Source organism: Acidovorax sp. GW835-FHT14B10 (assembly GCF_058793725.1).
This window is the reverse complement of the sequence record NZ_JBXAGC010000020.1, coordinates 1-57,228: the sequence shown is the minus strand read 5'-3', so window position 1 is coordinate 57,228 and position 57,228 is coordinate 1. Positions and strand designations below refer to the sequence as shown.

45 protein-coding genes, 1 pseudogene and 2 riboswitches (1 of these 48 only partly in view) are annotated in these 57,228 nt (G+C 66.3%); of the genes and pseudogenes, 30 read left to right on the top strand and 16 right to left on the bottom strand.

The genetic code is table 11. The annotated features are described in order from the left end of the window. From AC1Q5S_RS15550 to AC1Q5S_RS15540, 3 genes and pseudogenes are all read right to left on the bottom strand, one after another. Positions 1-730: the 5' portion of a cache domain-containing sensor histidine kinase gene (locus tag AC1Q5S_RS15550; protein WP_422205565.1), read on the bottom strand. 1,010 nt of this gene lie to the left of the window's left edge; 730 of the gene's 1,740 nt are visible here — the first part of the coding sequence; its start codon is at positions 728-730; its stop codon lies beyond the left edge, outside the window. Between the two features lie 178 nt (positions 731-908). Continuing rightward, positions 909-1,052 (bottom strand): annotated as a pseudogene (locus AC1Q5S_RS15545) (RNA-binding S4 domain-containing protein); the annotation flags it as partial. A 14-nt stretch (positions 1,053-1,066) separates the two neighbouring features. Beyond that, positions 1,067-3,172, bottom strand: coding sequence for a TonB-dependent siderophore receptor (locus AC1Q5S_RS15540; protein ID WP_422205563.1), 2,106 nt, complete (start codon positions 3,170-3,172; stop codon positions 1,067-1,069). 49 nt (positions 3,173-3,221) lie between these two features. Between AC1Q5S_RS15540 and AC1Q5S_RS15535 the strand changes: the two genes are divergently transcribed. After that, positions 3,222-4,337 (top strand): PepSY-associated TM helix domain-containing protein, encoded by a 1,116-nt coding sequence (locus tag AC1Q5S_RS15535; RefSeq protein ID WP_422205561.1) that lies wholly within the window; start codon positions 3,222-3,224, stop codon positions 4,335-4,337. Positions 4,338-5,264: 927 nt separating this feature from the next. Then, a complete protein-coding gene (locus AC1Q5S_RS15530; protein WP_422205559.1) occupies positions 5,265-6,521 on the top strand; it encodes an Hsp70 family protein in 1,257 nt (418 codons plus the stop codon). A 96-nt stretch (positions 6,522-6,617) separates the two neighbouring features. On the opposite strand, the gene rsmI is transcribed toward AC1Q5S_RS15530, so the two are convergent. Continuing rightward, positions 6,618-7,550: a 16S rRNA (cytidine(1402)-2'-O)-methyltransferase gene (rsmI, locus tag AC1Q5S_RS15525; RefSeq protein WP_422205557.1), complete on the bottom strand. Its 933-nt coding sequence runs from the start codon at positions 7,548-7,550 to the stop codon at positions 6,618-6,620. Here rsmI and AC1Q5S_RS15520 point away from each other — a divergent pair. The 3 genes from AC1Q5S_RS15520 (at position 7,550) to AC1Q5S_RS15510 (ending at position 9,310) form a co-directional block, all read left to right on the top strand. Beyond that, the gene (locus AC1Q5S_RS15520; RefSeq protein WP_422205555.1) at positions 7,550-7,966 is read left to right on the top strand and encodes a YraN family protein; all 417 of its coding nucleotides are present in this window, start codon (positions 7,550-7,552) and stop codon (positions 7,964-7,966) included. The genes rsmI and AC1Q5S_RS15520 overlap by 1 nt on opposite strands. 88 nt (positions 7,967-8,054) lie before the next feature. Further along, positions 8,055-8,654 (top strand): SIS domain-containing protein, encoded by a 600-nt coding sequence (locus AC1Q5S_RS15515; protein WP_422205553.1) that lies wholly within the window; start codon positions 8,055-8,057, stop codon positions 8,652-8,654. Then, positions 8,651-9,310, top strand: coding sequence for a BON domain-containing protein (locus tag AC1Q5S_RS15510; protein WP_422205551.1), 660 nt, complete (start codon positions 8,651-8,653; stop codon positions 9,308-9,310). Before AC1Q5S_RS15515 ends, AC1Q5S_RS15510 begins: the two co-directional genes overlap by 4 nt. A 47-nt stretch (positions 9,311-9,357) precedes the next feature. On the opposite strand, the gene AC1Q5S_RS15505 is transcribed toward AC1Q5S_RS15510, so the two are convergent. The 4 genes from AC1Q5S_RS15505 to AC1Q5S_RS15490 all read right to left on the bottom strand — a co-directional run bounded on the left by AC1Q5S_RS15505 (position 9,358) and on the right by AC1Q5S_RS15490 (position 13,365). Then, positions 9,358-10,272, bottom strand: coding sequence for an NAD(P)-dependent oxidoreductase (locus AC1Q5S_RS15505; protein ID WP_492239056.1), 915 nt, complete (start codon positions 10,270-10,272; stop codon positions 9,358-9,360). Positions 10,273-10,438: 166 nt separating this feature from the next. Continuing rightward, entirely contained in the window at positions 10,439-11,575 is a 1,137-nt protein-coding gene (locus AC1Q5S_RS15500; protein ID WP_422205547.1) for a PilT/PilU family type 4a pilus ATPase, read from the bottom strand. Between the two features lie 40 nt (positions 11,576-11,615). Further along, complete coding sequence (locus tag AC1Q5S_RS15495; RefSeq protein ID WP_422205545.1) at positions 11,616-12,251, bottom strand: Crp/Fnr family transcriptional regulator; 636 nt, start codon at positions 12,249-12,251, stop codon at positions 11,616-11,618. A gap of 70 nt (positions 12,252-12,321) precedes the next feature. After that, a complete protein-coding gene (locus AC1Q5S_RS15490; RefSeq protein ID WP_092697546.1) occupies positions 12,322-13,365 on the bottom strand; it encodes a type IV pilus twitching motility protein PilT in 1,044 nt (347 codons plus the stop codon). A 34-nt stretch (positions 13,366-13,399) separates the two neighbouring features. On the opposite strand from AC1Q5S_RS15490, the gene AC1Q5S_RS15485 reads away from it, so the two are divergent. The 3 genes from AC1Q5S_RS15485 to AC1Q5S_RS15475 all read left to right on the top strand — a co-directional run bounded on the left by AC1Q5S_RS15485 (position 13,400) and on the right by AC1Q5S_RS15475 (position 16,696). Beyond that, on the top strand, positions 13,400-14,116 hold the full coding sequence (locus AC1Q5S_RS15485) for a YggS family pyridoxal phosphate-dependent enzyme (RefSeq protein WP_422205543.1): 717 nt from the start codon (positions 13,400-13,402) through the stop codon (positions 14,114-14,116). A gap of 111 nt (positions 14,117-14,227) precedes the next feature. After that, entirely contained in the window at positions 14,228-15,367 is a 1,140-nt protein-coding gene (locus AC1Q5S_RS15480; RefSeq protein WP_492239055.1) for an aminotransferase class V-fold PLP-dependent enzyme, read from the top strand. A 33-nt stretch (positions 15,368-15,400) separates the two neighbouring features. Then, entirely contained in the window at positions 15,401-16,696 is a 1,296-nt protein-coding gene (locus tag AC1Q5S_RS15475) for a DUF445 domain-containing protein (protein WP_422205539.1), read from the top strand. A 705-nt stretch (positions 16,697-17,401) separates the two neighbouring features. Here the strand turns inward: AC1Q5S_RS15475 and AC1Q5S_RS15470 are convergent. From AC1Q5S_RS15470 to AC1Q5S_RS15455, 4 genes are all read right to left on the bottom strand, one after another. Next, complete coding sequence (locus AC1Q5S_RS15470) at positions 17,402-18,907, bottom strand: FAD-linked oxidase C-terminal domain-containing protein (protein ID WP_422202856.1); 1,506 nt, start codon at positions 18,905-18,907, stop codon at positions 17,402-17,404. A 142-nt stretch (positions 18,908-19,049) separates the two neighbouring features. Then, positions 19,050-19,955, bottom strand: coding sequence for a LysR substrate-binding domain-containing protein (locus AC1Q5S_RS15465; protein ID WP_092697447.1), 906 nt, complete (start codon positions 19,953-19,955; stop codon positions 19,050-19,052). Between the two features lie 18 nt (positions 19,956-19,973). Then, positions 19,974-20,822: a formyltetrahydrofolate deformylase gene (gene purU, locus AC1Q5S_RS15460; protein WP_422202854.1), complete on the bottom strand. Its 849-nt coding sequence runs from the start codon at positions 20,820-20,822 to the stop codon at positions 19,974-19,976. Between the two features lie 279 nt (positions 20,823-21,101). Further along, on the bottom strand, positions 21,102-21,926 hold the full coding sequence (locus tag AC1Q5S_RS15455; RefSeq protein WP_303837184.1) for a ChaN family lipoprotein: 825 nt from the start codon (positions 21,924-21,926) through the stop codon (positions 21,102-21,104). 72 nt (positions 21,927-21,998) lie between these two features. Here AC1Q5S_RS15455 and AC1Q5S_RS15450 point away from each other — a divergent pair, with 72 nt between their 5' ends. The 16 genes from AC1Q5S_RS15450 to AC1Q5S_RS15375 all read left to right on the top strand — a co-directional run bounded on the left by AC1Q5S_RS15450 (position 21,999) and on the right by AC1Q5S_RS15375 (position 42,743). Beyond that, positions 21,999-23,915 (top strand): type IV pili methyl-accepting chemotaxis transducer N-terminal domain-containing protein, encoded by a 1,917-nt coding sequence (locus AC1Q5S_RS15450; protein WP_303837182.1) that lies wholly within the window; start codon positions 21,999-22,001, stop codon positions 23,913-23,915. Then, the gene (locus AC1Q5S_RS15445; RefSeq protein WP_303837180.1) at positions 23,915-24,616 is read left to right on the top strand and encodes a response regulator; all 702 of its coding nucleotides are present in this window, start codon (positions 23,915-23,917) and stop codon (positions 24,614-24,616) included. Before AC1Q5S_RS15450 ends, AC1Q5S_RS15445 begins: the two co-directional genes overlap by 1 nt. Positions 24,617-24,779: 163 nt before the next feature. Beyond that, entirely contained in the window at positions 24,780-26,072 is a 1,293-nt protein-coding gene (locus AC1Q5S_RS15440) for an MFS transporter (protein ID WP_303837178.1), read from the top strand. Positions 26,073-26,093: 21 nt separating this feature from the next. Next, a complete protein-coding gene (locus AC1Q5S_RS15435; RefSeq protein WP_303837176.1) occupies positions 26,094-27,503 on the top strand; it encodes a NarK family nitrate/nitrite MFS transporter in 1,410 nt (469 codons plus the stop codon). A 30-nt stretch (positions 27,504-27,533) separates the two neighbouring features. Beyond that, positions 27,534-31,334, top strand: a complete 3,801-nt coding sequence (locus tag AC1Q5S_RS15430; RefSeq protein ID WP_303837174.1) for a nitrate reductase subunit alpha — start codon at positions 27,534-27,536, stop codon at positions 31,332-31,334. Positions 31,335-31,357: 23 nt separating this feature from the next. Next, positions 31,358-32,881, top strand: a complete 1,524-nt coding sequence (gene narH / locus AC1Q5S_RS15425) for a nitrate reductase subunit beta (RefSeq protein WP_422202850.1) — start codon at positions 31,358-31,360, stop codon at positions 32,879-32,881. A gap of 22 nt (positions 32,882-32,903) precedes the next feature. Continuing rightward, entirely contained in the window at positions 32,904-33,605 is a 702-nt protein-coding gene (gene narJ, locus AC1Q5S_RS15420; RefSeq protein WP_303837171.1) for a nitrate reductase molybdenum cofactor assembly chaperone, read from the top strand. Then, the gene (gene narI, locus AC1Q5S_RS15415) at positions 33,602-34,333 is read left to right on the top strand and encodes a respiratory nitrate reductase subunit gamma (RefSeq protein WP_422202847.1); all 732 of its coding nucleotides are present in this window, start codon (positions 33,602-33,604) and stop codon (positions 34,331-34,333) included. Before narJ ends, narI begins: the two co-directional genes overlap by 4 nt. A 25-nt stretch (positions 34,334-34,358) precedes the next feature. Beyond that, positions 34,359-35,291 (top strand): peptidylprolyl isomerase, encoded by a 933-nt coding sequence (locus tag AC1Q5S_RS15410; protein ID WP_422202845.1) that lies wholly within the window; start codon positions 34,359-34,361, stop codon positions 35,289-35,291. 26 nt (positions 35,292-35,317) lie between these two features. After that, positions 35,318-35,998 (top strand): carbonic anhydrase, encoded by a 681-nt coding sequence (locus AC1Q5S_RS15405; RefSeq protein ID WP_422202843.1) that lies wholly within the window; start codon positions 35,318-35,320, stop codon positions 35,996-35,998. 57 nt (positions 35,999-36,055) lie between these two features. Further along, positions 36,056-38,491, top strand: a complete 2,436-nt coding sequence (locus AC1Q5S_RS15400; RefSeq protein WP_422202841.1) for an adenosylcobalamin-dependent ribonucleoside-diphosphate reductase — start codon at positions 36,056-36,058, stop codon at positions 38,489-38,491. After that, the gene (locus AC1Q5S_RS15395) at positions 38,488-39,819 is read left to right on the top strand and encodes an NnrS family protein (RefSeq protein WP_422202839.1); all 1,332 of its coding nucleotides are present in this window, start codon (positions 38,488-38,490) and stop codon (positions 39,817-39,819) included. Before AC1Q5S_RS15400 ends, AC1Q5S_RS15395 begins: the two co-directional genes overlap by 4 nt. Before the next feature lie 15 nt (positions 39,820-39,834). Then, positions 39,835-40,491, top strand: a complete 657-nt coding sequence (locus AC1Q5S_RS15390; RefSeq protein WP_422202837.1) for a nitroreductase family protein — start codon at positions 39,835-39,837, stop codon at positions 40,489-40,491. Between the two features lie 33 nt (positions 40,492-40,524). After that, positions 40,525-40,938, top strand: coding sequence for a ribonucleotide reductase subunit alpha (locus AC1Q5S_RS15385; RefSeq protein WP_303835341.1), 414 nt, complete (start codon positions 40,525-40,527; stop codon positions 40,936-40,938). An 8-nt stretch (positions 40,939-40,946) separates the two neighbouring features. Next, positions 40,947-41,507, top strand: coding sequence for a hemerythrin domain-containing protein (locus tag AC1Q5S_RS15380; RefSeq protein WP_422202834.1), 561 nt, complete (start codon positions 40,947-40,949; stop codon positions 41,505-41,507). A gap of 156 nt (positions 41,508-41,663) precedes the next feature. Next, positions 41,664-42,743: an AbrB family transcriptional regulator gene (locus tag AC1Q5S_RS15375; protein ID WP_422202832.1), complete on the top strand. Its 1,080-nt coding sequence runs from the start codon at positions 41,664-41,666 to the stop codon at positions 42,741-42,743. Positions 42,744-42,870: 127 nt separating this feature from the next. On the opposite strand, the gene AC1Q5S_RS15370 is transcribed toward AC1Q5S_RS15375, so the two are convergent. Then, positions 42,871-43,167 carry a BTH_I0359 family protein gene (locus tag AC1Q5S_RS15370; protein ID WP_026436262.1) on the bottom strand — a complete coding sequence of 99 codons (297 nt, stop codon included), beginning with the start codon at positions 43,165-43,167 and terminating at the stop codon, positions 42,871-42,873. A gap of 175 nt (positions 43,168-43,342) precedes the next feature. After that, positions 43,343-44,500 (bottom strand): DUF3108 domain-containing protein, encoded by a 1,158-nt coding sequence (locus tag AC1Q5S_RS15365; RefSeq protein ID WP_492239054.1) that lies wholly within the window; start codon positions 44,498-44,500, stop codon positions 43,343-43,345. Positions 44,501-44,744: 244 nt separating this feature from the next. On the opposite strand from AC1Q5S_RS15365, the gene AC1Q5S_RS15360 reads away from it, so the two are divergent. The 3 genes from AC1Q5S_RS15360 to AC1Q5S_RS15350 all read left to right on the top strand — a co-directional run bounded on the left by AC1Q5S_RS15360 (position 44,745) and on the right by AC1Q5S_RS15350 (position 49,828). Then, positions 44,745-45,758 carry a fumarylacetoacetate hydrolase family protein gene (locus tag AC1Q5S_RS15360; protein ID WP_422203700.1) on the top strand — a complete coding sequence of 338 codons (1,014 nt, stop codon included), beginning with the start codon at positions 44,745-44,747 and terminating at the stop codon, positions 45,756-45,758. A gap of 239 nt (positions 45,759-45,997) precedes the next feature. After that, positions 45,998-47,158, top strand: coding sequence for an iron-containing alcohol dehydrogenase (locus tag AC1Q5S_RS15355; protein WP_303835333.1), 1,161 nt, complete (start codon positions 45,998-46,000; stop codon positions 47,156-47,158). Between the two features lie 67 nt (positions 47,159-47,225). Then, positions 47,226-47,316: riboswitch (glycine riboswitch) on the top strand. A gap of 7 nt (positions 47,317-47,323) precedes the next feature. Further along, a riboswitch (glycine riboswitch) is annotated at positions 47,324-47,416 on the top strand. Between the two features lie 60 nt (positions 47,417-47,476). Continuing rightward, entirely contained in the window at positions 47,477-49,828 is a 2,352-nt protein-coding gene (locus AC1Q5S_RS15350; protein ID WP_422203703.1) for a penicillin-binding protein 1A, read from the top strand. A gap of 81 nt (positions 49,829-49,909) precedes the next feature. Here the strand turns inward: AC1Q5S_RS15350 and AC1Q5S_RS15345 are convergent, their stop codons facing one another. Continuing rightward, on the bottom strand, positions 49,910-51,994 hold the full coding sequence (locus tag AC1Q5S_RS15345) for a molybdopterin-containing oxidoreductase family protein (protein ID WP_492239053.1): 2,085 nt from the start codon (positions 51,992-51,994) through the stop codon (positions 49,910-49,912). A 130-nt stretch (positions 51,995-52,124) separates the two neighbouring features. Between AC1Q5S_RS15345 and AC1Q5S_RS15340 the strand changes: the two genes are divergently transcribed. Beyond that, positions 52,125-53,273 carry an ABC transporter substrate-binding protein gene (locus AC1Q5S_RS15340; protein WP_303835329.1) on the top strand — a complete coding sequence of 383 codons (1,149 nt, stop codon included), beginning with the start codon at positions 52,125-52,127 and terminating at the stop codon, positions 53,271-53,273. A gap of 50 nt (positions 53,274-53,323) precedes the next feature. On the opposite strand, the gene argE is transcribed toward AC1Q5S_RS15340, so the two are convergent. After that, positions 53,324-54,496: an acetylornithine deacetylase gene (gene argE / locus AC1Q5S_RS15335; RefSeq protein ID WP_303835327.1), complete on the bottom strand. Its 1,173-nt coding sequence runs from the start codon at positions 54,494-54,496 to the stop codon at positions 53,324-53,326. Between the two features lie 77 nt (positions 54,497-54,573). Here argE and AC1Q5S_RS15330 point away from each other — a divergent pair, with 77 nt between their 5' ends. Together AC1Q5S_RS15330 and AC1Q5S_RS15325 are read left to right on the top strand one after the other, a co-directional pair. After that, on the top strand, positions 54,574-55,779 hold the full coding sequence (locus AC1Q5S_RS15330) for a M20 aminoacylase family protein (protein ID WP_303835326.1): 1,206 nt from the start codon (positions 54,574-54,576) through the stop codon (positions 55,777-55,779). 106 nt (positions 55,780-55,885) lie between these two features. Beyond that, entirely contained in the window at positions 55,886-56,983 is a 1,098-nt protein-coding gene (locus AC1Q5S_RS15325) for a M14 family metallopeptidase (protein ID WP_422203107.1), read from the top strand. The last annotated feature ends 245 nt before the right edge of the window (positions 56,984-57,228 follow it).

Below are 57,228 nucleotides of genomic sequence, written 5' to 3'. Positions count from 1 at the left end.
CCAGGCCGTTGTCGGGCAGGCCTGGCCTCAGCTGCGACACCGTGGGAGCGCCGCTACCGGCATGGGGGCTTTGCGGCTGACTCAGGCGCAGCACGATCGCCCCGTCGTCGCGCACCACGCTCAGGGCGCCGTCCTTGCCGAGGTCCAATCCCCTGTAAAGGCGCGACAGATATTCCGGCGCGACCGCGAAGCCCATGAACCCCGCGAACTGCCCCGCCGGCGTGTGCATGGGCCGGGTGAAATAGATCAGCGTGCGACCGGCCAAGCGAGCCCGTATCGGCGGACTCGCGAGGAAGACATCGGCCGCGCTGTCACGGTGCGTCTTGAATGAGGCGGTGTCGCTCAGGTCCAGCCCCGCGGCCTGGGGGTTGAAACTGCTGTAGCGCAAGCGGCCGTTCTCATCGATCGCGACGATGTCGAATTCGAACTCCAGGCGCGCCTGGACCTGGCGGCGCCGCACCGTATCGGCAAAGCTGGTGGGGCGGCTCAGCCATTCCTCGCGCAGGTCGAGCAGGATGAGGTCGGCCGCGCGTACGGTCGACTGCAGTGCCTGTGCGCCGATGTCGGCCATGGATTCGAGGCCGCTTTGGGCGTGGCGCCGTTCGTCGCGCTCGTGCTGCTGCAAGTCCCACAACAGCAGGCTCCACAAGGCGCCCAGCAGCAAGCCGCCCGTGATCGCCCACTGGGCGGCCAGCGGCCATCTGGACCAGAAAACGAAAGCTTGGCTCAAGGTGTTGGGGCGACCGGGCGCGGCTCCCAGGCCACATCCTATGGCGGTACGGGGCGCAGCCGGTACTTTGCGAAAAGAGTCGCTTGCGACGGAGATTTTAATCGCGGCAGTCGTCTCGAACCGGCTATGGATGGGTGCTATAGCCAATGCCAGGTGCAACCAGCGACGGCTCTGCACCTCAATCGTCGAGCGAGGCGCTCCAGCGGTCGTTCCAGTCGCGCGCCTGCTGCTGCTCGCGCCGCTCGCGCTTGGTCGGGCGCCCCTGGATGAGGCCCAGCGCCGGTTCGGGCGCCAGGCGCCGCTGCTCGGCCGCGCGCTCGCGTCAAATGAAGCCGCTCACAGATCGAACTTGGCAGCGATTCGCAAGGTCCGGGGCGCGCCGGTGCCCAGCAGGTTGTTGCCCGCCGTCGCCCAGTAGGTCCGGTTGGTCGCGTTGTCCAGGTTGGCCTGCAGCGTCACGCCGGTGCCGGCCCATTTGGTGCGGTAGCGCGTGCCCAGCGTCAGCAGGGTGTAGCTGCCCACGAAAGCGTCGTTGGCGTTGTTCACGGCCCGTTTGCTGACGTTGTACAGGCCGGCGTTGAGGGACCAGCCGAGGACCTGCGGCACGCGGTACTCGCCGAACACGCTGAAGGTATGGCGCGGCGTGTTCGCCGGGATCTTGCCGGCTTCCGCGGCGTTGCTGGAGGCGGTGATTTCCGCATCCAGGAGCAGCGCTGAAGCGATGACGGACCACTGCCGCGACAGCTCACCGCTGGCCGACAGCTCCAGGCCACGGTAGCGGCTCTCGCCGCCGATGACGAACTGATTGGCCGCGTTCACCGTGGTTTGCGGCCGGTTGATCTCGAAGGCGGCGGCCTGCAGCAGCGCGCCGGTGCTGCTGCGCCACTTGGCGCCCAGCTCGTACTGCTTGTTCACCGCCGGCAGCAGCGCTTCCCCGGAGTTGGCGTGCGTGAGCGACGCCGTGCCAGTCTCCTCCAGGCCTTCCAGGTAGCTCGCGTACAGCGAGAGGTTCTCCACCGGCTTGTACATCAGCGACAGGTTGGGCGATACGTCGCTGGTGGCGTACTGCGAGCGTGCGCCGGCGGCCGTGTTGTTGGCGCTCTGGTAATCGCTGTAGCGAAGACCGGCCATCGCCTGCCACTGGGGCGAGAAGGTGAGGCGGTCGAAGAGGTACACACCCTTGTCGACGATGTCGTTGCCACCGCCGCGCGTGGCGATCACCGGGTTCAACTCCGGCACCGGCCGGGGGTTGTAGACATTTTGGCTTTGCTGGGCGGTAGGCGCGGATTCCCCTAAGTAGGAAGCGCGCCGGTTGTACATGGCGCCCAGGGTGAGGTCATGCGCCACCGGCCCGGTGGTGAAGCGACCGTTCAGGTCAGCGCGGTGGCTGGTGTTCTCGAAGCGCTGGCCGTTGCCGAAGAAAATGTTGAGCGTGCCTTCGCCCGTGTCCAGGTTCGTGAAGTTGAAGGCGGAGTAGCGGCGGTCGCGCTCGGTGATCGCCTTGCCCGTCTCCAGCGTCACCATCCAGTCGCTGCCCAATGCCAGGTCGCCACGCAGCAGCGCATTGGTCGCGTACGCGTCGTAGTGCTGCCACTCGCCGGCCGCGTTGTTCTTGTTGTCGGGCAGGCGCGGCACCACGGCACGCCCGGCCACGCGGGGCAGCGTGATGGCGGCCTGCTCGCTCACGTCCTTGCGGTAGTGCTCCAGGTCGAATTTGAGGTTGAAGCCGGAGTTCACGCGCCAGTCATAGGCCATCGACAGAAGCTGGCGGTCGCCTTTGTAGTTGCGGATGCCGATGTCCTCGCGGCCGCCCACGGCGTTGATGCGCAGGCCCATGCTGTCATCCGCGCCGAAGCGACGGCCCATGTCGGCGTGGACGTCAACGGCGCCGTGGTTGTTGATCGAGGTGGCGATGCTTGTCACCGGCGTCTTGCCGGCGCGCTTGGTGACGAAGTTGACGATTCCCGAGGGGGGCACGAAGCCGTAGTACAGCGAGGAGGCACCCTTGAGCACCTCGACCTGTTCCTTGTTCTCCAGCGGGATGTCGATCAGGTTGATGACCGGCAGGAAACCGTTGAGGCGGTAGTTGCCGCGGTTCTCCACCAGCAAGCCGCGGATGGAGATGTTGTCATAGGTGGAGCCCGAAAGCTGCGAGCGTGTGACGCCAGCGGTGTTGCGCAGCGCGCCGAACACGCTGCGCGCCCCCTGCGCGTCCAGCACCTCGCGCGTGACCACGTTGTTGGTCAGCGGCACGTCCAGCGGGTCCTGGTCGCGGAAGGCGCCGACCTGGACGTTGCGGGAACTGTAGCTGCCCGCGTTGTCGCCGGTGACTCGGACTTCCGAAAGGGTGCGGGTGGTGCTGTCCTGGGCGAGCGACGGGGCGGCGGTGAGGGACGCAATGGCCATGGCGATGGCGACGCGGGGGAAATCAGGGAAGTGCATCGTTAGAATTCCGGATTGTTAATGAGATCAATTCGTATTCTAATTACAAATGAAAACATCCCTGCGCCGTCTTTGGTTGAAGTTGCACCGCTGGACCGCCCTGGGCCTGGGCTGGCTGCTGGGGTTGGCCGCGCTGCTCGGCGCCTTGCTTTCCGTGGCCAAGCCGCTCGATCGGTGGGCCCATCCCGAATTTTTCATGGAGCAAACGTCGCCGGCGCCGGCGCACGCCTCGCCACTGGAGCCGGCGCTGCGGCAACTGCGTGCCGAATTCGGTCCGCAGGCGGGATTCACCTTCCGGCCTCCGCGCACGGAACAGGACACCTTGTGGGTTTACGTGCGGGGGCCTTGGGACGGCACGATCTATTTTGATGCGGCGGGCCAGGAGCGCGGCCGGCGCGACGAGCACGAAGGTTTCTACAATCTGTTGTTCGAACTCCACAGTTCCCTGCTGCTCGGCGATCCCGGCAAGGCCGTGCTGACTGGGGCGGCCCTGAGCTATCTGTTGTTGCTGGTGACGGGTCTCGTACTCTGGTGGCCTGCGCGGTGGCCACCTGTGCTCAAGATCCGCTTGACAGGCGGGTGGCGCAAATGGGTCTTTGACCTGCACAACGTCGGCGGCGCAGTGCTGGGCGTTTTCATCGCCGTCTCGGTCGCCACGGGCGCCTACATGGCATGGCCGCCCCTGCGCACGCTGGTCAGTTCCGCGTTCGCGGAAGTGCCGTTCAAGGCACCCACGCTGACGGCAGATGCATCCGCCAAAACCTGGCTGCCGCTCGACGAGGTGGTGGCGCGGGCGAACGCTGTGTACCCAGGCGCAATGGTCGGCTACGTGCAAGTGTCGCCGGCGCAACCGGTGCGCGTCCGGCTGAAGCTGGCGGAGGACCCGCACCCCAACGGCCTGACGTCGGTGTGGCTGCACCCCTCTACCGGCACCGTGCTGGCCACGAAGCGCTTTGACCAGCTCGACACGGGGCTGCGCATCGTCTCGGTGGTTTACCCGCTGCACACCGGAGAGCTCGGTGGCCTTGCGCTGACCATCATCGTGGGGCTCGGCGGCATGGTGTTGGCCATGCTCTCGGTGACAGGCCTGGTTCTGTGGTGGACACGGCGCCAGTCGCGCAAAAAGGCGATCGCCTGGACGGGAAGCCGAGTGACTGAGCAGTAGCAGAACCGACGGAATTGAATGCGCCAAAGCGGTTGACGCGACACATTCAGGCGTGGCGCAGCGTCAAGTCAACACCCGCACGACCTCATCACAAGAATGTTCGTGCGGTCTGGAATTCCCGGCTCGAATCTATTCGGAGCACCTGGGTCTACCGGCGGATATATTTATCTGGCGCACGGCCGCCGATCAGGGCCCTTCACCTCCTTGGACCGGAGTTTGCGAACGAAAGCGAGGTGGGGCCGAGGACCGGACTCCACCACCAAACACCCTGCGCCTAGTCTCTCCAGACGGGGCGTTTTTGTTTGCGTGACAAAGGCTTGGCTCCGAAATTGCGCTCAGAACGTTCCAAGTTGTCCCATTGCATCCTGCGTTTGTCCGTACCCCACACCGTCCCCTGGCGTGATTCCAGGAAAAACGCCCTCCAGGGGGACAGGGTATGAAATGGGACTGCAGGGCGAGACGCAAATCAAGGCGGCCAGACACCAAAGCCAGTGTGTTGAAGCTACTCGTGCTGGTATATGAAAGGCAAATCTTGGCGATCGCCAATATTTGTGCGAGATGCAGCAGAGCAACGACCCAAGTGAGTGCTTGCAATCCGGCAAAGTGGGATAATTCCAATGGCGGTCCGGTTCCTAAGCCGGAGTCGAATCGTTGCTGCTGGTCTGGTGTACCCAGGGACCAGGACAGTCAGGGAAAAGCGAGTGTTGGTGCTGGTTGCAAACGATCTTTCGATCCAGCCCCGGCCACCAAAATTGAAAGCCCTTGGTTCATCAGAATCAAGGGCTTTTCCTATTGGCGTTCCGGGCTTGCAGGGGCGTGGGACGCACGCGAGTGCCGGCAATGCTGCACGAAGTCGCCGTTCCGTATTTTCGAGGCGGCCGTCCTTCCGGTTCTCTCTCTCTTTCTATCTATCTCTCTATTTTCACGATGGCAGTTCTGACGGACACGACCCTGGGCATTGACTTTGGTACCTCCAACTCGGCAATGGCCGTGCGCCAAGGGGATTCGCCCGCGCGCATGTTACGCCTGGAAGGCGAGAGCAACACCTTGCCGACGGCGCTGTTCTTCAATGCCGAAGACCACCGAACCCACTATGGGCGCGATGCGGTGGAGCAGTATCTTGCCGGCACTGAAGGGCGCCTCATGCGTTCGCTCAAAAGCCTGCTGGGCAGTTCGCTGCTGCAGGACAGGACGGCGGTGCACAACGCGCTGGTGAGCTACCAGGACATCATCAGCCTGTTCCTGCGCATGCTGGCCAGCCAGGCGCGTGACACCCTGGGGGGCATGCCGGGCCGGGTGATGCTGGGGCGGCCCGTGCACTTCGTGGATGGTGACGCCTCGCGGGACCAACAGGCCGAAGATGCCCTGCGGCAGGCGGCGCAGGACGCGGGGTTTGTGAACATCGCGTTCCAGCTGGAGCCCATTGCCGCAGCGCTGGACTATGAGCAGCGCATCGAGCGCGAATCGCTGGTGCTGGTGGTGGACATCGGCGGTGGCACCTCCGATTTCACCGTGGTGCGCCTGGGGCCGGACCGGCGGGCGCGCACCGATCGCAGCCGCGACATTCTGGCCACCACCGGAGTACATGTCGGCGGCACCGATTTCGACCGGCGCCTGAGCCTGGCACTGCTGATGCCCCTGCTGGGCCTGGGCCACACCGGGCCTGCGGGGCGCGAGGTGCCGAGCCGGGTGTTCTTCGACCTGGCGACCTGGCACCTGATCCAGTGGCTGTATGCGCCGCGGGCCCTGCGCGATGCGCAGGCCCTGCGCCCCGACTATGCGCAGCCCCAGCTGCATGATCGCCTGATGACGGTGCTGCACCAGCGTCTGGGGCATCGCCTGGCCAACACGGTGGAGCAGGCCAAGATCGCGGCGTCCGGCGATGCCGTGGAGGCGCCGATGGCGCTGGACTGGGTCGAGCCGGGTCTGAACGCACTCATGACCCCCGACGGCCTGGCCCGCCACCTTGCCGGGCCGTTGCAACAGGTGGTGAACTGCGCCGCCGAATGCCTGCAGCGGGCCGGGCTGGCGCCCCAGGATCTGCAGGCCATCTATCTCACCGGGGGATCGTCGGCACTGCGCCCGCTGCGCCAGGCGCTGCGCGTGGCGTTTCCTGGCACCCCGCAGGTCGAAGGCGACCTGTTTGGTGGCGTCGCGGCAGGGTTGGCGGTTTGCGCCCCCTGAACAGCAGCGCGATGGTAGGGATAGTTTGCTCTTGAAATGATAGCTTGCATGCGCTTGTGAATAAAACGCTGCAGGCATATTTGATTCAAAAGTGCTTCATTCACCCCCGCTTTCGGGGGCCCCGCGTTTCCATGCCAGTGCGGTGTCGTACAGGCTGTTGCGGGATGCGCCGGTCACTTCCGCAGCCAGGCGCACGGCGGTCTTGAGGGGCAGTTCCTGCAGCAGCAGGCGCAGCACGCGCAGGCTGTCGCTGTCGTCGGTGGTGGGCGCCGTGGGGTGCAGCAGCACCACGAATTCACCGCGGGACCGTTGGGGCGACCCTTCCAGCCAGGCCGTCAGATCCCGGGCCCGCTGGGTGGTGATTTCTTCGAATTGCTTGGTGAGTTCGCGCGCCAGCGTGACCGGGCGATCCCCCAGTACCGACAGCGCCTGGGCCAGCTCGCCAATGCGATGGGGGGCTTCGAGCAGCACCACGCAGCGGGGTTCGCTGGCAAGCTGCTGCACGGCATTGGCCCGCTCGGCATGCTTCACCGGTAAAAAGCCGGCAAAGAGAAAACCTCCGTTTTCCGTGCTGTGCGCCACGGCACCCGCCACGCTCAAGGCTGTGGTGATGCTGCTGGCGCCCGGCAGCGGCAGGGTGCGCAGGCCGGCCGCCTGCACGGCGGCCACCAGGCGTGCGCCGGGGTCGCTGACGCCCGGTGTGCCGGCATCGCTCACGTAGGCAATGCGCTGGCCCTGCTGCAGCCGCTGCACCACGGCCAAGGCGGCTTCGGCCTCGTTGTGCTGGTGTACCGCCAGCAGTTGCGCGCTGGTCTTGTCGATGCCATAGGCGCGCAGCAGTGCCTGGGTGTGGCGCGTGTCCTCGCAGGCAATGGCATCGGCCAGCTGCAGCACATGCAGCGCGCGCAGGGTGATGTCGGCCAGGTTGCCGATGGGCGTGGCCACGACATACAGCGCACCCTGCGGATAATGCTGTGCAGCCGCTGCATCGCGTGCGGCGTTCAGGGCAGATGCGAAAGAGGCGCTCAATGAATTTCCTTGGAAAAAGACCAGCCCGGGCGAGCCCTTCGGGCCCTGGTGTCGCCAGCGGCAGTACCACGCGGCAGCGGGGCAATGCGGCCGAAGACCAGGCGCTGGCCTGTCTGCAGGCCGTGGGCCTGAAGTTGCTGGAACGCAATTATCGGACGCCCGGGCGCGGCGGAGGCGAGATTGATCTGGTGATGCGCGATCGCGACGGCACCGTGGTGTTTGTTGAGGTGCGCAGCCGCACCAGCAATACCTTCGGCGGGGCCGGTGCCAGCATTGGCGCCACCAAGCAGCGGCGTATCGTGTTTGCCGCACGCCATTACCTGATGCGCATGTCCACGCCGCCCCCGTGCCGCTTCGACGTGGTGCTGGTGGACACCTCCGTGCAATGGCTCAAGGCGGCCTTCGACGCCCAATAAGCGCGGACCACCCCAGGCCTGGCGCGCCATCCGGCGACTACGGTTTGCTACAAAACTGATAACAGGCCGCGGGTATCATCGGGCTCCCATGCTTGAGCAACGCATCCAACAGCACTTCATCGACAGTGCCGACCTGAAATACCAGGCGGCGCAGGCCCTCAGCGCGCCCATCGCCGCAGCCGTGCAGGCCATTCTGGCCTGCGTCACCAGCGGCGGCAAAGTGCTGGCCTGCGGCAATGGCCCTTCGGCCGCCGAGGCGGTGCAGTTTGCGGCTTTCTGCGTTGCGGGGTTCGAGCGTGACCGGCCCGAACTGGCTGCGCTCGCGCTGACCTGTGACAGCACCCTGCTCACGGGGGCCGGGGGACGCAGCGACGTTGACCAGCAATTCGCACGCCAGGTGCGCGCGCTCGGCCAGGCCGGCGATGTCTTGCTGGCACTGTCCGTCACGGGCAGCGATGCCAACGTGATCGCAGCCACCGAAGCCGCGCACGAGCGCGACATGACCGTGGTGATCCTCAGCGGTCGCACCGGCGGCAAGCTTGCTGCCATGGTGCGCGAGACCGATGTGCTGATCAGCGTGCCGCACGACCGTGCCGCGCGGGTGCGCGAGGTCCATGCCCTGGTGTTGCACTGCCTGTGTGACGGCGTGGATGCCCAGTTACTTGGAGAACAGGAAATACCGCTATGAAGCTGACCATGAACCGTACGGCCTGCACCCTGCTGGCTGCCGCTGCACTTGCTGCAGGCCTGTCTGCCTGCGCGCCCCTGGTTGTCGGGGGGGCAATGGTGGGCGGCTTGATGGCCACGGACCGCCGCACCACCGGCACCCAGGTGGAAGACGAAGGGATCGAGCTGCGTGCCGCCAACCGCATCCGCGAGGTGCTGGGCGATCGTGTGCATGTCAACGTCACCAGTTTCAACCGCCAGGTCTTGCTGACCGGCGAGGTGCCGACGGCGCAGGACCGTGCCACGGTGGAGAAGATCGTGACGGAGGTGAACAATGTGCGTGCGGTGGTGAACGATCTGGGCGTGATGCCCAAGTCTTCGCTGGGCCAGCGTTCCAGCGACACCCTGACCACCGGCAAGGTGCGGGCGAGTTTCGTGGATGCCAAGGATGTTTTTGCCAGTGCCTACAAGGTGGTGACCGAACGCAACGTGGTCTACCTGATGGGGCTGGTGACGCAGCGCGAGGCCACGCGCGCCTCCGAAATTGCGCGCGGCGTGAGCGGCGTGAGCAAGGTGGTGCGGGTCTTCGAACTGATCACCGATGACGACCTGCGCCGCGCCAGTACCCAGCCGCCCGCGGCCGTGACCACCGACCAGCCAGCGCCAAAGGGCAACTGACAACTAACGGCGTATGGCGGCAGGCGGTACAGCCCGGCGCCTCGCTGTCAGGTCAGGCGCTTGACCAGGCTGGATGTATCCCAGCGGTTGCCACCCATCTTCTGCACGTCGGCATAGAACTGGTCCACCAGCGCGGTCACCGGCACGCGCGAGCCATTGCGGCGGGCTTCGTCCAGCACCAGGCCCAGGTCCTTGCGCATCCAGTCCACGGCAAAGCCAAAGTCGAACTGGCCGTCCACCATGGTTTTGCCACGGTTGTCGAGCTGCCAGCTTTGGGCGGCGCCCTTGCCGATCACATCCAGCACCTGCTTCATGTCCAGCTCGGCATTCTTGCCAAAGGCCACGGCTTCGGACAGGCCCTGCACCAGGCCCGCGATGCAGATCTGGTTGACCATCTTGGCCAGCTGGCCCGAGCCGCTGGAGCCCAGCAGCGTGAACGCCCGCGAGAAAGCCATGGCCACTGGCTGGGCGGCGTCAAAAGCGGTCTGGTCGCCGCCGCACATCACCGTGAGCTGGCCGTTTTGCGCGCCCGCCTGGCCCCCGGAGACCGGGGCATCGACAAAGTGCAGCCCCAGTGCGCGCGCGGCGGCATGCAGCGCGCGCGCCACTTCGGCCGAGGCCGTGGTGTGGTCCACAAAGACGGCGCCCGGCTGCATGCCAGCGAAGGCGCCGTCCGCGCCCAGCGTCACCGAGCGCAGATCGTCGTCGTTGCCCACGCAGCAGAACACCAGGTCGGCGCCCTGTGCGGCCTCCCGCGGTGTATTGGCATGTTTTGGGGTTTTTGCGCTGGCGTATTCTGCGCACCATGCTATTGATTTTGAAGTGGTGCGGTTGTATACCGTGACTTCATGGCCGGCCAGGGCGAGGTGGCCGGCCATGGGATAGCCCATGACACCCAAGCCCAGAAAGGCGACTTTGCGGGCGGGGGTGCTGTCGTAGCTGCGGGGGTTGGTGCTTGGCATAGAGGTGGTTCCTGTAAAAAAGGTTGCCACAGGGGCAGCATTTGGAATTGGCGCGGCCCAGACCAGCGGACGCCGTGGAACTGGCTTTGCCAGGCCACTGGCGTCGTTCCCCTTCCCGCGCGTAGCGCGAGAGAAGGGGGAAGCGGCGTAGCCGTACAGGGGGGTGTCACACTATCGCGAAGTGCTCGGTACCCGAGGCCAGGTCGGTGGATTTGGCGCGCTGGCTGTTGAGCTTGATCTGCAGGCGCAGGTCGTTGAGCGAGTCGGCGTTGCGCAGCGCATCTTCGTAGCTGATCACATTGGCCTCGTAGGCATCGAACAGCGCCTGGTCGAAGGTCTGCATGCCCAGGTTGCGGCTCTTTTTCATGACTTCCTTGATCTCGGCGACTTCGCCCTTGAAGATCAGGTCGGCAATCAGCGGGGTGTTGAGCATCACCTCGACCGCAGCTGCCCGGCCCTTGCCGTCCTGCTTCGGGATCAGGCGCTGTGACACCATGGCGCGCAGGTTGAGCGACAGGTCCATCAGCAATTGGGTGCGGCGCTCTTCGGGAAAGAAATTGATGATCCGGTCCAGTGCCTGGTTGGCGCTGTTGGCGTGCAGGGTGGCCAGGCACAGGTGGCCGGTTTCGGCAAAGGCCACGGCGTGTTCCATGGTCTCGCGGTCGCGGATTTCGCCCATCAGGATCACATCGGGGGCCTGGCGCAGCGTGTTCTTGAGCGCCGCTTCCCAGCTGTCGGTGTCCAGGCCCACTTCGCGCTGCGTGACCACGCAGTTCTTGTGCGGGTGCACGAATTCCACCGGGTCTTCCACCGTGATGATGTGGCCGAACGAGTTTTCGTTGCGCCAGTCCACCATGGCGGCCAGCGTGGTCGATTTGCCCGAACCCGTGGCACCCACCAGGATGCACAGGCCACGCTTGGTCATGGTCACTTCCTTGAGGACCTGGGGCACGCCCAGGCCATCGATGGTGGGCAGCGTGAGCGGAATGGTCCGCAGCACCATGCCGACCTTGCCTTGCTGGATGAATGCGTTCACGCGAAAGCGGCCAATGCCGGCGGGCGAGATGGCAAAGTTGCATTCCTTGGTGCGCTCGAAGTCGGCCACCTGTTTGTCGCTCATGATGGCGCGCGCCAGCGTGAGGGTGTGGGTGCCGGTCAGCGGCTGGGGTGACACCTTGGTGACCTTGCCGTCCACCTTGATGGCAGGCGGAAACTCTGCCGTGATGAACAAGTCGCTGCCATTGCGGCTCACCATCAGTTTGAGCAAGTCGTTGATGAATTTACTGGCCTGATCGCGTTCCATCAGAGTTCCTTCCGAGGTGCTGTGCCTGCAGGGCGGGGGATCATTTCTGGTTGTCGCTCAGCCGGGCGCTCACGACCCGCAGGCGCAGCGACAGCTTGCGTGCCAGCAGCGCAATCAGGCTGGCGGCCAGCTGGGGATCCTTGGTCATCATGTCGTCCATGGCCTCGGCGCTCAGCACGGCGATTTCACTGTCAATGAGGGTGGTACAGGCCGAAAAGCGGATGCCGCTGTCGAGCAGCGACATTTCGCCCAGGATGTCTCCGGGCCGCGTCTCTGCCAGGCGCAGCTGCTCGCCCCAGGGCTGAAGGCGGTCCACCGCGATGGCACCGGTGAGCACCACCACCATGAAGTTGCCGTATTCCTCCTGCCGGATGACGTCGCGGTTGGCTGGAACGGCGGCAAACTCGAAAAAACGCTCCATGCGCTCCACCGCGTCCGTGTCGAGGTGGGCCATGTATTTGTCCTTGGCCCACAAGGCCTGCAGCAGCTTGCCACCGCGGCTGGGGGGCAGGCGCTTGGCGCCCACTTCCACGGCACGCGCCTCCCAGGGCACCAGCATGGAGGCGTCCACGCCCTGGCTGGCGAAGGCCGTGGAGAACAGCACGGAGTCGGTCTGATCTTCCGAAGGCGTGTCCCTGCGGGTATTGCGGCGCAGAAGGCTGAGAATGCCTTTCATAAATGGCTCCAATGTGCGGCATCTGCTGCCGCTGTGTCAGAAGGATGTGCGGGGGGCAGCCGGAGTGCGATCAACCCGGGAAGTTCTCGGGGATCTTGGCCTTGCTGCGGGCTTCCGCGGGGCTGATGATATTGCGCCGCACCAGATCGGTGAGGTTCTGGTCGAGTGTCTGCATGCCCACGCTGTTGCTGGTCTGGATGGTCGAATACATCTGCGCCACCTTGGCCTCGCGGATCAGGTTGCGGATGGCGCTGGTGCCCAGCATGATCTCGTGCGCGGCCACGCGGCCCGAGCCGTCTTTCAGCTTGCACAGCGTCTGAGAAATCACGGCTTGCAGCGATTCGGACAGCATGGCGCGGACCATTTCCTTTTCTTCGGCGGGGAACACGTCGATGATCCGGTCGATGGTCTTGGCGGCACTCGACGTGTGCAGCGTGCCAAAGACCAGGTGGCCCGTCTCTGCGGCCGTCATGGCCAGCCGGATGGTTTCGAGGTCGCGCATTTCGCCCACCAGGATCGCATCGGGGTCTTCACGCAGTGCGGACTTGAGCGCGGCGGCGAACGACAGCGTCATGGGCCCCACTTCACGCTGATTGACCAGGCACTTCTTGGATTCGTGCACGAACTCGATCGGGTCTTCCACCGTGAGGATGTGGCCGTATTCGGTTTCGTTGAGGTAGTTCACCATGGCTGCCAGCGTGGTGGACTTGCCCGAGCCCGTGGGCCCGGTCACCAGCACCAGGCCGCGCGGCTTGAGCGCCAGGTCGCCGAAGATCTTGGGGGCGTTGAGCTGCTCCAGCGTGAGGATCTTGCTGGGAATGGTGCGGAACACGGCAGCGGCGCCGCGGTTCTGGTTGAAGGCGTTGACCCGAAAGCGGGCCAGGCCATCGATCTCGAACGAGAAGTCCACCTCCAGAAACTCTTCGTACGTTTTGCGCTGCGAGTCGCTCATGATGTCGTACACCATGGCGTGAACGGTCTTGTGGTCCAGCGCGTCCACATTGATGCGCCGTACATCCCCGTGAACCCGGATCATGGGAGGCAAGCCCGCGGACAAGTGCAGGTCGGATGCCTTGTTCTTGACGCTGAATGCGAGCAACTGGGTAATGTCCACGGGTTCCCTCTCTTTGGTACGCTTGTTTCTCATTATGACCACGATTGCTACCAACCTCCAACAGGTACGGGGCCGCATCGCGCAGGCCTGTGCCGCCGCCGGCCGGGCTCCCGAAAGCGTCTCGCTGCTGGCCGTTTCCAAGACCTTTGGCGCCGAATCGGTGGTGCAGGCCGCCACCGCCGGCCAGCGGGCATTCGGTGAAAACTACATCCAGGAGGGGGTGGAGAAGATCGCCGCGGTGGGGCGGGCATGCGCGTCCGCGCTGCAGTGGCATTGCATTGGTCCCATCCAGAGCAACAAGACCCGCCTGGTGGCCGAGCATTTCGACTGGGCGCACACCGTGGACCGGCTCAAGACCGCCGAGCGCCTGTCGGCCCAGCGGCCGGACCACCTGCCACCGCTGCAGATCTGTATTCAGGTGAACATCGACGGCGGCCCCACCAAGTCGGGTGTGGCACCGGTGGATACGCTGGCGCTGGTGCGTGCTGTGGCACAACTGCCACGCCTGCGGGTGCGCGGGTTGATGAGCATCCCCGACCATGCCCCTGATTTCGAGGCGCAACTCGCAAAGCATGCAAGCGCCAGAAGGCTTTTTGACCAGATATTGGCCCTGGATGAGCCCGGGCTCGAAGGTTTTGACACCCTTTCCATGGGCATGACTGCCGATCTGGAGGCCGCCATCCAGGCGGGCAGCACCCTGGTGCGGGTCGGCACGGGCATCTTTGGCGGCCGGACCTATCCGGCACCCTGATGCGGCGCCGGATGCCTGCGCTGCGGCCCGTGCTAAGCTGATTTGCTCACTCCACGGACACCGCCCAGGGGCGGTGTGCAGCCATCACAACCCGTCAATGGAGATCTTTTCATGCCTGGATTGCTGCCCGACATCGACCCCGATGGCCTGCTCGAATTCTCGGTGGTCTACACCGACCGCGCGCTCAACCACATGTCCAGGCGCTTCACCGGCGTGATGCAGGACATCCTGTCCACACTCAAGGAGGTGTATCACGCCCCCACCGCCGTGATCGTGCCCGGCAGCGGCACCTTTGGCATGGAGGCCGTGGCGCGCCAGTTCGCCAACCGTGAAAAAGTGCTGATCGTGCGCAACGGCTGGTTCAGCTACCGCTGGAGCCAGATTTTCGACGCCGACAAGGGCCTGGGCGGCGGCGCCGTGATCTGCAAGGCCCGCCCGCAGGGCAGCGGACCGCAGGCGCCCTGGGCACCGTGCCCGGCCGATGAGGTGGCGGCCGCCATCCGCGCCGGCAAACCCAAGGTGGTGTTCGCGCCCCATGTGGAAACGGCCAGCGGCATCATCCTGAGCGACGACTACCTCCGCACGCTGACGGCCGCTGCGCACGAGGTGGGCGCGCTCTTCGTGCTCGACTGCGTGGCCTCGGGTGCCATGTGGGTGGACATGCAGGCCACGGGCGTGGACGTGCTGATTTCCGCGCCGCAAAAAGGCTGGAGCGGCTCGCCCTGCTGCGCCATGGTGATGCTGGGCGAACGCGCGCGCTTGGGCCTAGACGGCACCACCAGCAGCAGCTTCTCGTGCGACCTCAAGAAGTGGATGCAGATCGCCGAGGGCTACGAAAAGGGCCAGCACGCCTACCACACCACCATGCCCACCGACGCGCTGGTGCGCCTGCGCGACGTGATGCAGGAGACACGTGCCTACGGTTTTGCCAAGGTGCGCGAAGAGCAGATTGCACTGGGCGCCAAGGTGCGCGCGCTGCTCGAATCGCGTGGCTTCCCCAGCGTGGCGGCCGAAGGCTTCAAGGCGCCCGGCGTGGTGGTGAGCCACACCACCGACCCGGGTATCCAGAGCGGCAAGAAATTCATGGAAGTGGGCCTGCAGACCGCCGCCGGCGTGCCGCTGCAGTGCGACGAAGGGCCGGACTTCAAGACCTTCCGCATCGGCCTGTTCGGTCTGGACAAGTGGCACAACGTGGAGCGCACGGTGGGCCACCTGTCCCGGGCGCTGGACCAGATGGCGGCGGCTGCCTGACGGGGTGAGGTCGAGGTTGGCTGGCTGGCACGGATGAATCCAGACCCCAACCCCGCCGTCCTCGCCTTGCGCCGCGCCAAGCGCCAGGCCCTGGGCCTTTTGCTGCTGGTGACCGCCGTGTTCATCGCCACCAGCGTGGTCGAACGCGGTCTGCTGCTGAACTGCGTGAAAGCCATGGCCGAGGCCGCCATGGTCGGCGCCCTGGCCGACTGGTTTGCGGTGGTGGCGCTGTTTCGCCGGCCACTGGGCCTGCCCATCCCGCACACGGCGGTGATCGCGCGCAACAAGGACCGGATTGGCGCCAACCTGGCGGCCTTTGTGCGCGACCGCTTCCTCGATCCGCCCTCGCTGGTGGCGCTCATCCGGCGCCACGACCCCGCCGCGCGGCTGGCCCAATGGCTGGGCGATGCGGGCAACGCCAGCTTGCTGGGCCAGCAGGCGGCGCGGCTGCTCAGCGCCGCCCTCGATACCGTGCAGGATGCGCAGATGGAGCGCTTCATCCGCAAGGCGGCGCGCACCCTCATCGGGCGGGTGGATCTGTCGGGCACCCTGGCCACGCTGCTGGGGGCGCTCACCCACAACGGGCGCCACCAGGCGCTGCTTGACGATGCACTGGGCCGGCTGATCGTGGTGCTGCAGGAGGAGGGCACGCGCCACCTGATTGCCACCACCATCGTGCAGTGGCTCAAGAAAGAACATCCGCTCAAGGAAAAAATGCTGCCCACCGACTGGCTGGGCGACAAGGGCTCGGCCATGATCGCCAACGCGCTCGAGGCCGTGCTGGCCGACGTGGCGCAGAACCCGCAGCACCAGTTGCGCGCACAGTTCGACGCGGCCGTGCAGCGGCTGGTGCACAGGCTGCAGACCGATCCGGACTGGGCGCGCAAGGGCGAGGAGATCCGGCGCTACCTGCAGACCAATGCCACGCTGGGCCGCTATGTGCAGGACCTGTGGCTGGGCATGCGCGCCGCCCTGCAGCGCGACCTGGCCGACGAGCACTCGGCCGTGGCGCGCAACGTGCATGCCATGGGCGCGTGGTTTGGCCGATCGCTGGCGGGTGATGCGGCATTGCGCCAGTCGCTCAACCTGCGGCTGGAAAGCTGGGTGCAGGGGCTGGCGCCGGATGTGTCGCAGTTCATTGCGCAGCACATCGAGGACACGGTGCGGCGCTGGGATGCCGAGGAGATGACGGCGTTGATCGAGCTGAACATCGGCAAGGACCTGCAGTACATCCGGATCAATGGGACGGTGGTGGGTGGGTTGATTGGGCTGGTGTTGTTTGGGGTGTCGCATGCGGGGGAGATCTGGCGGGCGGTGCTTCGTTTTTGAGGTGTTTGAGATTTCCCCGTTGTGTGCGGGCTGAACTTGCCTGTTCTGAGCTTGCCGATGGGTTGAGCGCTGGTTTGTTTGTGTGCTTTGGCTGAGGGCGGAGGCCGGGTCTCGGCCCGGCGGCCGACTCACTTTTCTTTGCTTCGCCAAAGAAAAGTAAGCCAAAGAAAGGCGACCCACCGTCTGCGGCCCCTTCGGGGAAAACCTGCGTCGGTGCGGTTGCGGGGTGCGCCGTGGAACTCGCTTTGCGCTGCGCGCGCCGCTCGGACAGCCACGGCGAGTCAGTGGACGAAGCATGCGCGCACTGGCGCGCATGCCACCCCGCAACCGCCCCGCCGCAGGCGCAGCCAGATGGGGGTGAACAGCCAACAGCCACACGGGCCATCGCTGCGCTCGGCCCCATCTCGCGGGCGCAAGCGCCACGCGCTGAACAGGCTGGGCCGAGCGCAGCGAGTTCGAGCGAGACCCCGCTGGACGCGAGCACCACAGGTTGCCCGCAGCGAAGCGCAGGGACGCAGCCTGCAGGGGCGCCTTTTCTTTGGTGACTTTCTTTTGGCGAAGCAAAAGAAAGCCACTGCGCCGCCGGGCGCACACCCCGGCTCCCGCCCCATGCAAAGGCACACCACAAACTATCAAACCAATCGCTACCAGCGCTGGCTGGATAAGCGCTGAAGGCCAATTCCGTTCAAAAACCCCGTCCTGCCTTCAAAACCTCGGCAACTCCGGGTGCTGGATCTGCCCCCCCCGCACCAGCATCTTCCCGTACTCCGCACACCGGTTCAGCGTAGGAATCACCTTGCCTGGGTTCAGCAATCCTGCCGGGTCGAATGCATGCTTGAGCCCCAGCATCTGCGCGTTTTCTTCGGCAGAGAACTGCACACACATGCTGTTGAGCTTCTCCACCCCCACACCATGTTCGCCCGTCACCGTGCCGCCCATGGCCACGCTGGTCTCCAGGATGTCGGCGCCAAACAGCTCGCAGCGGCGCAGCTGGTCGGCATCGTTCGCATCGAAGAGGATCAGTGGGTGCAGGTTGCCGTCGCCCGCGTGGAACACGTTGGCGCAGCGCAGCTGGTATTTCTTTTCCATCTCCTGGATGGCCAGCAGGATGTCCGCCAGGCGCTTTCTCGGAATGGTCGAGTCCATGCACATGTAGTCGGGGCTGATGCGGCCACTGGCCGGGAAGGCGTTCTTGCGGCCGCTCCAGAAGCGCAGGCGCTCGGCCTCGTCGCGGCTCACGCTGATGGCGGTGGCGCCCGCAGCGCGCAGCACCTCGCTCATGCGGCCGATTTCTTCTTCCACTTCTTCGGGCGTGCCGTCGCTCTCGCACAGCAGGATGGCCTCGGCCGTGAGGTCGTAGCCCGCGTGCACGAAATCTTCCACGGCGGCGGTCATGGGTTTGTCCATCATCTCCAGGCCGGCGGGGATGATGCCGGCGGCGATCACGGCGGCCACCGCATCGCCCGCCTTGCGCACGTCGTCAAAGCTGGCCATGATGCAGCGCGCCAGCAGGGGCTTGGGGATGAGCTTGACGGTGACTTCGGTGGTCACGGCCAGCATGCCCTCGCTGCCGATCACGGCGGCCAGCAGATCGTAGCCGGGGGCGTCCAGCGCCGCGCTGCCGAATTCCACGGGATCGCCTTCCACCGTGAAGCCCTTCACCTTGAGCACGTTGTGCACCGTGAGGCCGTATTTGAGGCAGTGCACGCCGCCCGAGTTCTCGGCCACGTTGCCGCCGATGGTGCAGGCGATCTGGCTGCTGGGGTCGGGCGCGTAGTACAGGCCATACGGCGCCGCTGCCTCGCTGATCGCCAGGTTGCGCACGCCGCACTGCACTATGGCCGTGCGGCTTTCCGGGTTGAGGTCGAGGATGCGGTTGAACTTGGCCAGCGACATCGTCACGCCCAGGGCGTGGGGCATGGCGCCGCCCGACAGGCCCGTGCCCGCACCGCGCGCCACCACCGGCACCTGCAGCCGATGGCACACCTGCAGCACGGCCTGCACCTCGTCATACGTTTCGGGCAGGCACACCACCAATGGGCGCTGGCGGTAGGCGGTGAGGCCATCGCATTCATACGGTGTGGTGTCTTCGCTGTGCCAGAGCAGGGCGTGCGCGGGTACCACGCGGCCCAGGGCCTGGACCACCTCGGCCTGGCGCGTGGCGCGTTCGGCGGGTGTGGGCGGCGAGATGGAAGAGGAGCCAGTGTTCATGGCCGCCACTGTAGGGGATGGCAGGGTACCAGGGTGTGAGCTTTTCTGCAGGTGTTTGTGAAAAGCACCGGGTTGCTCATCTATCCATAGCTGCTGGCATTTATATATAAAGCGCTAGAGCCTCATTTGGCTTGAAGTTTTATCAGGCCATGGTTTTGCGCAGCCACTCCGCAAAGGCAGCACATTCCCAGCGGTCCATGGTGCCGGTGCGCCAGCACAGGTAGTGCGCGTGGGGGCTGGCGGTGTCGGTGGCGAACAGGCGCACCAGCGTGCCGTTTTCCAGCCAGGGTGCCCCGAGCTTGAGGCGCACCAATGCCACCCCCATGCCGGCGGCGGCGCCGTCGCACATCAGACCGATGTCGTTGAACTGCGAGCCTTCGCTGGGTTCGGCCCAGTCGAGGCCGGTGGCGGCAAACCAGGTGCGCCAGGGCTCCAGCGGGCTGCGCAGCAGGGGCACGCCTTCGAGGTCTTCGGGGTGGTCGAACGGGCCGTGCTCGCGCACGAAGGCGGGCGAGGCCAGGGGCGTGACCACGTCGCGCGCAATCTCCGCGTGCTCGACATCGGCATAGTGGCCGGCGCCAAAGCGCACCATCAGGTCGGCGTCCTCGGCCACCACATCGAGCAGCGGAATGGACACCTGCAGCGCCAGGTCGATCTCGGGGTAGGCCTCGGTGAACTGGCGCAGGCGCGGGATCAGGATGGCGCGCGCAAACGTGGGCGTGACGGCCAGCTTGAGCCGCCTGCGCCCTGGCGCGGTCGCCTGCCCCGGAAAGCGCTGCAGCGCGGTAAGCCCCTCGCGCACATGGGCGAGATAGGCGCTGCCCTCGGTGGTCAGCGAAAAATCGGCCCGGCCGAACAGCTGCGCGCCCAGGATCTGTTCGAGCTGCTTGACCCGGTGGCTCACGGCGCTGGGCGTCACGCACAGCTCGTCGGCCGTCTGGGTCACGCTGCGCAGGCGTGCCAAGGCCTCGAAGGTCAGCAGGCACTGGATGGGCGGTATGCGCCGGGCTGCGCTGCTGAGGAAGGAGGACGGGGCGGTGGTGGCCATCGGTGCTGGGCCGGCCGGTCAGCGGAAGATGACGGTCTTGTGGCCGTTCAGCAGCACCCGGTGCTCGCTGTGCCACTTCACGGCGCGGGCCAGTACCTGGCTTTCGGTGTCGCGGCCCCGGGCGGTGAGGTCTTCCACCGTGTCGGTGTGATCGGCGCGGGCCACGTCCTGCTCGATGATCGGGCCTTCGTCCAGGTCGGCCGTCACGTAGTGGGCGGTGGCGCCGATGAGCTTCACGCCCCGGTCATGCGCCTGGTAGTACGGCTTGGCACCCTTGAAGCTGGGCAGGAAGCTGTGGTGGATGTTGATGGCCCGGCCCGTCAACTTTTGGCACAGGTCAAGAGAAAGTACCTGCATGTAACGCGCCAGCACCACCAGCTCGGCCCCTTCGGCCTCGATGATCTCGAGCTGCCTGGCTTCGGCCTGGGGCTTGGTGGCGGCAGTCACCGGGATGTGGTGGAACGGCACGTTGTAGCTGGCCGCCAGCTGGTAGAAGTCGCGGTGGTTGCTGATGATGGCGCGGATGTCGATGGGCAGCAGGCCACTCTTCCAGCGGAACAGCAGATCGTTCAGGCAATGGCCTTCCTTGCTGACCAGGAGCACGGTTTTCATGGGCGTGGCCGTCGCATGCAGGGTCCAGTGCATCTGGTGGGGCTCTGCAAAGCTGGTCAGGCGGGCCTTGAGAGTGGCGTGGTCGTGCAGGTCGCAGGCGAACTGCACGCGCATGAAGAACAGGCCGGTGGCGTGGTCGTTGTACTGGGCGGCTTCTTCGATGTTGCCGCCGTGCTCCACCAGGAAGCCCGAGACAGCATGCACCAGCCCCAGGCGGTCGGGGCAGGACAGGGTAAGAATATAGGCGTTGGTCATAGCCGCAACATTGTCGCAGCTAGGCCAGCAGGGGATCGAAGAAAGCGATTCATGCGCCATCCGATGGACATTGGCGCTGGTGACCTGCGGCGTCTGCGCGAACGGGGCCTGCGGCTGGCGGTGGACGATTGCGGCACCGGCTATTCCTCGCTGGCGCAGTTCCAATAGTTTCCCATCGATGTGCCCAAGACGAGGCGTTGGCCGCCCTGGTGCGGGCCCAACAGGCGGGGTGAGCTACAGCGGGGCCGACGGCTTTTCCTGCCGGCGTGCCGGTGGGGGCTACTTCTGCGGGCGCAACACGGCGCACGCGTCCTGCGGCGGCAGCGGCGCGGTGGTGATGGCAATATCAACTCCTGTTTTGGTAGCTGCTAGCGCCGGATCCGTATGCGCTGAAAGCACTTTGGATGTCAAACTGCGCGGCCAGTGGGTGGGAATACCCCGGTGGCGCAGCACATGTTCGCCCCCGGCCACCAGCAGCACGGTCTGGTCCGGGCGCACCGCCTCCTGTGCGGTGCGGGCCAGGCTGGCGTCGCGCGCGATCTGGATGCGGGCCATGGCAGGCAGGCGCGCGGCGGGCAGCAGACCGCAATGGCCGTCCTGCAGCGCATCGAGCAGTTGCTGGCGGGCGGTGGAGGACAGGTGGCCGTCCCAGCGGGTTTCCTGCATGGCCACGGCCATTGCGCTGCGCGGCAGGTTGCCCCCCAGCACGGGCACCCCGGCACGCACGGCGGCCATGACCACGGGGCCATAGGTAGACCAGGGCCAGGCGGCGTCGTGCCACTGCAGGGCCGCCTGTACCTTCTCCTCGGTGGCATCCTGCGGCAGTGCTGCGGTGCTGTGGCCGCGCTCGGCCATTTCCAGCACCAGGGCCGCCAGCCGGCCGCGCGCTGCCAGCCACAGCACCGTGTCGCGTTGCAGCCGCTGGTGGTCGGGGGCGTCATGCTGCTCGCCGAGCAGCAGTATGTCGGTGGGCGCGGCGCCTTCCAGCGGCGCCGGCCACAAGGCGCCAGGCACCACGGCAGGGGAACTGGCGCAACCGGCAAGGGCCAGGGCGGTGAAAGCGGCTCCCAGAGGCCGCAAAAAGTGGGAAAACGTGGACGGCATGGCGCCATGCTACGCATCTCCAGCTTGATTTAAGTCAAGACAGAGTCTGCCCATTCTTCCTACACTGCGCCCATGCGCACCAAGTCCCCGCTGACCTTCAAACTGCTGGCCATGGGCGGGGGCTTTCTGCTGGTGGCCCTGGCTTCCATCGGCTTGACGCTGTGGGTGACCTGGAAACTCGAAGGGGGCGCGGCGGCTGTCAACGAGGCCGGGCGCCTGCGCATGCACATGCTGCGCATGGTGCTGGTGCAGCAGACGGCGTTCCCCGAAGAGGTGCAAAGGCAAGCGCGGCAGTTCGACGCCAGCCTGGAGTTGCTGCGCACGGGCGATCCCTCGCGCCCCCTGTTCGTGCCTTGGGGGGAGGACACGCGGACACGCTATGAAAGCATCCGCACCACCTGGGTGGGTTTGCGCACCGAGTGGTCCCTGGGCTTGCCGCCGGACCGTGCCCGGTCCCTGGCCCAGGCCGACCGCTTTGTGCAGCAGGTGGACGGTTTCGTCGAGGCCATAGAAATCCAGATCGCGGGCTGGACGGCCGCGTTGCATGTCTTTCAACTCTTCATGATGGCCGTGGCGATTGCCGCAGCGGTGACCTTCATGGCGGTGAGCTACCTGTTGGTGATCAACCCGCTGGCGCAATTGCAGCAGGCGCTGGCGCGCTTGCGCCAGGGTGAGTGGGGCGTGCGGCTACCCCTGGAGGAAGAGGACGAATTTGGCCAGCTTTCGGCGGGCTTCAACCGGATGGCCCATGCCTTGCAGGTCTCGCACGAGGACCTGGAGCAAAAGGTGCGCGAGAAGACCGCCAGCATCGCCGTGCAGAACCAGCGCCTGGCGGCGCTTTATGAGGTGAGCGCGCTGGCTTCCACGGCGACCGCCCTGGAAGCGCTGGCGCAAGGCTTTGTGCAGCAGATCCGCCGGGTGGCGGGCGCCGATGCGGCCGCAGTGCGCTGGTCCGACGAGGCCAACGAGCGCTATGTGCTGCTGGCCGGCGACGGCATGCCGCACGCCATGACCGAACAGGAGCATTGCCTGCACACGGGCACCTGCATGTGCGGCCAGCCGCAGCACCAGGCACATACCCGCGTCATACCGATCATTGCATCCACTCCGCTGGGGTTTCCGCATTGCCGCGATGCCGGCTACCAGACCTTGGTGGCCATACCGGTACAGATGCAGCAGCGGGTGCTCGGCGAGGTCAATCTGTTTTTCCGCCCGTCGGTGGCGCTGACGGATGAAGTGCGTGATCTTCTGGAAGCCATGACGCGCCATCTGGCCAGCGCCATGGAGGGCTTGCGCGCCACTGCCCTGGAGCGCGAGGCCGCCGTGGCGCAGGAGCGCAGCCTGCTGGCGCGCGAGCTGCATGACTCGATTGCCCAGTCGCTGGCTTTCCTCAAGATCCAGACGCAGCTGCTGCGCGATGCCGTGGCCAAGGGCGATACCGTGGCGCGGGACCGCAGCATGGGCGAGCTCGATGTGGGCGTGCGCGAGTGCTATGCCGATGTGCGCGAATTGCTGGTGCACTTTCGCACACGTACCAGCGAAGAAGACATCGAGACGGCACTGCGCTCGACCCTTTCCAAGTTCGAGCACCAGACCGGCATCGCCACTGCGCTCACCATGGCGGGCCACGGCCTGCCCCTGCCGTCCGATGTGCAGATCCAGGTCCTGCACATGGTGCAGGAAGCCCTGTCGAACGTGCGCAAGCACGCGGGCGCGACCCGGGTGGAGTTGCGCGTGCAACGGCATCCCCGCTGGCGCTTCGAAGTGCAGGACAACGGGGTGGGGTTTGATGTTCGGGCGGTGCCGCCCGACTCCATACATGTCGGTCTGGGCATCATGCGCGAGCGCGCGCAGCGCATTGGCGCGGCGGTGCAGGTCGATTCGTCTTCCGGTGCGGGCACGCGCGTGTGCATCGAGCTTCCCACCCTGTCCGCAGCGCAGGAGCCGCGCGAGCCGTCCATGCTGCCTGTTGCCCGTTTCGTTCATTGATGCCTATGCCAAATCTGCCGCCCGTGACCTTGCTCGTCGTGGACGACCACAACCTGTTTCGCCGGGGCTTGGTGGCCTTGCTGGGGCAGGACCCTCGCCTGCAGGTGGTGGGCGAGGCGGGCGATGCTGCGCAGGCGATGCGCCTGGCCCCCGCACTGCGCCCGGACGTGATCCTGCTCGACAACCATTTGCCCGGGGTGACCGGGGTGGACGCCATCCAGGGGCTGCGAGAAGTGTCTCCGGCCTCCCGCGTGCTCATGCTCACCGTGAGCGAAGATTCACAGGATCTGGCCACCGCGCTGCGCAATGGTGCACAGGGGTATCTGCTCAAGACCATCGACGGCGATCTGCTGGCGCAGGCCATTCACCGCGCGGCCGCCGGCGAGCCCGTGGTCAGCCCGGAGTTGATGGGCAAGCTGGTGGCTGCTTTCCAGTCGCAGGGCGCACCAGAGGTGAACGGCGCCCTTGCAGCGTCGCCGTCCGACAAGACACCAGCGGTGGCGCCGCAGAGCACGCCCCTGTCACCACGCGAGGAAGATGTGCTGCGCGAGATTGCACGGGGCGCCAGCAACAAGGAAATCGCCCGGGCGCTGGATATTGCCGAAACCACCGTCAAGATCCATGTGCAGCACATCCTGCGCAAACTGGGACTGAGCTCGCGCGTGCAGGCCGCCGTGTACGCCTCTGACCGCCAGCGGTAGCGCGCAAGCCCCGACATTCCTGTTTCAGGGGACTAGTCCTTTCGAACGATGGGACGGCGATCCCATCATCCTTTTGCCGTGCTGACCCGTCCTGAAGAGGGATAGGCAAAACCCTGCCTTCGCGGGACCATGCGTGCCATACAGGAAACAGAGGGAACAACCCATGGCAAACGCAGCGCTTTCGGCGGGCGACAGTCCGCAACGCACCCGGCAGGCTTGGTCCGTGCTTCTGGTCAGCACGCTTGCCTTCACCGTCTGCTTCATGGTGTGGATGATGTTCGGGGTGATCGGCATTCCCATCAAGAAAATGCTGAACCTGAGCGCCACGCAGTTCGGCCTGCTCACGGCCATGCCGGTGCTCACCGGCTCGCTGGTGCGCGTGCCGCTGGGCATCTGGACCGACCGGTTTGGCGGGCGGATTGTCATGGCCGTGCTCATGGCACTGACGGTGCCGGCCATCTGGCTCATGAGCTATGCCACCGAGTACTGGCATTTCCTCACGATCGGCCTGTTTGTGGGCCTGGCGGGTGGCTCGTTCTCGGTGGGCACGCCCTATGTGGCGCGCTGGTTTCCCAGGAATCGGCAGGGCACGGCGATGGGGGTGTATGGGGCGGGCAATTCGGGCGCGGCCGTGAACAAGTTCGTGGCCCCGGTGCTGTTGGTGGCCTTTGGCTGGACCATGGTGCCGCAGGTGTACGCCGCCATCATGCTCGGCACGCTGGTGCTGTTCTGGCTGTTCAGCTACAGCGACCCGGCCCACCTGGTGCCCAGCAACGTCAAGTTCACCGACCAGCTCAGGGCGCTGAAGGACCCCAAGGTCATCAAGTACTGCCAGTACTACAGCATCGTGTTTGGCGGCTATGTGGCGCTGTCGCTGTGGATGGTGCAGTACTACGTGGGTGAATACGGCCTGGACATCCGCGTGGCAGCGCTGCTGGCGGCCTGCTTCTCGCTGCCGGGCGGCGTGCTGCGCGCCATTGGCGGTGTGCTCAGTGACAAGTACGGTGCCCACAGCGTCACCTGGTGGGTGATGTGGGTGAGCTGGATCTGCCTGTTCCTGCTGAGCTATCCGCAGACCGATTTCACCATCCTCACGGTCAATGGGCCCACCACGTTCCACCTCGGCCTGAATGTCTATGCGTTCACGGCACTGATGGGGGTGCTGGGCGTGGCGTTCGCCTTCGGCAAGGCCAGCGTCTTCAAGTACATCAGCGACGACTATCCGAAAAACATCGGTGCCATCAGCGGCATTGTGGGTCTGGCGGGGGGGCTGGGCGGCTTCGTCCTGCCCATCATGTTCGGCGCTCTGATGGACTTCACCGGCGTCCGCTCCAGTGCGTTCATGCTGATGTATGGCGTGGTCTGGGTCTCGCTGATCTGGATGTATTTCACCGAAGTGCGCCGCACCCCCGTCATGGGCTCGCAGGGCGCCACCGCACCTGCGGCTGTCCGCTGATTTATCTCAAGGAATCTCACCATGTCTGCCACCACCACCAGCGGGCGCCAGGGGCGCCTGCTCACTCTCTGGACGCCGGAGGACAAGTCCTTCTGGGAGCGCGAAGGCGAGGCCGTCGCCAAGCTCAATCTCTGGATCTCGGTGCCCGCGCTGTTCCTGGCCTTTGCCATCTGGCAGGTCTGGAGCGTGGTGGCCGTGAGCCTGCCGGGCCTGGGCTTCAAGTATTCGACCAACCAGCTGTTCTGGCTGGCGGCAGCGCCCGCGCTTTCGGGCGCCACGCTGCGCATCTTCTACTCGTTCATGGTGCCGCTGGTGGGGGGGCGCCGCTGGACGGCGATCTCCACCGCCTCGCTGCTGATCCCCGCCATCGGCATCGGCTTTGCCGTGCAGGACAACACCACGGCCTACCCCACCATGCTCATCCTGGCGCTGCTGTGCGGCCTGGGTGGTGGCAACTTCAGCTCCAGCATGGCCAACATCAGCTTCTTCTTCCCGAAGGAGCGCAAGGGCTCGGCGCTGGGTGTGAATGCCGGCCTGGGGAATCTGGGCGTTTCGGTGGTGCAGTTCCTGAGCCCGCTGGTCGTGACGGCCGGCATCTTCGGCATCTTTGGCGGCGAAGGCCAGACCATCGTGAAGAACGGCCAGACCGTGCAGGTCTGGACGCAGAACGCCGCCTTCATCTGGGTGCCATGGATCGCCATCACCGCGCTGGCCGCCTGGTTCGGCATGAACGACATTGCCGATGCGCGTGCTTCGTTCGCCGCGCAGGCCGCCATCTTCAAGCGCAAGCACAACTGGCTGATGTGTGTGCTGTACCTGGGCACCTTCGGCTCGTTCATTGGCTATGCCGCAGGCTTTCCGTTGCTCATCAAGAGCCAGTTCCCCGGCATCAACCCGCTGGCCTATGCCTGGCTGGGCCCGCTGGTGGGCGCCGTGATCCGCCCGTTTGGCGGCTGGATGGCCGACAAGCTCGGTGGAGCCCGCGTCACACTGTGGAACTTCATCGTCATGGCGCTGGCCGTGGTGGGTGTGACGGTGTTCCTTCCCTCGGCAGGCAACGAAGGCCAGTTTGCCGGCTTCTTCGTGTGCTTCCTGGTGCTGTTTCTCACCACCGGCATCGGCAACGGCTCCACCTTCCGCATGATCCCCGTGATCTTCCTGACCGAAGCCATGCGTGGTGTGGACAAGAACGACGCCGCCGCCGTGGCCAGCGCCAACAAGGAAGGCAACACCCTGGGCGCCGCCACGCTGGGTTTCACCGCCGCCATGGCCGCCTACGGCGGGTTCTTCATTCCCAAGAGCTATGGCAGCTCGATTGCCTTGACGGGCAGCCCCCATGCCGCGCTGTGGACGTTCTTTGCTTTCTACCTCGTTTGCATTGTGATTACCTGGTGGCACTACGCCCGCAAGAACGCCACCATGCCTTGCTGAAGACCCCCTGAACAGAACAAGGAGCCCCCGATGAGCCATTTTCTCGATCGACTTTCGTACTTCTCGCAACCGCGCGAGACCTTTGCCCAAGGCCACGGCGAGACCAACGGTGAAGACCGCACCTGGGAAGACGCCTACCGCGACCGCTGGGCGCACGACAAGATCGTGCGCAGCACCCACGGCGTGAACTGCACGGGCTCCTGCTCGTGGAAGATCTACGTCAAGGGCGGCATCGTGACCTGGGAAACCCAGCAGACCGACTACCCCCGCACCCGCCCCGACCTGCCCAACCACGAGCCCCGTGGCTGCGCACGCGGCGCCAGCTACAGCTGGTACCTGTACAGCGCCAACCGCGTGAAGTACCCCATGGTGCGCGGCCGCCTGCTCAAGCACTGGCGTGCCGCCATCGCGCTGGCCAAGAGCCCCGTGGACGCCTGGGCCAGCATCGTCGAGAACAATGCCGCGCGCAGCGAATGGCAAAAGCAGCGTGGTCTGGGCGGCTTCGTGCGCAGCACCTGGGACGAAGTCAACCAGATGATTGCCGCCGCCAACGTGTACACCATCAAGAAGCACGGCCCCGACCGCATCATCGGTTTCTCGCCCATCCCCGCGATGTCGATGATTTCGTATGCAGCCGGTTCGCGCTACCTGAGCCTGATCGGCGGCGTGTGCATGAGCTTCTACGACTGGTACTGCGACCTGCCACCCTCCAGCCCGCAGGTGTGGGGCGAGCAGACCGACGTGCCCGAGTCGGCCGACTGGTACAACAGCTCGTACATCATTGCCTGGGGTTCCAACGTGCCCCAGACGCGCACGCCGGATGCCCACTTCCTGACCGAGGTGCGCTACAAGGGCACCAAGGTCGTGGCCATCACCCCTGACTACTCCGAGGTGGCCAAGCTGGGCGACCTGTGGATGCACCCCAAGCAGGGCACCGATGCCGCCGTGGCCATGGCCATGGGCCATGTGATCCTCAAGGAGTTCTACTTCAAGGACGGCGGCAAGGGCCGCAGCACCTATTTTGACGACTACGCGCGCCGCTACACCGACCTGCCGCTGCTGGTCGTGTTGAAGGAAAAGACGCTGCCCGATGGCCGCACCGTGATGGTGCCCGACCGCTATGTGCGCGCCAGCGACTTCCCCGGCCAGCTCGACCAGTCGAACAACCCCGACTGGAAGACCGTGGGCTACGACGAACTGGGCCAGGTCACGCTGCCCAACGGCTCCATTGGTTTCCGCTGGGGCGCCGATGGCCGTGCGGACCAGGGCCTGTGGAACCTGGAGAACAAGGAAGCGCGCACCGGCAATACGGTCAAGCTCAAGCTCTCGGTGATCGAGGACGGAGCGCAGGCCTATGACGTGGCCGATGTGGCCTTCCCGTACTTTGGCGGCGTGCAGACGCCCAATTTCACGGCCAACGAACAGGGCGGCGACGTGATGGTGCGCCGGGTGCCTGTGTCCCACCTGGAACTGGCGGGGCACGAAGCCCAGGGCCGGGTGATGGTGGCCACCGTCTTCGACCTGCTGGCCGGCAACTACGGCATCGACCGGGGTCTGCCCGGTGAAGAGCCCGGCGGCAGCTACGACGCGGACCGCCCCTACACCCCCGCATGGCAGGAAAAGATCACGGGCGTGCCGCGCGACCAGATCATCACCGTGGCGCGCCAGTTCGCCGACAACGCCGACAAGACCCATGGCAAATCCATGGTGATCATCGGCGCGGCCATGAACCACTGGTACCACTGCGACATGAACTACCGCGGCATCATCAACATGCTGATGCTGTGCGGCTGCATCGGCCAGAGCGGAGGCGGCTGGGCGCACTATGTGGGCCAGGAAAAGCTGCGGCCCCAGACCGGCTGGACGGCGCTGGCCTTTGCACTCGACTGGATCCGCCCGCCCCGCCAGATGAACAGCACGAGCTTCTTCTACGCCCATACCGACCAGTGGCGCTACGAGAAGCTGGGCATGGAGGAAATCCTCTCGCCCCTGGCCGACGCCAGCGCCTACCACGGCGCCCAGATCGACTACAACGTGCGCGCCGAGCGCATGGGCTGGCTGCCTTCTGCGCCCCAGCTCCAGACCAATCCGATGCAGGTCGCCAAGGACGCCGCAGCCAAAGGCATGGACGCCAAGGACTATGTGGTGCAGTCGCTCAAGGACGGCAACCTCACCATGAGCTGCGAAGACCCTGACCATCCCGACAACTGGCCGCGCAACATGTTCGTGTGGCGCTCCAACATCCTGGGCTCTTCGGGCAAGGGGCATGAATACTTCCTCAAGCACCTGCTGGGCACCACCCACGGCGTGCAGGGCAAGGACCTGGGCAAGGACGAAGCCAAGCCCGAAGAAGTGCAGTGGCACGCCAATGCGCCCGAAGGCAAGCTCGACCTGCTGGTCACGCTCGACTTCCGCATGAGCACGACCTGCCTGTACTCCGACATCGTGCTGCCCACGGCCACCTGGTACGAGAAGAACGACCTCAACACCAGCGACATGCACCCCTTCATCCATCCGCTGTCCACCGCGGTGGACCCGGCCTGGCAGGCCAAGAGCGACTGGGAGATCTACAAGGGTTTTGCCAAGGCCGTGAGCGAGGTCAGCGTGGGCCACCTGGGCGTCGAAAAGGACGTGGTGCTCACCCCCATCATGCACGACACGGCCGGCGAAATGGCCCAGCCCTATGGCGTGCGCGACTGGAAGAAGGGCGAGTGCGAACTCATCCCCGGCAAGACTGCGCCGCAGGTCACGGTGGTCGAGCGCGACTACCCCAACCTCTACAAGCGCTTCACGGCCCTGGGCCCCTTGATGGACAAGGCGGGCAACGGCGGCAAGGGCATTGGCTGGAACACGCAGACCGAAGTCGGCCAGCTCGGCGACCTGAACGGCCGGGTGAAGGAAGAGGGCGTGACGCAGGGCATGCCCCGCATCGTGAGCGACATCGACGCCACCGAAGTGGTGATGATGCTGGCCCCCGAAACCAACGGCCATGTGGCCTGCAAGGCCTGGGAGGCCCTGGGCAAGCAGACCGGCCGCGACCACGTGCACCTGGCGCTGCACCGCGAGGACGAGAAGATTCGCTTCCGTGACATCCAGGCGCAGCCGCGCAAGATCATCAGCTCGCCCACCTGGTCGGGGCTGGAGAGCGAGAAGGTAAGCTACAACGCCGGCTACACCAACGTGCACGAGTACATCCCATGGCGCACCCTCACGGGCCGCCAGCAGTTCTACCAGGACCACCCGTGGATGCGCGACTTCGGTGAAGGTTTTGTGAGCTACCGCCCACCGGTGCATTTGAAGACGCTGCACGAAGTCGAGGGCAAGAAGCCCAACGGCAACAAGGAAATCCAGCTGAACTTCATCACGCCGCACCAGAAGTGGGGCATCCACAGCACGTACAGCGACAACCTGATAATGCTCACGCTGAACCGGGGGGGATCGGTGGTGTGGCTGAGCGAGGATGACGCCAAGAGCGCCGGCATCGTGGACAACGACTGGGTCGAACTCTTCAACGCCAACGGCGCCATTGCGGCCCGCGCGGTGGTGAGCCAGCGTGTGAACCCCGGCATGGTGATGATGTACCACTCGCAAGAGAAGATCATCAACACGCCCGGCTCCGAGATCACCGGAACCCGTGGCGGTATCCACAACTCGGTCACGCGCATTGTGCTCAAGCCCACCCACATGATCGGCGGCTACGCCCAGTACAGCTACGGCTTCAACTACTACGGAACCATCGGCACCAACCGCGACGAGTTCGTGCTGGTGCGCAAGATGGACCGCGTGGACTGGCTGGACGACGAAGTGTCCGACACCGGCGCGCACGCCTGAAGCCGAAGACAAGGAGAAACACGATGAAAATTCGCGCACAAATCGGCATGGTGCTGAACCTGGACAAGTGCATCGGTTGCCACACCTGTTCCGTCACCTGCAAGAACGTCTGGACCAGCCGCCCCGGGGTGGAATACGCCTGGTTCAACAACGTCGAAACCAAGCCTGGCATTGGCTACCCCAAGGAGTGGGAAAACCAGGATCGCTGGAACGGTGGCTGGGTTCGCAGCCCCGACGGCTCCATTGCGCCCCGCCAGGGCGGCAAATGGAAGCTGCTCATGCGCATCTTCGCCAACCCCAACCTGCCGCAGATCGACGACTACTACGAGCCCTTCACGTTCGACTACGACCACCTGCAGGCCGCGCCCGAAAGCAAGGCCGCACCCACGGCTCGCCCGCGCAGCCTGATCACCGGCAAGCGCATGGAGAAGATCGAGTGGGGCCCGAACTGGGAGGAAATCCTGGGCGGCGAGTTCAGCAAGCGCAGCAAGGACAAGAACTTCGACGATGTCCAGAAGGACATCTACGGCCAGTTCGAGAACACCTTCATGATGTACCTGCCGCGCCTGTGCGAGCACTGCCTGAACCCGGCGTGCGTGGCGTCGTGCCCGAGCGGCTCGATCTACAAGCGCGAGGAAGACGGCATTGTGCTGATCGACCAGGACAAGTGCCGCGGCTGGCGCATGTGCGTCAGCGGCTGCCCCTACAAGAAGATTTACTACAACTGGCAATCGGGCAAGGCCGAGAAGTGCATCTTCTGCTACCCCCGCATCGAAGCCGGCCAGCCGACCGTGTGCTCGGAAACCTGCGTGGGCCGCATCCGCTATCTCGGCGTGCTGCTGTATGACGCAGACCGCATCCAGGAAGCCGCCAGCGTGGAGCGCGACCGCGACCTGTACCAGGCGCAGCTCGATATCTTCCTGGACCCGAACGATCCGGACGTCATCAAGCAGGCGCGCATCGACGGCATCCCCGACAGCTGGATGGACGCCGCGCGCAACAGCCCCGTCTACAAGATGGCCGTGGACTGGAAGGTGGCCCTGCCGCTGCACCCCGAATACCGCACGCTGCCCATGGTCTGGTATGTGCCGCCGCTCTCCCCCATCACGGCTGCAGCCAACGCAGGCCATGTGGGGGCGAACGGCGAGATTCCGGATGTCTCGCAACTGCGCATCCCCGTGCAGTACCTGGCGAACCTGCTCACCGCGGGCGACACCGGCCCCGTGGTGCGGGCGCTGGAGCGCATGCTGGCCATGCGCACCTACCAGCGCGACAAGCATGTGGAGCAGCGCCAGAACCTGGCCGTGCTCAAGCAGGCAGGCCTGTCGATGGCCGAGGTCGAGGAGATGTACCAGGTGATGGCGATTGCCAACTACGAGGACCGCTTCGTGATCCCGTCGGCCCACCGCGAGTACGCCGAGAACGCGTTCGACATCCGGGGCGGCTGCGGCTTCTCGTTTGGCAACGGCTGCTCGGACGGCGCCACCGAGGTCAGCATGTTCGGCGGCAAGAAACCCCGCACGATCCCGATCAAGGCCACGGTCTGATTGCACACAGGAAGGAATCACCATGTTCAAGAAGAACCCGACCTCTGTGCGCCTGACCCTGCGCGCCCTGGGCTACCTGCTGAGCTATCCCGACGCGCAGCTGCGCAGCGTGATGCCGCAGCTCATCGATGCGCTGCAGGTGGAGCAGGCCCTGACCACCGAGCGCATGGCCGAACTCGAAGCCGTGTGCCAGCACCTCGCGGCGCTGGACCCGCTGGAAGCCGAAGCCCGCTACGTGGACAACTTCGACCGGGGCCGCCAGACCTCGCTGCACCTGTTCGAGCATGTGCATGGCGACTCGCGCGACCGGGGCCCGGCGCTCATCGACCTGATGCAGACCTACGAAAAGGCCGGCCTGCAGTTCGAGGCCGACGAGCTGCCCGACCACCTGCCGGTGGTGCTGGAGTTCGCCTCCACCCAGCCGCCCGAAGTGGCCAGGGAGTTCCTGGGCGAAATGGCCCACATCCTCAACGCGCTGTTCAGCGCGCTCGTGGCGCGCAACAGCCCCTACGCCAGCGTGATCGCGGCCGTGCTCGAAGTCTCGGGCCAGCGCGTGCAGTCGGTGGCGCTCACCCCCGAGCCACCCATGGACGAGGTCTGGGCTGAACCCGAAGCGTTTGGGGGTTGCAGCACCCAGGGCCAGGCCAAACCTGACCAGCCGCAACCCCTGCATTTTGTTCGTACCCCCCGCGCCGAGCGGGCACCCGAAGGAGTCTCAGCATGACCACCTGGCTCGATACCCTGTTGTTTGGCATCTATCCCTACATCTGCCTGGCCGTTTTCTTCATTGGCAGCTGGGCGCGGTTCGACCGCGACCAGTACACCTGGAAGAGCGATTCGTCGCAGCTGCTGCGCACTGGCAGCCTGCGCTGGGGCAGCAACCTGTTCCACATCGGTGTGCTGTTCCTGTTCTTCGGGCACACCGTGGGCATGCTCACCCCGCACTTCTTGTACGAGGCATTCATCAGCGCGGGCAACAAGCAGTTGATGGCCATGGTGTCGGGCGGTATCGCCGGGCTCTTGGGCTTTGTGGGGGTTTCCATCCTGCTGCACCGTCGCTTGTCGGACCCGCGCATTCGCGCCACGTCGAAGACGAGCGACATCGTGCTGCTGCTGCTGCTGTGGCTGCAACTGGCCCTGGGCTTGGCCACGATTCCGTTGTCGGCCAAGCACCTGGATGGTTCCATGATGATGTTGCTGGCGGAATGGGCGCAGCGCATCGTCACCTTCCGCTCGGGCGGGGTGGAGCTGCTGGCAGACGCAGGCTGGATCTTCAAGGCGCACATGGCGCTGGGCATGAGCATCTTCCTGATCTTCCCGTTCACCCGTCTGGTGCACGTGTGGAGCGGCTTCGGCACGCTGGCCTATGTGCTGCGTCCTTATCAGGTGGTGCGTGCGCGCCGCCTGAATCTGCCCGCCGGCCACATGCAGTCGCAAGACCGCCGCGCCTGAAATCCACCGACCCAAGGAGCACACCATGAGCGGATGTGGAACCGGGAGCTGCGGCTGCAGCTCCACCGACAACAGTGCAGCGGCAACAGCCAGCACGCTGACCCCCACGCAGGCAGCGGCTTACGAGGCCCTGGCTGCGACGATGACCGATGCACCCCTGCAGGCCGCGCAGGCGCCCGAGGTGGGTGCGGTGGTGGCCGAGGTGGCACGCGTCAATGGCGTGGCCCTCAATGCGCCGCACGAGCTGCTGGACGAAGAATCCCTGCGCCAGCGCGCCTGCACCGAGCTGCTGCGCCAGGCCGCGCAGCGGGCCGGGTTGCTGTCCACGAGCGATGTGTCGGGGGTCGAAGGCGCCATCAGCGTCCAGGCCTCCAACGCCATCGAGCAACTGCTGGAGCGCGAGCTGAACATCCCCGACCCGTCGGAAGAAGCCTGCCGCCGCTACCACGAGGCCCACCCTGCGGCGCACGCCCAGGGCGAGCGCGTCCAACTGCGCCATGTGCTGTTTGCCGTGACGCCGGGCGTGGACGTGAAGCAACTGCGCCTGCGGGCCGAGGCCTTGCTGATCGAACTGCGCTGTGCAGACGACGGCGGTGCCAAGTTTGCCGAGGCCGCCGCCCAATGGTCCAACTGCCCCAGCGGCCAGCAAGGGGGCGACCTGGGCTGGCTCACGCGTGCCGATTGCGCCCCCGAGTTCGCCCGCGAGGTGTTTGGCAGTGCCGAAATCGGCGTGCTGGCCCGCCTGGTGCACAGCCGCTTTGGACTGCATGTGGTGGAGGTGGTGGCCCGCGACCCGGGGCAGCAGCCCTCGTTCGAGGAAGTCCGCCAGGCCATCGCGCTCACCCTGCGCCAGCAGGCCTGGGTGAATGCACTGCGCCAATACCTGCAGTTGCTGGCAGGCGCTGCGCTGGTGGAAGGTGTGGCGCTGGATGCGGCCGATTCGCCGCTGGTGCAGTAACCGCATCGCGTTTCACCCGATCGCCCATGCCCGACGAGCTGCTTGATCGCCTGCGCCGTTTTCACGACGACGCTTTCCCCCAGTACCGGGAACAGTTCCAGACGCTGGTGGACGAGGGGCAGCACCCCACGACCCTGTTCATCGGCTGCTCCGACTCGCGCCTGGTGCCCTACCTGCTGACCGGGGCGGGCCCGGGGGAGCTGTTTCTGGTGCGCAACGTGGGGGCGTTCATTCCACCTTATGACGGATCGCACGGCCACCATGGAACCACGGCGGCGATCGAGTTCGCCGTGCTCAACCTGCACGTGCACCGTATCGTGGTGTGTGGCCACAGTCACTGTGGGGCTATCAAGGCCATGTATGGTGAGGTTTCGCCCGAGGCTCCCAACCTGAACCGCTGGCTGGACCTGGGGCGCGAGGCTTTGTTGCCCATGCAGCCAGGCCCCGAGGTCCTGCGCCGCACCGAACAGCGCGCCGTGGTGCTGCAGTTGGAGCGGCTGATGGAATATCCTATGGTCCGTAGCCGAGTGCAGGCCGGCCAGATCAGCCTGCACGGCTGGCACTATGTGATCGAGGAGGGGGAAGTGCATGTGTTCGATGTCAAGACCGGGGGCTTCGTGCCCGCGTCGCTGGCGGACAACAGTGGTACGGGACCGTACCACCCCTATGTGGAGCATGACGGGCAGGTTCTTTTGGACGAGCTTTGATTCCCTTCTTGATGGAGCGCAAGGCCTGCAGGCGGCGAATACCAATCATTCCAAACCATGAAGCGCGAACCCAATCCCCCCATGAATGCCACCTTTTCCTTGCAGCCCATCAGCCTGGATGTGCTGCGCGAAAAATACCTCAAGCCCGGTGAAACCAGCGCCGAAGACCTCTACCGCCGTGTGGCCCGTGCCCTGGCCTCGGTAGAAGCGCCCGAGTTGCGCGAAAAGTACGAAGCCCTCTTTTGGGACAACCTGCATGCGGGCGCCATTGGCGCGGGTCGCATCATGAGTGCGGCCGGCACCGACATCCAGGCCACGCTGATCAACTGTTTCGTGCAACCCGTGGGCGATTGCATCCAGGGCGTGGACGATGAGGGGTTTCCTGGCATCTATGAAGCCCTGCGCGAAGCCGCCGAGACCATGCGCCGCGGCGGCGGTGTGGGCTACGACTTCTCGCGCATCCGGCCCAAGGGTGCGCAGGTCAAGGCCACGGCATCGGTGGCCTCGGGCCCCTGCAGTTACATGAACGTGTTCGACCAGTCGTGTTCCACCGTGGAAAGCGCGGGCGCGCGGCGCGGCGCGCAGATGGGGGTGCTGCGCATCGATCACCCCGATGTGCAGGAGTTCATCACCGCCAAGCGCACGCCCGGGCGCTGGAACAATTTCAATGTGTCGGTGGGCGTTTCGGATGCCTTCATCGAGGCCGTGCAGCAGGGCCAGTCCTGGGAGCTGGTGCACCGCGCGCGCCCTGGTACCGTCGCCATGGCCCAGGGCGCCCACCAGCGCGCCGACGGCATGTGGGTCTATGCCACCGTGCAGGCCCGTGCGCTGTGGGACACCATCATGAAATCGGCCTACGATTTTGCCGAGCCGGGCATCCTGTTCCTCGACCACATCAACGAGGACAACAACCTCAATTACTGCGAAGACATTGCCGCCACCAACCCCTGTGGCGAGCAGCCGCTGCCTTCCTATGGTTGCTGCGACCTCGGCCCCGTCATCCTGACCCGGTTCGTGCGCCATCCCTTCGGCTTTGACGGTCTGCCGTCGTTTGACTTCGAGGCCTTCGAAAAAGTAGTGGCCCTCCAGGTGCGCGCGCTCGACAACGTGCTGGACGTGACCTTCTGGCCCCTGCCGCAGCAGCGCGACGAGGCCATGGCCAAGCGCCGCATCGGTGTGGGTTTCACCGGCATGGGCAACACGCTGGCCATGCTGTGCCTGCGCTACGACATGCAGGAAGGCCGCGCCATGGCGGCGCGCATTGCGCAATCGATGCGCGATGCGGCGTACCTGGCGTCGGTGGAGCTGGCCCGCGAAAAGGGCGCCTTCCCCAAGTTCGAGGCCGAGCCCTATCTCGCCGCCGGCACCTTCGCCAGCCGCCTGCCCGAGCCGATCAAGGACGCCATTCGCACGCATGGCATCCGCAACAGCCACCTGCTCTCCATTGCCCCCACGGGCACCGTGAGCCTGGCTTTTGCCGACAACGCCTCCAACGGCATCGAGCCACCGTTCTCCTGGATGTACAAGCGCAAGAAGCGCGAGGCCGACGGCAGCACCAGCGAGTACTCGGTGGAAGACCACGCCTGGCGGCTGTACCGCGATCTGGGCGGTGACGTGGATGCCTTGCCCGACTATTTCATCTCGGCGCTGGCCATGCCGGCCGAGGGGCACATCGCCATGATGGAGGCGGTGCAACCCTTTGTGGACACGGCCATCTCCAAGACCGTGAACATCCCGGCCGATTACCCCTACGACGACTTCAAGGATCTGTACCTGCAGGCCTGGCGCGCCCGTCTCAAGGGGCTGGCCACCTACCGGCCCAACGCCATCCTCGGCTCGGTGCTCGAAACCCATGCGGCACCTGAGCCGGCGGCAGCGCCCGTCCCGGTGGCACCGCCCTTCGACCCCATGCGCACGGTGATCGAGAGCCGGCCCAAGGGCGGCCTCTCGGCCGTGGCCGAGAAGGTGGAGTACTGGACGCAGGAAGGCCACAAGACGCTCTACCTCATCGTGTCTTTCCTGCCCGTGCCCACGGGCGTGGGCAACAGCACGGTGGACCGCGCCATCGAGTTCTTCATGCCGGTGGGCCAGAGTGGCGAATCGCAGCAGTGGATCACTGCCAGCATGCGCCTGCTGTCCCTGGCGGCCCGGGGGGGCTTTCTGGAGCGGGCACTGTCCGACATGCGCAAGGTGGCCTGGGACCGTGGCCCCGTGCGCCTGGGTACGCACCAGAAGGACGATGGCACCCGCGTGCCCATGTGGCATGACTCCGAGGTGGCGGCCATGGCCTACGCCATCCAGAACATCCTGGCGCGGCGCGTGACCGATCCGGTGCAGCAGCAGCTGCCGCTGGAAGAGCCTGCACCGCCGGTCAGCGGCATGCCACCCGCCATGGCTGGCAAGAAATGCACTGAATGCGGGGCGCATGCCGTGATCCGCAAGGACGGCTGCGACTACTGCACGCAGTGCGGCCACCTGGGAACCTGTGGGTGACCTCTCGGCCCGTCATTCCGGTGCGGGCGGTGTCGCGCAAGCCCTCGCCCGAGGCGCTGGCGCAGATGGACAAGCGCTGGCGTGTCCGTTACCTGATGCTGGCACCCCATCGTCTGGGGTTTTTTCTGGCGATGGTGGTGCTGGTGGCGTCGGGCCTGTGGTGGGCATTGGTGCAGCTCGACCGGTCCACGGCCTGGCTGGGTCTGCACTATGCGGTGTCGCCCACGCTGGTGCATTCGGCCGGGATGGCGTTCGGCTTCATCCCGCTGTTCTTTTCGGGCTTTCTCTTCACCGCCGGTCCTAAATGGCTGGGGGTGGAGCCCCCGCTGGCGCAGGACCTGCGCGTGCCGCTGGTGTCGCAGGCGGCGGGCTGGCTGCTGTGGCTGGCGGGCGCGCACCTGCATGCCGGTGTGGCCTGGGTGGGGCTGGCGCTGGCCTGCGCCGGTCTGGTCTGGATGACCGTGCAGTTCTGGGGGCGCATACGGCGCAGCCAGGCGCCGGACCAGCTCCATGCCCGTGTCATCGGCACGGCCTGCGTGGTGGGCTGCGCCAGCCTGGCAGGGCTGTGGCTGAGCCTGGTCCTTGAGGCCCACGCCGCAGCGCGGGCCTGGATTTTCACGGGGCTCTGGGGTTTTGTGGTGGTGGTCTACGTCACGGTGGCGCACCGCATGATTCCGTTTTTCACCTCCAGTGCCATGCCCATGGTGGAGGTCTGGCGCCCGTTCTGGGTGCTGTGGCTGATGCTGGCGGCGGCGGCACTGCAGGTGCTGGCGGCATGGCTGGAACTGGCGGGCGTGCCGTCCGGCGCGGCGGGCACGACATGGCTGCTGGTGCATGGCACGCTGCAGCTGGCCGTGGGCGGCGTGCTGGTCTGGCTGGCCTGGGTATGGGGACTGGTGCAAAGCCTGAAGAACAAGCTGCTGGCCATGTTGCACATCGGTTTTCTGTGGCTGGGCATTGCGTTTTTGCTGGGTGGGCTGTCGCAGTGGCTGGTGGGCACGCGGGGTATCGGGGTGCTGGGCCTGGGGGCCTTGCATGCGCTCACCATGGGCTGCCTCGCTTCGCTGATGCTGGCCATGGTCACGCGCGTATCCTGCGGGCACAGTGGCCGCGCCCTGGTGGCCGACCGCATTGCCTGGTCGCTCTTCTGGTGTTTGCAGGCGGCGGCGGTGCTGCGCATCACGGCGGCCGTGCCGGGTGTTGCCGGCCTGCCATGGCCCTGGCTGCTGCCCTTGGCCGCCGGCCTGTGGGCCGCAACCATGGGCGTCTGGGGGCTGCGGCTGGGCCGCTGGTACGGTTGTCTGCGTGCCGATGGACGCCCGGGCTGAATCCAGAGTCAGGATATGACCGATATTCCTTTGCCCCTGGCTGCGCCCGCTGCCGCATCGGACGAGGCCGCGGTGGTGGCCATGGCTGCAGCGCTGATCCAGTCCCGCCAGACCATCCTGCCCAAGCGCCTGGGCGCGCCAGGCCCCGGGCCTGCCGAGCTGGCCGCCATCCTGAATGCGGCGGCCCATGCGCCCGACCATGGCCAGCTGCTGCCCTGGCGCTTTGTGCTGGTGCCCGAGGCAGCGCGTGCCCCATTGGCCGAGGTGTTTGCGCAGGCGCTGCTGGAGCGCGACCCCTGCGCCACGTCCGAGCAGTGCGCGCAGGCGCGCGAAAAGGCCTACCGGGCCCCGGTATTGATGCTGGTGGTGGTGGATGGCGAGCGTGGCGACCCCGAAATCGATGCGGCCGAGCGGCTGGTGTCCGCCGGCTGCGCTGTACAGAATATGCTGCTGACGGCTACCGCACAGGGCTATGGCTCGGCACTGACCAGCGGCAAGGCCCTGAAGGCGACCAGTCTGCGCGCGCTGTTTCAGCTGGCGGCTTCGGAGCAGGCCCTGTGCTTCATCAGCATCGGCACCGTGCTGTCGCGCAAAGCGGCGCGTGCGCGGCCCCTGGCGAGCGCCTACGTCAGCACACTGGACCCGAACCGGGGCGTGGTGCCCGGGTTCTGACGCCGGTCAACTTCTTTCATTGCGAGATTTTCCATGGACATTTCCAGCTTCGACGATCTGCTGCAGGCCGCGCGCCTGCAGCCCGAACCCCAGCGCCTGTTGTTTGTGTTTGCGGCGGTTGAATTGCCCGACGACGCCACCCCCGCCCAGCGCGCGCGCTTTGAAGCCGGGCAGGGCGGCGCCCTGGTGCCATTGATGTGTGTGGACAAGACACCGCAAGAGCTGCCCTCGTTTGCCGCGCTGGTGGACGAGGCGCGCCAGTTCACGGCCCCCGGCCACGACTGGGCGATGGTGTTCGCAGCGGCGCTGTCGGGCACCTTGAACCAGGCCCCCAGCAGCGCCGATGCCGAGGCGCCCCTGCAGCGCATGGTCGATGCCATCAAGGGCGGCGCGCATGGCGCCTACATTCCGTTTGACCGGCAGGGGCAGCCGGTGCGCTTCGGGTAGCCGTGGCCATGGCGACATCCTCGTCGGCCTTGCCCGGTTTCAATGCGCCCTCCGTGGGGTTCGAGCAGCCCTTTGCCATGCTGGAGGCCTGCCACGAGCGCGTGCAGCGCACGCTGGCGCTGCTGCAGCGGCTGCGCGCCCATGTGCCCGAACATGGGGCGGATATACCCGCCCAGCAGGCCGCGCGCGACGTGCTGCGCTACTTCGACATCGCGGCGCCGCTGCACCATGAAGACGAAGAGCTGCACGTGTTTCCCCTGCTGCTGGCGCAAGGCAGCCCCGACGTGGCGGCGCTGGTGCGGCGCCTGCAGCACGACCACTGCTGCATGGCCGCCGACTGGGCTGCCGCACGCCTTGCGCTGCAGGCCCTGGTCGATGGCCGGCAGGCCGGATTCAGCGAGGCCGATGGCGTGGCGTTCGACCACTTCATCGGCCGCTACGACCGCCATATTGCGGATGAAGAAACCCTGGCCTACCCCGCGGCGCAGGCCCTGCTGGCCGCACCGGCCCTGGAGGCCATGGGCAACGAGATGGCGGCCCGGCGCAGAGTGCCAGCGCCCGGGCATTGATACTTTAAAAATAATAGCTGCTTGCGCTTGATGGATCATCGCGTGGGCCTGATTTGACCATCCATGTCCTCGCAAAGGGCGACGCCCGCCATGCCCCAAGGCATGGGCAGGCGAGACGCTGGCAAGGCTGTGGCCGCAGGATACTGGCAGGCTGGTATGCGTAGGCACCTGCTTTTTATCGCCCGTGTAGCAACGACCCTGGCCCTGGCCTGGGCCGCAGCCGCCGCCTGCGTGGCGCTGCACACCCCGCTGCCCTGGATGATCGGCCCGCTCCTGGTCATCTCGCTGCTGTCCATGGGCGGTGCGCCCACCGAAAGCTGGGCGCCGCTGCGCAACACCGGGCAATGGGCCATCGGCGCTGCGCTGGGTCTTTATTTCACGCCGCAAGTGGTGGCACTGGTGGCCAGCCTGTGGTGGGCCATTGTGCTCGGCATCGTGTGGGCGCTGCTGCTGGGCTGGCTGTTTGGCGCCTGGCTGTACCGGCTGCATGCGCCGCGCATGCATGGCGTGCCGGCGTCGATGCTGCGGGCCACCAGCTATTTTTCGGGGGCCATCGGCGCGGCCTCCGAGATGACGCTGCTGGCCGAGCGCGAAAACGCCCGCACCGACCTCGTGGCCGCCAGCCACAGCCTGCGCCTGCTGATCGTCACCGTGACGATTCCGTTTGCGCTGCAGTGGAGCGGTCTGCAGGGCCTCGACATCCTGCCGCCCACCGTGCGCCTGGTGAGCTGGCCCGGCCTGGCGCTGCTGGCGTTACTTACCGGGGCCGGTGCGCTGGCCATGGAGCGGCTGGGCCGCGCCAACCCCTGGTTCATGGGTGCGCTGGTGGTGTCGATGGGGTTGGCCATGGCGGGCCTGACACTGTCGGCCGTGCCCCAGTGGCTGGTCAACGCAGCGCAGTTGGTGATCGGCGTGAGCCTGGGCGTGCGCTTTCGGGCCGATTTTCTGCGCACCGCCCCGCGCTGGCTGGTATCGGTGGTGCTGGGCACGCTGGTGCTGATGGGGGTGTGCGCGCTGTTCGCCGGGGCGCTGGCCTGGGCCACCGGACTGCCCTGGGTGACCCTGCTGCTGGGCACCTCGCCCGGCGGCATCACCGAAATGGCCATCACCGCCAAGGTGCTGCAGCTCGGTGTGCCGGTGGTGACGGCGTTTCAGGTGTGCCGCCTGATCGCGGTGCTGATGCTGGTGGAGCCCCTGTACCGGCGGATCTACCCGCCAGAGGGGCGAAAACGATGACCGGCCAGTAAAACTGGCGCGCCCCAAGGCCGGGGACGCCAATCAAGGGCCGCTCCGCAGCGAGAGCGCCATCCCCCTGCCCGCGAAGCGAACGCGGAGGGGACGAACCCCTCAGGGGGTGCCCCTGTCAGTGCACGACGACCGGGTTCTGCGCCAGACCGGCGTAGCGGTCCAGGGCGTCTTCCACCTCCTCCTGGGTCGGGGTGTCGCGTTGCCAGGCCAGGATTTGCTGCTGGAACATTTCGGCCCAGGATCCGTCCAGATACACCTCCTTGCCCGATCGCTTGTCCACAATTTCAAAGCCGTGGCGGGCCAGTTGGGGCTTTGGCGGTGCAGTGTCGTTCAGTGGGCCCTCTTTTTGCTCCACGGCGTCGGGCAGCATGTGGACCACCACAAAGGAGTCAGAGTCGTAGAGCATGTGCATGGCGTTCCCCCAGTCGATATAGGAATCAGATGACAGCGGGCGGTCAGAGTTCAAGTCCCAAGGCTCCCGGTACCTGATGCTTTGCAGTATTTCACGAAAAACGGCCTGCGTCGGGTTTGTGGGGATGAATTGCCACCGGGGCACCGGCAAGCAACACCTGGGAACACCTGGGCGATCAGGGCGGGCCGCTGTTGCGCAGGCGCAGGTCGGCAAAGTCGCCATTGGCCTGGGTCAGGCGGATGCGCACGGGCATGTAGCCCAGGTCGGGGGCCAGCCACAGTTCGGCCTTCTGGTCGTAATCGCGGCGCGGCAGGCGCTGCAGCTTCCAGGCCAGCAGGGGGCCGGCGGGCAGGTCCAGCGTTTCCTGCCCCTCGATCGAGAAGGTCCACCGGTCGGCGCTGCGGGCACTGGCGGTGGTCAGGGTGACCTGGGTGCCCGGCACGAACCGCCCCGGGTCGGCTGCCAGCATGGCACCGAGCTGGATGAACACGCTCAGGCGGTCTTGCGCGCCGGGCCCCACGGCCGCCTGCGGGGTGTTGGCGCTGAAGGTGATGCGGCCCTGGGCATGGTCAAAATGGGCAGCCTGTTCGCTGCGCGAGCGGTCGGCAAAGCGCTCGGGCTGCAGCCCCTGCGCGGTGATCTGACCCACACTGCCCTGGGAGCGGGTGCCCAGCAGAAAGGCGCTGATCTCCTGGCGGGCTTCGTAGCGGCTGCCGTCGTGCTGCCAGAACAGCTCGGCGCTGGCGCTGTAGTTGAATTTTTTGGCCTGCCCGCTGACATCAAAGGCCAGGCGCACCGGCGCGGGCAGGCGCACGGCGAAGCTGGTGGCGTCGGCCGCCGGGCCTGTGGCGCTGCCGGGAGGGCTGATGTCCACGCCGGCGCCCAGGGGATTGTCGGGGACCGTGGGCGATGGAATGGCCGGCGTGCTGGCGTCGGGCGCAGGGGCGGTGGCCACGGCATCGGCATCGGGCATTTCGGATGTCGGCGTGCCCGCGGTGTCTACCACCGCGTCGGGCGGTGGGACTTCGCCGGGGTTGTCGGGCGGCGCCGAAGGCGTGGGGGGGAGCTCGGTGGCTGCCTTCGCTGCGTGCTGCGTCGCCGGGGGGGCGGCGGGTTTCTTGCGCACCGCCGCGGGGCGGGCAGGCGCGGGAGGTGCAGGCGGTGCGGTGGGCGCCGCGGCCGGCGGCGTGGGGGCAATGCTGCGTGTGCTGAAAACCTGTGCGGCGGGGGGGAGGGACGGGCTGCTGTCCCAGGCCATGGGCATGCCCTGCAGCACCAGCCAGTGCAGCGCCAGCACCAGGGCGGTCAATACAAGGAGTGGCCGGCGTGGCATGGCGGGGTTCCTGCAGGCGTCAGGCGCGGACCGCGCCCAGGTGGTGCGGCAGCCGGGTGGCCTGGCTCCGCGCTTCCTGCAGCAGAAAGCCGACCTCCACGGACGGGGTGCCGGCACGTTCTTCTTTATTCATTCCCACCAAAAATTTGCGAATTTTGTTCAGTTGAATCCATGGAACCCCGCGTAATCTTGTGGGGTTTGCGCCATTTCCGCCATTTCTGTTGAGACGAAGGTTCTGTTCCCCATGAAACTTGCCACCTACAAAGACGGCTCGCGCGACGGCCAACTGGTCGTCGTCTCCCGCGACCTGGGCACGGCCCATTATGCGACCGGCATTGCCAGCAAGCTGCAGCAGGTGCTGGACGACTGGGGCTTCCTGTCGCCCCAGCTGCAGGACCTGTACGACCAGCTCAACAACGGCCGCGCGCGCCACGCCTTCCCCTTTGACCCCGCCCGGTGCATGGCCCCGCTGCCGCGTGCCTACCAGTGGGCTGACGGTTCGGCCTACATCAACCACGTTGAACTGGTTCGAAAAGCCCGCAACTCCGAGGTTCCAGAGAGCTTCTACACCGATCCGCTGATGTACCAGGGCGGCAGCGATGATTTCATTGGACCCTGCGACGACGTGGTGGTGCCCAGCGAGGCCATGGGCATCGATTTCGAGGCCGAGATCGCCGTCATCACCGGCGACGTGAAGATGGGCACCAACGCCAACCAGGCGCTGGACGGCATTCGCCTGGTGATGATTGCCAACGACGTGAGCCTGCGCAACCTGATTCCGGCCGAGCTGGCCAAGGGTTTTGGCTTCTTCCAAGCGAAGCCCGCCACCGCCTTCGGTCCCGTGGCCGTGACGCTGGACGAACTGGGCGATGCCTGGGACCACGGTCGCCTGCACCTGACCGTGCAGTCCACCTGGAATGGCCGCAAGGTCGGCATGTGCGACGCCGGCCCCGAGATGACCTTCCACTTCGGCCAACTCATCGCGCACATCGCCAAGACGCGCAATGTGCGGGCGGGCTCCATCGTGGGCAGCGGCACCGTCAGCAACCAGGGCGTGGAGCAAGACGGCCGCACCGAATGGCCCAAGGGCTACAGCTGCATCGCCGAAAAGCGCTGCATCGAGACCATCCAGGACGGCAAGCCTTCCACCGAGTTCATGAAGTTTGGCGACACTATCCGCATCGAGGTCAAGGGCAAGGACGGCGCCAGCATCTTCGGTGCCATCGACCAGGCGATTGCATCGCCTGAGGGGGGATGAGTGGTGGCGTCATTTTTCAGAACCTGACTTTTGGCCCATGCGGCAGGGCAGACCGGTGGGCGCAAGGGTTTTGTCCGGGGCGACAGGGGTGCAGGCGGCTTCGCGCGGACAATGGGCAGTCCGTCCACCGGGCTTGCTGGCCTGGCGGTTTTTTCCCATCACTGCCCTGCGTTCCTGCCGCCTGCCGGGCCATCCGGTGCGGCAAGGGGCACGGTGGTGCGCCAACCCCCCCCATTGCCATGCTGAATTTCGACTTCCACAACCCCACCCACATCGTTTTCGGCCAGGGCCGCATCGCCGACCTGGCGAAGCTGGTGCCCGCAGCGGCCAAGGTGCTGATCCTGGTGGGCGGCGCCAGTGCCGAAAAGACCGGCACGCTGGCCGAAGTGCGCGCCGCGCTGGGCGAACGGCAGCACGCCACCTTCCGCGGCATCGAACCCAACCCGAGCTTCGAAACTTCGATGCAGGCCGTCGAGCAGACCCGCGCCGGCGGGTTCGACTTTCTGCTGGCCGTGGGGGGTGGTTCGGTGATCGATGCCACCAAGTTCATCGCCGCTGCCGTGCACTTTGAGGGCGATGCCTGGGCCATCCTCGAAAAGCGCGGCCGCAACATCACGCGGGCCGTGCCGTTTGGCGCCGTGCTCACGCTGCCCGCCACGGGCTCGGAGATGAACAACGGCGGCGTGATCACGCACCGGGGCAAGGGGGCCAAGCTGTCCTTCAGCAGCGTGCACAGCTACCCCAGGTTCTCGGTGCTCGACCCCACCAAGACCTACACGCTGCCGCCGCAGCAACTGGCCAACGGCGTGGTCGACGCTTTCGTGCACACGGTGGAGCAGTACCTGACCTATCCGGTCAACGCACCCGTGCAGGACCGCTTTGCCGAGGGCATTTTGCAGACGCTGATCGAGATCGGCCCGCGCTTGCTGACCGCACCCGAGCCTGTGTACGACGACCGCGCCAACCTCATGTGGGCCGCCACCATGGCGCTCAATGGCCTGATCGGCGCCGGCGTGCCGCAGGACTGGGCCACGCACATGATCGGGCACGAACTCACCGCGCTGCACGGCATCGACCATGCCCGCACGCTGGCGATTGTGCTGCCCGCGCTGCTGAATGAGCGCCGTGGCCCGAAGCGCGCCAAGCTGCTGCAGTATGGCGAGCGCGTGTGGGGCATCGCCAGCGGCACGGATGACGAGCGCATCACCGCCGCCATCGAGCGCACGCGCGCCTTCTTTGAAAGCATGGGCATCGCCACGCGCCTGTCGGGCTATGGCCTGGGCGCGGAGGTGGTGGACACCGTGGTGGCCCAGCTCGAAGCGCATGGCATGGTGCAGCTGGGCGAGCAGCGCGAGATCACGCCCGCCGTGAGCCGCCGCATCCTTGCAGCCGCGCTGTAACCGGACGGGGGGGCTGGATATTGACCTTTTGAACGGGGCTGGTTTTGGCGGGTGATTTACAGTGAGCGCCTATCCTGCGGGAGAGAGGGGCGCGATCCGCCTCCGCCGAAGGCGCAAACTCCCATCATCGCTCAGGCAAACCGGACCGCAGGAGACCATCGCCGACTGGAGAGAGGCCGCCGCCCTGCGCAACGCAGGCGGGGGCCCACCGAAGGGGCAGGCTGCCCAGGCAGCCGAAACTCTCAGGTAAAAGGACAGGGGGAGCGGCGCCGCAGGCCCGTCATGGCACGGGTCCTGCCCTAGCCAGAGTTCCCCCTGATGCACCCATCGTCGCCTGTTGCCGCACCTGCCCCTTCGCCCAAAAAGCACCCGATCCTGAAGTTTCTCGCGGGTTTTTTCCTGGGGCTGACCGTGGCAGGCAGCGCGGGCGGGGCCTATGTGCTGCACATGGTGTGGCAGCAGCTGCCAGAGGTGGACCACCTGGCCGACTACGATCCCATGCTGCCGATGCGCATCTATGCCAGGGACGGCACGCTGCTGGCGGAATATGGCGAGGAGCGCCGGGAATTCGTGCCGATAGGACAGATCCCGCTGCAGGTGCGCCAGGCGCTGCTGGCCATCGAAGATGCCCGCTTTTATGAGCATGGCGCGGTGGACTTCACCGGACTGGCGCGCGCTGCGCTGCGCAATGTGGTATCGGGGGAGCATGTCCAGGGTGCCAGCACCATCACGATGCAGGTGGCGCGGGTGTTCTTTCTGAGCCGCGTCAAAACCTACAGCCGCAAGCTCATGGAAATCTTGCTGGCCTACAAGCTCGAAGCCACCTACAGCAAGGACAAGATCCTGGAGCTGTACATGAACCAGATCTATCTGGGCGAGCGTGCCTACGGCTTTGCGGCTGCGGCATCGGTGTACTTCGACAAGACACTGGACGAGCTGACGGTGGCCGAAGCCGCCGTGCTGGCCGGACTGCCCAAGGCGCCGTCGGCGTACAACCCCGTTGTGAACCGCGAGCGCGCCATCATCCGCCAGCAGTACATCCTGCAGCGCATGCACGCACTGGGCTACCTGGATGCGCCCGCCTACCAGGAGGCGCGGGCACAGGCACTGACGCTGCGAACGCAATACCGTTCCATCGAGCCGGCCGCCGCCTTTGCCGTGGAACAGGCCCGCAAGATGGTGCTGGAGCAGTATGGCGAAGACGCGTATGCGCTGGGCCTGGATGTCGTCACCACCCTCAGCGTTCCCGCGCAGCGCGCGGCCACGCGTGCGCTGCGCGCGGGCATTCTGGGTGCGCAGGATGCCCGTGGCTATGCCGGCCCCGAGGGGCGCATCCAGGGCGCAGTTCCGGGTGATATGCCGGCCGCTGACCCCCGCGCCCTGCGCGCCGCGCTGGCGCCCTACCGCGACAGCGGGGAACTGCGTGCCGCCCTGGTGCATGCGGCGTCCGAGGCCGAGGGCATTGCCGCATGGCTGCGCGATGGCACGCCGGTGCGGATACCGCGCAGCCGGCTCAACGCCAGCGCGCGTGCCGCCCTGAAGCCCGATGCGCCCGCGCGGCGGCGCATTGCGCCGGGCGCGGTGATTCGCGTCGTGGCCGATGCCCGTGAAAGGTGGGATCTGGGCCAGTTGCCGGGCATGGAGGGCGCGCTGGTCTCCATGGACACGGAAACCGGCGACATTCTGGCGCTCACGGGGGGCTTCGACTACGCCTTCAACCAGTTCGACCACGCCGTGCAGGCCTTTCGCCAGCCGGGCTCGACCTTCAAGCCGTTCATCTTTTCGGCGGCGCTGGAGAAAGGCTATGCCCCGGGCACCTTGATCGACGATACGCAGCGTGTGGTGACCCCTGCCGCCCGCGGCCGCCCCGCCTGGAGCCCGCGCAACTACGGCGGCAACTACGAGGGCTTCATCACCGCACGGCGCGGCCTGGTGCGCTCCAAGAACCTGGTGGCCGTCAACCTGATGGACGCGGCCGGGGTTCAGTACGTGCAGGAGTTCGCCACCCGCTTTGGATTCTTGCCCGAACGCAATCCACCCCGGTTGCCGCTGGCCCTGGGGGCGGGCGCCATCACGCCGCTGCAGCTGACGCAGGCCTATGCCGTGTTTGCCAACGGCGGCACCCTGGTGCAGCCCCGGCTGATCCACCAGGTGAGCGAGCGCGGCGGCGCGGTGCTGTACGCAGCGAACGCGCCATCGCCCCGTGCGACCGTGGTGTCCGAGCGCAATGCCTTCGTGCTGGACAGCATGCTGCGCGACGTGGTGCAGCACGGCACCGGCCGGCGTGCGAAGGCGCTGGGCCGCCCCGATGTGGCCGGCAAGACCGGTACCTCCAACGATGCGCGGGATGTGTGGTTCGCCGGCTATTCATCGGGCGTGGCCTCTGTCGTGTGGATGGGCTACGACCAGCCGCGCAGCCTGGGCCGGCACACCGGGGGAACCCTGGCCCTGCCCGTGTGGACAGAGTACATGGCCGAGGCGGTGCAGGGGCGCACGCCGGTATCGCGCACCCTGCCGCTGGACCTGATGCGCTTCGGCGAGGACTACGTGTACCCGGAATATGTCTTCGGGACCTGCGTGGATGACCGCAAGGCCTTTGTCCAAAGCCCCTTCGAGTGCGGCCCGGACGGGCACCGCCCTCGCGTGGGAAATTCTGCCGATACAGGGTGAAATGGCCGATAACGCTTGATGGGCAGGCGTTGGAAGCTATAAATACAGGCGTATTTTCAAGGCGAACAAGGCAACGCGCCGTCAGGCCGGCACGGCGTGGACCTCCACTTCCACCAGGCAGTCGTAGAACGTCGGCGCCCGCCCCAGGTCGGTCAGGGCCTGGCTGGTGACCTCGTTCACATTCGTCCCATCCAGCCCCAGCTTGCGCCACCACACGCCCAGACCGTTGACCACGCCGGGCCGCGCGCGGCGCGAGACGGTGGCGTGGCAGCGGTAGCTGCCGCGGTCGTTGAACACGCGCACCACGGCGCCATCGGCAATGCCGCGTGCGGCAGCGTCATCGGGGTGCATCTCCAGCACGGGGCGGCCTTCGATGGCGCGCAGGCTCTGCACGTTGACGAAGGTGGAATTCAAAAAATTGCGCGCGGGCGGCGAGATCATGGCCAGCGGGTAGCGGGCAGATGTGCCCTGCAGCTCGTGGTTGGGCAGGTGGTCGGGCAGGCCGTCCAGGCCCTGCGCGGCCAGGCGGGCGCTGAAGAATTCGCACTTTCCGCTGGGCGTGGGAAAGCCACCCTCGGCAAACGGTGCATCGGGCAGCGCCAGCGTGGCAAAGCCCTGGGTTTCGAGCAGCGCGTAGTCCACGGCGTCGCCAAAGGCCTGGCGGCACAGGGCCTCGTCGCTGTCGGCAAAGCAGGGCTCGGTGAAGCCCATGCGCGCGGCCAGGTCCCGGAAGATCTGCGCATTGCTGCGCGCCTGACCCTGGGGCGCGATGGCCGGGCGGTTGAGCAGCACGTCGGTGTGCCCGTAGGCGAGGTGCACGTCCCGGTGCTCCAGCTGCGTGGTGGCGGGCAGGATGTAGTCCGCGTAGTCGGCCGTGTCGGTGCGAAAGTGCTCCAGCACCACGGTGAACAGGTCTTCGCGGGCGAAGCCGCGCACCACCTTGCCGGAATCGGGCGCCACGGCCACGGGGTTGCTGTTGTAGACCACCAGGGCCTCGATGCGGGGGCCAAAGTCGGGTGCGGTGGCGCGCAGCAGGTCGTCACCGATGCGCACCATGTTGAGCGTGCGCGGTGTGCGCTCCGGCATCAGGTCGGGGCGCTGCAACATGGCGCGTTGCACCGGAAACTGGCCCGCGCTCGACAGCAGCATGCCGCCGGCCCGGTGGCGCCAGGCGCCCGTCAGCGCGGGCAGGCAGGCCACGGCGCGCACCGCGTTGCCGCCGCCGCGCACGCGCTGCATGCCGTAGTTCAGGCGGATGGCGGCGGGCTGGGTGGTGCCGTAGTCCTTGGCCAGCTGGCGGATCTGCTCCACCGGCACGCCGCAGACCTCGGCGGCGCGCTCGGGCGGCCATTGCAGGGCGCGTTCGCGCAGCGCCTCCCAGCCCAGGGTGTGGCGGGCGATGTAGTCGGGGTCCAGCCAGTCGTGGGCGATCAGCTCGTGCATCAGCGCCAGGGCCAGCGCGGCATCGGTGCCGGGGCGGAGCTGGATGTGCTCGTGGCATTTGTCGGCGGTCTCGGTCTTGCGCGGGTCGATGCACACCAGCCGGGCGCCATTGCGCTTGGCCTGCTGGGCGTAGCGCCAGAAATGCAGGTTGCTGCCAATCGAGTTGCTGCCCCAGATGAGAATGAGCCTGGATTCCGCGAAGAACTCCACCTTCATGCCCAGCTTGCCACCCAGGGTCTGCACCAGCGCTTCGGCACCGGCCGAGGCGCAGATAGTGCGGTCGAGCTGCGAAGCCCCCAGGCGGTGAAAGAAGCGCCGGTCCATGCTCTCACCCTGCACCAGGCCCATGGTGCCGGCGTAGCTGTAGGGCAGGATGGCTTCGGGGGCGCGTGCCGCAATGCTTTGCAGGCGCTGCGCGATGTCGGCCAGTGCCTCGTCCCAGCCCACCGGGGCAAACTGCCCGCTGCCCTTGGGGCCGGTGCGCTTGAGCGGGGTGAGGATGCGTTCGGGGTGGTAGCTGCGCTCGGTGTAGCGCGACACCTTGGCACACAGCACACCGTCGGTGTGCGGGTGATCGGGGTTGCCCTGCACGCGGGTGGCCACGCCGTTTTCCACGGTGGTGATCAGGGCGCAGGTGTCGGGGCAGTCGTGGGGGCAGGCCCCGCGCACCTGCGCCTGTATCGGCGCAGGCTGTGGGGTATTTGCGGTAGAAGGCGGGGGCATACGGTGGGTGGTCGTTAAACTGGCAGAAGGGGGTGATCGAAGCGTGCATATCTTGCGCCAGATCCAGGGAGACTGCGTGCCGGTAGCGCAGGGGGGATCGCCCTCGATTCACAAGAAAAGAGATTTCACCATGAACCAATCCGTCATCGGGCGCAGACAATTTTCGGTGGGCCTGGGCGCCGCAGCGCTGGGCGGTTTCAATCTGGCGCGGGCGCAGGGTGAAGGGCACATCGTGCTGGGGCAATCGGCCGCCTTCACGGGCCCCGCGGCACAGCTGGGCATCCAGTTCAACCGGGGCGCCAAGCTTTTTTTCGACCGGCTCAATGCCCAGGGCGGCGTGGGCCGGCGCATGGTGGAAATTCGTACCATGGACGACGGCTACGAGCCCGACCGCTGCGCCGAAAACACCCGAAAGCTCATTGCCGACGATGTGTTCGCGCTGTTTGGCTATATCGGCACGCCCACCAGCCTGGCGGCGCTGCCGATTTTCACCCAGGCCAAGGTGCCGTTTTTTGGTCCCTTCACGGGCGCCGAGGCCCTGCGCCAGCCGTTCAACCGCCTGATTTTCCATGTGCGCGCGTCGTACTACGACGAAACCGCGCTCATCGTGCGCCAGCTCACCAACCTGGGGCTCAAGAAGATCGCGGTGTTCTACCAGAACGACGCCTACGGCAAGGCCGGGCTCGATGGCGTGACCCGGGCCCTGGCCGATCTCAAGCTGGCCCCGGTGGCCACGGCCACGGTGGAGCGCAATTCCTCCGATGTGAGGGCGGCGGTGGCCAAGCTGGTGCCCGCCATGCCCGACGCGGTGGTGCAGATTTCGGCCTATGGGGCCAGCGCGGCTTTTGTGCGCGCAGCGCGCAAGGCGGGCTTTGGCGGCACCTTTTACAACGTGTCGTTTGTGGGCACGCAGGCGCTGGCCGATGAGCTGGGCAAGGATGGCGCGGGCGTGGTGGTGTCGCAGGTCGTGCCTTCGCCCTACCAGCCCTCGCGTCCGATCACGCGCGAGTTTCTGGACACCATCAAGAAGGGCGGCAACAAGGTGCAGGCCAACTACTCCAGCCTGGAAGGGTATCTGGCGGCCCGCATTTTCACCGAAGGCCTGCGCCAGGGGCTGGCCGGCGGCAAGCTCAGCCATGACAGCTTCATTGCAGGCCTCGAAGCCCTGGGCCCGCAGGTGATTTCCGGGTTTCCGGTGTCCTTCAGCGCATCGGACCACACGGCCTCGCATTTTGTGGAGATGTCGATGCTGACCGGCGACGGGCGCGTGCGGACCTGACGCAACGTCGCGGCCCGTCGCGCCGCGTGCGCTTGCGGGTTGCGGTGTCTCTAGGCCAGCGTGCGGGCGCGCGCGAGGCCTTGCATGAACGCCTCGCAGCGCGCCAGTTGCGCGAGGCTCACGTATTCATCCGGCTGGTGCGCCTGCTGGATGCTGCCGGGCCCGCACACCACGGTAGAGATGCCGGCATTCTTGAACAGCCCGGCCTCGGTGCCAAAGGCCACGAGCGTTGTGCCTTTCTCGCCGGTCAGTTCCTGCGCCAGGCGTGTCACCGGGTCGTCCTTGCTGCCCAGAAAGCTGGGGATCTCGCAGATGGTCTCGAACGCGATGCCTGCCGTGGGCGCCACTTTCTTCATGGCCGGCTCCAGCGACTGGGCATAGGCCACCACCTCGGCCTGCATCTGCGCGGCATTGGCGGTGGGCAGGTCGCGAAACTCGTAGCGGAACTCGGCATCGCGCGGGACCACGTTGTCGGCAATGCCGCCGTGAAACTGGCCCACGCTGGCCGTGGAGAAGGGCACGTCAAAGCCTTCGAAGCGCGGCCCATGGCGCTCGAACCCCTCGGCCATGTCGCGCACGCGGCCCACCACGCGCGCTGCCATCTCGATGGCGTTGACCGAATGCGGCGTGAGCGATGAATGCGCCTCCTTGCCGCGCACGCAGCACCGGTAGCGGTACACGCCCTTGTGGGCGATGGCGGGGACCATGCGGGTGGGTTCGCCCACGATGCAGGCCAGCGGGCGGATGCCGGCGTCGCGCAGGTCGGCAATCAGCTCTTTGACGCCAAAGCAGCCGATCTCTTCCTCGTAGCTGAACGCCAGATGGATGGCAAACGGTGCATTGCTGTTCAGAAAATGTTCGGCCTGCGAGAGGGCAATGCCGATGAAGGCCTTCATGTCGGCACTGCCGCGGCCGTAGAGGCTGGCGCCCTCGGGGCCGTCTTGCACCACGGCGCCCAGCGGGTCCACGCTCCAGTCCTGGCCGTCCCAGGGCACGGTGTCGGTGTGGCCCGACAGGATCACCCCGGCAGGCTTGCCTTCGCCCAGGGTGGCAAACAGGTTGGCCTTGGTCTTGTCGGCATTGAAGGTGAGGCGGCTTGTGACGCCCAGCCGGGCCAGATGGTCGCGGATGAAGTGGATCAGCGCCAGGTTGGAGTGGTGGCTGACGGTGTTCATGCGCACCAGGGTCTGCGCAAGTTCGAGGGCGTGGGTGGATGGCGTCATGTGGCGGTGCAGATAAACCCCCTGTGGCGAAGACCGTGGAGCGGGGCTAGACTGTCTTGATCGTAAGGGTACACATCATGAACGTTATCGATTCCATCGTCACCCAGGCCGCCAGCATTGCCGCCGTGCGCCGGGACATCCACGCCCATCCCGAGCTGTGTTTTGAAGAGGTGCGCACCGCCGACGTGGTGGCGCAAAAGCTCACCGAATGGGGCATTCCCATCCACCGCGGGCTGGGCAAGACCGGTGTGGTCGGCATCGTGAAGGGGCGCGATGGCGGCGCCAGCGGCCAGGCCATCGGCCTGCGCGCCGACATGGACGCCTTGCCCATGCAGGAGTTCAACACCTTCGCACACGCCAGCCAGCACCCCGGCAAGATGCACGCCTGTGGCCACGATGGCCACACGGCCATGCTGCTGGCGGCGGCGCAGCACTTTGCCACGCACCGCAACTTTGACGGCACCGTGTACCTGATCTTTCAGCCGGCCGAGGAGGGCGGTGGCGGTGCGCGCGTGATGATCGAAGACGGCCTGTTCGCGCAGTTCCCGATGCAGGCCGTGTTCGGCATGCACAACTGGCCCGGCATGCCTGCCGGCACCATGGCCGTAAGTTCCGGGCCGGTGATGGCGTCCAGCAACGAGTTCAAGATCACCATCCGTGGCAAGGGTGGCCATGCGGCGTTGCCGCACACCGGCATCGACCCCGTGCCCATTGCCTGCCAGATGGTGCAGGGCTTCCAGACCATCATCAGCCGCAACAAGAAACCCGTGGATGCCGGCGTGATCTCGGTCACCATGATCCATGCAGGCGAGGCCACCAATGTGGTGCCCGACCACTGCGAACTGCAGGGCACGGTGCGCACCTTCCGGCACGAGGTGCTGGACCTGATCGAGGCACGCATGCAGCAGGTGGCCGAGCACACCTGCGCCGCGCACGAGGCCACCTGTGCGTTCGAGTTTGTGCGCAACTACCCGGCCACCGTGAACTCGCCTGCCGAGGCCGAATTCGCCCGCAAGGTCATGGTGGGCATCGTGGGTGAAGAACGTGTGGTCGCCCAGGAGCCCACCATGGGCGCCGAGGACTTTGCCTACATGCTGCAGGCCAAGCCCGGTGCGTATTGCTTCATCGCCAACGGCGATGGTGCGCACCGCGAGATGGGCCATGGCGGCGGGCCCTGCACGCTGCACAACCCGAGCTACGATTTCAATGACGACCTGATCCCGCTGGGCGCCACCTACTGGGTGCGACTGGCCGAGGAGTGGCTGGCAGCGGCCCGCAGCTGACGGGCCGAGGCCGCCGCGGTGCCGGGTTCTGCCACGGACAGTGCGCACAAGTTCCCCCGGCGGCCTCGCCGTCCCCCTTCCTGTTGTCACCTGTTCAGGACATCCCATGATCGGTATCGCCCAGGCGTTTGCGCCCACCTACGCGCGTGCACGCACGCAGTTCCTGGAGGCTGCCGCCACGGCCAGCCTGCCCATCGAATCGCACCGCCATCCGCTGCCGGGGCGCGAGGGCGAAGACCTGGCGATGGATGTGGTGCGCGATGGTCCGCCGGACGCCGACAAGCTGCTCATTGTCAGCAGCGGCTGCCACGGCGTGGAGGGCCATTGCGGCAGTGGCGTGCAGGTGTTTGCGCTGCACGACCAGGAGTGGCGCGACAAGGCGCATGCGCAGGGCGTGGCCGTGCTCTACATCCATGCGCTCAATCCCCATGGGTTCTCGCATATCCGCCGCGCCACGCACGAAAACGTGGACCTGAACCGCAATTTCCACGACTTCAGCCAGCCCCTGCCGGTCAATACGGCCTACCGCGAAGTGGCGCCGCTGCTGCTGCCCGATGCGTGGCCGCCACAGGCGGACAACGTGAGGGACGTGCAGGCCTGGATTGCCGGGCATGGCGCGGCCGCCTGGCAGGCCGCCATCACGCGTGGGCAGCATGAGTTTGCCGGCGGCCTGTTTTATGGCGGCACCGCGCCGACCTGGAGCAACCGCACGCTGCGCGCGGTGCTGCGCCAGCATGGCAGCCGGGCCTCGCGCGTGGGCTGGATCGATCTGCACACGGGCCTCGGGCCCAGCGGCCTGGGTGAGCGCATCCACTGCGGCCCCGACGATGCCGCCGCCGTGCAGCGGGCGCGGCAGTGGTGGGCGGGCGGCGGCGCCACGCCCGTCACCTCGCTGCATGACGGTTCCTCCAGCTCGGCCTTCCTCACGGGGCTGATGTGGACCGCCATCGGGGACGAATGCCCCCAGGCCGAATTCACCGGCATGACCATGGAATACGGCACGCAGCCCCTGGAGGACGTGCTGCAGGCCCTGCGCGCCGAGCACTGGCTCCATCTCCACCCCGAGGCCTCCGCCGCACAGGCCGCGCAGATCAAGGCCCAGACGCTGGCCGCGTTCTACACCGATTCGGATACCTGGAAAGGCCAGGTCATCAGCCAGGCGCGGCAGTCGATGTTCCAGGCGGTGCAGGGGCTGAGAGACTGAGAGTCTTTTGCCCATGTCCGCCTTGCACGCCAAAACCCCCCTGCTCGTCGTTGCAAATGCGCGCCAGAGCCGGCGCTATGGCTGTGCTTCTGCAGCCCAGGATCAGCGGCGTTTTGACGCGCCTTCCGGGCATGGGCAAAAAACTCTCAGCCTCTGGGCAGGCCCTAAGAGCCTTATATGGACGCCCCGAATAAGCCAAGCCCTCACTCACTGAAGTCAAGACGGTAGAGATTGCACCCGTATAT

What these genes read in the sequence shown, in the direction of transcription:
- AC1Q5S_RS15435 (WP_303837176.1), top strand. Translation starts at nt 26,094, where the DNA reads ATGTCTGCCACCACCACCAGCGGGCGCCAGGGGCGCCTGCTCACTCTC.
- AC1Q5S_RS15345 (WP_492239053.1), bottom strand. Translation starts at nt 51,994, where the DNA reads ATGCCCCCGCCTTCTACCGCAAATACCCCACAGCCTGCGCCGATACAG.
- AC1Q5S_RS15360 (WP_422203700.1), top strand. Translation starts at nt 44,745, where the DNA reads ATGAAACTTGCCACCTACAAAGACGGCTCGCGCGACGGCCAACTGGTC.
- AC1Q5S_RS15440 (WP_303837178.1), top strand. Translation starts at nt 24,780, where the DNA reads ATGGCAAACGCAGCGCTTTCGGCGGGCGACAGTCCGCAACGCACCCGG.
- AC1Q5S_RS15475 (WP_422205539.1), top strand. Translation starts at nt 15,401, where the DNA reads ATGAATCCAGACCCCAACCCCGCCGTCCTCGCCTTGCGCCGCGCCAAG.
- AC1Q5S_RS15540 (WP_422205563.1), bottom strand. Translation starts at nt 3,172, where the DNA reads ATGCACTTCCCTGATTTCCCCCGCGTCGCCATCGCCATGGCCATTGCG.
- AC1Q5S_RS15365 (WP_492239054.1), bottom strand. Translation starts at nt 44,500, where the DNA reads ATGCCACGCCGGCCACTCCTTGTATTGACCGCCCTGGTGCTGGCGCTG.
- AC1Q5S_RS15385 (WP_303835341.1), top strand. Translation starts at nt 40,525, where the DNA reads ATGGACATTTCCAGCTTCGACGATCTGCTGCAGGCCGCGCGCCTGCAG.
- AC1Q5S_RS15535 (WP_422205561.1), top strand. Translation starts at nt 3,222, where the DNA reads ATGAAAACATCCCTGCGCCGTCTTTGGTTGAAGTTGCACCGCTGGACC.
- narJ (WP_303837171.1), top strand. Translation starts at nt 32,904, where the DNA reads ATGTTCAAGAAGAACCCGACCTCTGTGCGCCTGACCCTGCGCGCCCTG.
- AC1Q5S_RS15400 (WP_422202841.1), top strand. Translation starts at nt 36,056, where the DNA reads ATGAAGCGCGAACCCAATCCCCCCATGAATGCCACCTTTTCCTTGCAG.
- AC1Q5S_RS15330 (WP_303835326.1), top strand. Translation starts at nt 54,574, where the DNA reads ATGAACGTTATCGATTCCATCGTCACCCAGGCCGCCAGCATTGCCGCC.
- AC1Q5S_RS15480 (WP_492239055.1), top strand. Translation starts at nt 14,228, where the DNA reads ATGCCTGGATTGCTGCCCGACATCGACCCCGATGGCCTGCTCGAATTC.
- AC1Q5S_RS15510 (WP_422205551.1), top strand. Translation starts at nt 8,651, where the DNA reads ATGAAGCTGACCATGAACCGTACGGCCTGCACCCTGCTGGCTGCCGCT.
- AC1Q5S_RS15350 (WP_422203703.1), top strand. Translation starts at nt 47,477, where the DNA reads ATGCACCCATCGTCGCCTGTTGCCGCACCTGCCCCTTCGCCCAAAAAG.
- AC1Q5S_RS15520 (WP_422205555.1), top strand. Translation starts at nt 7,550, where the DNA reads ATGAATTTCCTTGGAAAAAGACCAGCCCGGGCGAGCCCTTCGGGCCCT.
- AC1Q5S_RS15370 (WP_026436262.1), bottom strand. Translation starts at nt 43,167, where the DNA reads ATGCACATGCTCTACGACTCTGACTCCTTTGTGGTGGTCCACATGCTG.
- AC1Q5S_RS15410 (WP_422202845.1), top strand. Translation starts at nt 34,359, where the DNA reads ATGAGCGGATGTGGAACCGGGAGCTGCGGCTGCAGCTCCACCGACAAC.
- AC1Q5S_RS15500 (WP_422205547.1), bottom strand. Translation starts at nt 11,575, where the DNA reads ATGGAACGCGATCAGGCCAGTAAATTCATCAACGACTTGCTCAAACTG.
- AC1Q5S_RS15430 (WP_303837174.1), top strand. Translation starts at nt 27,534, where the DNA reads ATGAGCCATTTTCTCGATCGACTTTCGTACTTCTCGCAACCGCGCGAG.
- AC1Q5S_RS15405 (WP_422202843.1), top strand. Translation starts at nt 35,318, where the DNA reads ATGCCCGACGAGCTGCTTGATCGCCTGCGCCGTTTTCACGACGACGCT.
- AC1Q5S_RS15530 (WP_422205559.1), top strand. Translation starts at nt 5,265, where the DNA reads ATGGCAGTTCTGACGGACACGACCCTGGGCATTGACTTTGGTACCTCC.
- AC1Q5S_RS15505 (WP_492239056.1), bottom strand. Translation starts at nt 10,272, where the DNA reads ATGCCAAGCACCAACCCCCGCAGCTACGACAGCACCCCCGCCCGCAAA.
- AC1Q5S_RS15340 (WP_303835329.1), top strand. Translation starts at nt 52,125, where the DNA reads ATGAACCAATCCGTCATCGGGCGCAGACAATTTTCGGTGGGCCTGGGC.
- AC1Q5S_RS15485 (WP_422205543.1), top strand. Translation starts at nt 13,400, where the DNA reads ATGACCACGATTGCTACCAACCTCCAACAGGTACGGGGCCGCATCGCG.
- AC1Q5S_RS15375 (WP_422202832.1), top strand. Translation starts at nt 41,664, where the DNA reads ATGCGTAGGCACCTGCTTTTTATCGCCCGTGTAGCAACGACCCTGGCC.
- purU (WP_422202854.1), bottom strand. Translation starts at nt 20,822, where the DNA reads ATGACCAACGCCTATATTCTTACCCTGTCCTGCCCCGACCGCCTGGGG.
- argE (WP_303835327.1), bottom strand. Translation starts at nt 54,496, where the DNA reads ATGACGCCATCCACCCACGCCCTCGAACTTGCGCAGACCCTGGTGCGC.
- AC1Q5S_RS15380 (WP_422202834.1), top strand. Translation starts at nt 40,947, where the DNA reads ATGGCGACATCCTCGTCGGCCTTGCCCGGTTTCAATGCGCCCTCCGTG.
- AC1Q5S_RS15515 (WP_422205553.1), top strand. Translation starts at nt 8,055, where the DNA reads ATGCTTGAGCAACGCATCCAACAGCACTTCATCGACAGTGCCGACCTG.
- AC1Q5S_RS15470 (WP_422202856.1), bottom strand. Translation starts at nt 18,907, where the DNA reads ATGAACACTGGCTCCTCTTCCATCTCGCCGCCCACACCCGCCGAACGC.
- AC1Q5S_RS15390 (WP_422202837.1), top strand. Translation starts at nt 39,835, where the DNA reads ATGACCGATATTCCTTTGCCCCTGGCTGCGCCCGCTGCCGCATCGGAC.
- AC1Q5S_RS15325 (WP_422203107.1), top strand. Translation starts at nt 55,886, where the DNA reads ATGATCGGTATCGCCCAGGCGTTTGCGCCCACCTACGCGCGTGCACGC.
- AC1Q5S_RS15355 (WP_303835333.1), top strand. Translation starts at nt 45,998, where the DNA reads ATGCTGAATTTCGACTTCCACAACCCCACCCACATCGTTTTCGGCCAG.
- AC1Q5S_RS15450 (WP_303837182.1), top strand. Translation starts at nt 21,999, where the DNA reads ATGCGCACCAAGTCCCCGCTGACCTTCAAACTGCTGGCCATGGGCGGG.
- AC1Q5S_RS15495 (WP_422205545.1), bottom strand. Translation starts at nt 12,251, where the DNA reads ATGAAAGGCATTCTCAGCCTTCTGCGCCGCAATACCCGCAGGGACACG.
- AC1Q5S_RS15445 (WP_303837180.1), top strand. Translation starts at nt 23,915, where the DNA reads ATGCCTATGCCAAATCTGCCGCCCGTGACCTTGCTCGTCGTGGACGAC.
- narH (WP_422202850.1), top strand. Translation starts at nt 31,358, where the DNA reads ATGAAAATTCGCGCACAAATCGGCATGGTGCTGAACCTGGACAAGTGC.
- AC1Q5S_RS15465 (WP_092697447.1), bottom strand. Translation starts at nt 19,955, where the DNA reads ATGGCCACCACCGCCCCGTCCTCCTTCCTCAGCAGCGCAGCCCGGCGC.
- AC1Q5S_RS15455 (WP_303837184.1), bottom strand. Translation starts at nt 21,926, where the DNA reads ATGCCGTCCACGTTTTCCCACTTTTTGCGGCCTCTGGGAGCCGCTTTC.
- narI (WP_422202847.1), top strand. Translation starts at nt 33,602, where the DNA reads ATGACCACCTGGCTCGATACCCTGTTGTTTGGCATCTATCCCTACATC.